Genomic DNA, 57,111 nt, shown 5'->3' with positions numbered 1-57,111 from the left:
ATGCCCAGGCAGAGGCCGAGGAGCGGGACCCTGTTCTCCCTGGCGTGCTGGACCGCGCCAAGTTTGCCCTCGATGCCTCGCACGCCGAACCCGCCGGGGATCAGCACGCCGTCCACGCCGTCCAGCTCGCGGGCGGCGCCGTCGGGCGTCTCGCAGTCGTCACTCTTCACCCAGCGGATGTTGACGCGGGCGTCGTTGGCGAAACCGCCCGCGCGCAACGCCTCGGTGACCGACAGGTAGGCGTCGGGCAGGTCGATGTACTTGCCGACGAGCGCGATCGTGACCTCCTTGGCCGGGCGGTGCACCCGGCGCAGGAGCTGCTCCCACTCCTTCCAGTCCACGTCGCGGAAGGGCAGGCCGAGACGGCGCACCACGTAGGCGTCCAGCCCCTCGGAGTGCAGCACCTTGGGGATGTCGTAGATGCTCGCCGCGTCGATGGCGGAGACGACCGCGTCCTCGTCGACGTCGCACATGAGGCTGATCTTGCGCTTGAGCGAGTTGGTGATCGGCCGGTCGGAGCGGCAGACGATCGCGTCGGGCTGGATGCCGATGCTGCGCAGCGCGGCGACCGAGTGCTGCGTGGGCTTGGTCTTCAGCTCGCCACTGGGGCCGATGTACGGCAGCAGCGAGACGTGCAGGAAGAAGACGTTGTCCCGGCCGACCTCGTGGCGGATCTGGCGGACTGCCTCCAGGAAGGGCAGCGACTCGATGTCGCCGACGGTGCCGCCGACCTCGGTGATGACCACGTCCACGTCGGGACCGGCCATGGAGCGGATCCGGTCCTTGATCTCGTTGGTGATGTGCGGGATGACCTGCACGGTGTCCCCGAGGTACTCGCCGCGGCGCTCCTTGGCGATGACGTTGGAGTAGACCTGGCCGGTGGTGACGTTCGCCGAACCGTGCAGCTCGGTGTCGAGGAAGCGCTCGTAGTGGCCGACGTCGAGGTCGGTCTCGGCGCCGTCGTCGGTGACGAAGACCTCGCCGTGCTGGAACGGGTTCATCGTTCCGGGGTCGACGTTGAGGTAGGGGTCGAGTTTCTGCATGGTGACCCGGAGGCCCCGCAGTTTAAGAAGACGCCCGAGGCTGGAGGCCGTCAGTCCCTTACCGAGACTGGAGGCGACGCCGCCGGTGACGAACAGATGCTTGGTGTGTGCGGCGCTGCGCAAGAAGTCTCCCGTGGTCGTCATAGATCAGTCGGCGCACCCTGATGGAGGCCTACATGCCCACGGGCTCTCAGGATATCAAACGGTTGCCGCGAACCGCCCGCCCGTCCCCCGCCCCGCATTTCGCCACCATACGACCAGGGAGTAACTTAGGCCGCTATGTCACTTCGTGGTGTGGTACGGCGTGCTATGGGCAGCTTGATCCACCGTGCCTGGATCGCGGTCCGCGCGGCCGGGACGGTGAGTCCGGCCAGTCCGGCGGGATACCGGTTCCGCCGCCTTGGCGAGGGCGCCTGCCTGTCGTTCCCCGTCGGAGCCGTCTTCGGCGAGGCGTGGATCGAGATCGGCGCGCACACCCTGGTCAGCGAACGGGTCTCCATCTCCGCGGGCATGGGCCCCGGGGTGGACCTGGGGCCGGACTCGATCGTGCGGATCGGCGGGAGCTGCTCGATCGGCAGGGGCAGCCACATCGTCGGACACCAGTCGATCGACATCGGCGACCACGTGTTCACCGGCCCCTACGTCTACATCACCGACCAGAACCACGTCTACGACGACCCTGAGACACCGATCGGCCGTCAGTGGCCGCGGAACAACCCCGTGGTCATCGGCTCGGGCTCCTGGCTGGGCGCCGGCTCGATCATCCTGCCGGGAACCCGGATCGGCAGGCAGTGCGTGGTCGCGGGCGGAGCCGTGGTCCGCGGGGAGTTCCCGGACCACAGCGTGATCGCCGGTGTGCCCGCCCGGGTCGTCCGCCACTACGTGGCCGGAGAGGGCTGGCTCCCGCCCCACCTCGGCACCGTCCGCGCCGACCCCGTCGAGACCGGCGCCCCCCACCCGGGGGAGGCCGGGACCGGCGGCGCCCGGACCGAACCGGCCGGATCGGTCGGCACCGCCTGAACCCGCGGGGACACGCCCCCGGAGGGAGTGTGGCGGGGTCGATCGGCGGCCGGGAGTCGATGAGCGAGCGTGGGACGTCATCCCGCCCGGCCGTTTTCAGCGGCTTGGCACCCGCACCCGGATGAGGACGCGAGCTATGCTCGAAACACCCTGATTTCGCCCCGTTGGGAGGTGACTCCGATCAGCACTTTCCTCTCCATCCTGCTGGTGGTTCTGCTGCTCTTCCTGCTCGTGGGAGCCGCGGGTATCTACCTCCTGGTCAAGGTCGGCAAGAAGGCCACCAAGAAGGCCCGCAAGGTGACCAGCCGGGTCGTCTCCCACGTGGCGGCGATGGACCCCGGCGACGCCGGTGAGACGGAGCGGATGCGCCTGGATCTACGCCGGGAGGTCTCGTTGACCAGGCAGGCGGTGGACCACGCGCTGCGCGACGGGTGGGGCCTGGGCGATCTGCCCCAGCTGGTGGCCGAGATCGGCGGGCACGCGGACCGGCTGGACACCCAGCTCGGCCTCTACGCCCAGCACAGCCGCACCTCGGCCTACGTCGACCACGCCTCCCTGAACCGCCTGCGCGAGCACCACGCCAAGCTGACCACGTCCTGTGCCCGGATCCGCGCCGACCTGCTCAACGACCAGATGTCGCACTCGGCCGTCGGCATCGACGACATCCAGAGCCGCACCGACCTGGAGATCGAGGCACGTCGCCGCGCCCCCGACCCGCTGGAGGAGATCGACGAGCTCTACAACCGCACGGCGGTCAACCGCTCGCACCGGGACGGCCACGGCTGAGACGGCCGCCGCCGCACAGCCCCGGAGTCCCTCCGCTCCCCGCGCTTTCGGCCCCTGACCCCTGGAGCGGAGGATCTCCCCTCTGGGGAGGCCGTCCGACGGCGAACGCCGCAGGCGCGACCGGCCGGACAGAACTCCTTTCGGTCGCGGCGCGACTACGGAAAGTGGCAGAATGGTCCTGTCGCCTGAGGTCCTAGAACGTCACCCGAGGGAGGGCTCCCGATGACCACGGCATTCCCCGAGTGGTTCTACCCAGGGCCCGCCGGTGGATGGACCGCCGACATGCTCGATCATCTCCCCCCTGACGCGCCTCGGCACGTCGAACTGATCGACGGGTCACTCGTCATGATGTCTCCGCAGACCGCGTTTCACATGTTCGTGCTGAGGCGTTTCGAACAGGATCTCGTCCCTCCGGATGACCTGGTCGTTGTGCGGGAGATGACGGTGACCCTCGGAGTCCGGCAACGGCCCGAGCCCGACATCATGGTGGTGACCAGGTCCGCGTTGACGGACATGAGGACGACGTCCTTCAGAGCCGAGGATGTGCGTCTCGCGGTCGAGGTGGTGTCCCCCGAATCAATGGATCGGGACCGGACCACCAAGCCGATCAAATACTCTGACGCCGGGATCAGGCATTTCTGGCGCGTTGAGTTGGACGACGAGCAGACCGTCGTCTACACCTTCGAGCTGGAGCCCTCCGTCAGGGCCTACGTTCCCACCGGGATTCACCGAGGCCGGCTGCGGACGAACATCGGCTTCGACGTCGACGTCGACCTCGATGTGAGCACTTTCATCCGCTGACGCGGTGATCGCGAGGGTCCCGTGATCACATCCGTGGTCACGGGACCGCTCACTCGCCGATCGATTCGCCGGCGGTGTCCTCACGGCTCAGGGTGCCGGCCTGGGGTGCCGGCTCAGGAGACTCCCGCCTCGCGCATGTCGCGGACCTCTCGCTTGAGCTCCTTGATCTCGTCGCGGAGCCGGGCGGCGACCTCGAACTGAAGGTCGGCGGCCGCCTGGTGCATCTGGTCGGTGAGCGACTCGACCAGGGCCTCCAGCTGGGCCCTGGGCATCTCCCCCGCGATCGTCTTGGCGTGCCGGCCCGCCTGCTTGGCCGCGAAGCCGGGCACCGGGGCCTTGCCGCGCGACTGCTGGCGTCCGCCGCCCCCGAGGAGCTGGGCGGTGTCGGCGTCCTCCCGGTTGAGCGAGTCGAGGATGTCGGCGATCTTCTTGCGGAGCGGCTGCGGGTCGATGCCGTTGGCCTCGTTGTAGGCGGCCTGCTTGGCCCGGCGCCTGCTGGTCTCCTCGATCGCCCGCTCCATGGAGGGGGTGATCCGGTCGGCGTACATGTGCACCTGACCGGAGACGTTGCGGGCCGCGCGGCCGATGGTCTGGATCAGGGAGGTCTCCGAGCGGAGGAAGCCCTCCTTGTCGGCGTCGAGGATGGCGACCAGCGACACCTCGGGCAGGTCCAGGCCCTCGCGGAGCAGGTTGATGCCGACCAGCACGTCGAACTCGCCCATCCGCAGCTCGCGGAGGAGCTCGATGCGGCGCAGCGTGTCGACCTCGCTGTGCAGGTAGCGGACCCGGATGCCGAGCTCCAGGAGGTAGTCGGTGAGATCCTCGGACATCTTCTTGGTCAGCGTGGTGACCAGCACCCGCTCGTCCTTCTCGGTCCGGGTCCTGATCTCGTGGACCAGGTCGTCGATCTGGGACTTCGTGGGCTTGACGATCACCTCGGGGTCGACCAGGCCGGTCGGCCGGATGACCTGCTCGACCACGTCGCCTCCGCTGCGGCCCAGCTCGTAGCCTCCCGGGGTGGCCGACAGGTAGACGGTCTGGCCGATCCGCTCCAGGAACTCCTCCCACTTCAGCGGGCGGTTGTCCATCGCCGAGGGCAGCCGGAAGCCGTGCTCCACCAGGGTGCGCTTACGGGAGGCGTCACCCTCGTACATCGCGCCGATCTGCGGGACCGTCTGGTGCGACTCGTCCAGGACCAGGAGAAAGTCCTCGGGGAAGTAGTCGAGGAGGGTGTTGGGCGCGCTGCCGGGGACGCGGCCGTCCATGTGACGGGAGTAGTTCTCGATGCCGGAGCAGGTGCCGATCTGGCGCATCATCTCCAGGTCGTAGGTGGTGCGCATGCGCAGCCGCTGGGCCTCAAGGAGCTTGCCCTGCCGCTCCATCCTCTCCAGGGTCTCGGCGAGCTCGGCCTCGATGCCCAGAACGGCCTTCTCCATCCGCTCGGCGCCGGCGACGTAGTGGGAGGCGGGGAAGATGTAGAGCTCGTCGTCCTCCGTGATCACCTCGCCGGTCAGCGGATGCATGGTGGAGAGCTTCTCGATCTCGTCGCCGAACATCTCGATCCGCACGGCGAGCTCCTCGTACTTCGGGATGATCTCGATCGTGTCGCCGCGCACCCGGAAGGTGCCCCGGGTGAAGGCCAGGTCGTTACGGGTGTACTGCATGTCGACCAGGCGGCGCAGCAGCCTGTCGCGCTCGAACTCCTGGCCCACCTTGAGCCGGGCCATGCGGTCGACATACTCCTGGGGGGTGCCCAGACCGTAGATGCACGACACCGAGGCCACCACGATCGTGTCGCGGCGGGTCAGCAGCGAGTTGGTCGCCGAGTGGCGCAGCCGCTCGACCTCGTCGTTGATCGAGGAGTCCTTCTCGATGTAGGTGTCGCTCTGCGGGACGTACGCCTCGGGCTGGTAGTAGTCGTAGTAGGAGACGAAGTATTCGACCGCGTTGTTGGGCAGCATCTCCCGGAGTTCGTTGGCGAACTGGGCGGCGAGCGTCTTGTTGGGCTGGATGACCAGGGTCGGCCGCTGCAGCCGCTCGATCAGCCAGGCGACCGTGGCCGTCTTGCCCGTGCCCGTGGCGCCCAGCAGGACGTTGTCCCTGTCGCCCGCCCGCACGCGCCGCTCAAGCTCGGCGATCGCGGTGGGCTGGTCGCCCGAGGGGGTCATGTCGGTGACGACCTCGAAGGGGGCCACCTTACGCTGCAAATCTGTTACCGGCCTCACCTGAACCACTGTAGGCGGCGCCACCGACATTCCTCACCCTTCAACCACGCGTCAAGCCGGTCGCAAGCCGCCTGCCCTTTACTGTCCACCGCCTGCGCACCATCACCAAGCGTGATATATCGGGCTTCCACTAGATGAATAACCTTGGAGGTGTGATGTCGCGGCCAAGAGAGGCCATACAGTCGGCGATGGCGGCCGCCCAGGCGTACGGCCAGGGGGGCGACCTGCGCCAGATCGCCGGACAGGTCGCCGGGCAGATGGCCGGACAGGCGGGCGGGCAGATGGCCGGGGAGAAGGGGTTCGCGCTCAACCCCGCGGACTTCCTTGCCGCACGCGACCAGGGCGCCTCGGCGAGCACGCTCATCGAGGCTCGCAGCGCGTCACTGAACGAGGCCGGCGAGATCGTCAACCGCAGCTTCGGCGGCGAGGGCCCGAACGGCGAGACGGTCCACGTGATCTCGCCCGTGGTGATCCCCAGAAGCGGAACCGCCCGGGTCGTCGTCCCGCTGGTCGTCCTGGCGGGGCTCGGCCTGGTCGGCCTGGTCGCCACCGGGCTGCCCGACGGCGCGCGGGTGCTGTTCGGGCCACACTACTGGGCCGTGCTGGTGCTGGCCGCGGCGTTCCTGTGGTGGCGGCGGAGCGTGGTCATGGTGCCCGAGGGCTGCAAGGCGCTGATCACCAAGTTCGGCAAGCTCGTGCAGATCGCCGAGCCCGGCCGGGTGACGCTGTTCAACCCGTGGAAGCGGGTCGGCTACATCGTCAACACCACCCGCGAGTACCCCTTCAACGCGCCCATCCGCGAGGCCCCGACCCAGCAGGGCGTCAAGGCCAGCGTGGATCTGTTCCTGCAGTTCAGGATCGAGGACCCGGCCGAGTTCATCTTCGTCCTGGGCTCGGTCGGTGGCTTCCAGGCCAAGCTGCAGAACGCCATCAGCGAGGTCACCCGCTCCCTGATCTACGCCCAGCGCGCCGAGGAGATCTACGACCTGGTCGGGGAGAGCACCCTGGGCATGCTGGACAGCCTGAACCAGCAGTTCCTGCCCGCCGTACGGCTCACCGACGTGAACATCACCCACGCCGAGCCGTCCAGCCAGGAGTACCGGATGGACCTGGCGGCCCCGGAGATGATCAGGGTGGCCAAGGAGGCGTACACCTACGGCTACGAACTCCAGTTGCGCAAGGAGCAGAACGAGGGTGACCTGATCAAGGAGCTCGCCGGACTGCAGGAGCAGCTGTCGGCCATCCAGGCCGAGATCGCGGGCTACCAGGCGCGGATGGACACCGCGCTGGAGCGCGCGTCCCACCAGGCCAAGGCGCAGGCGGGCCAGCGGCTGGTGGAGGCGGAGTCCACCGCCAAGGCCAACGCGGCGCTGCTGGAGGCGCAGGCGCTGGACATCCGCGCGCTGAGCGCCGCCGAGGCGCCGGAGATCCTGGGCTACCGGTTCCAGCAGGACCTGCTCGACCGGCTGGAGGCCGTGGCCTCCCACCTGCCCCGGGTGGTACAGATCGGCGAGACCGTCGACATCGACCTGCTCGCGCTGGCCGGGCAGCTGGTCGGCGGCCACGAGACGCAGTTGTTCTCCGAGACGGACATGGCGGCGATCAGAGGACGGATCACCGAGATCGGCCACCGGGTCCGGGACCGGGAGGCCGAGATCGCCACGCTGCTCAACCCGGTCGCCGAACCCGCCGAGACCGTGGGAGCCGCCCGGAGCGCCGTACCGCCCCCCGCGACCGTCACAGCACCCATCACCATGCCCACCGGGTCCGCTGTGCCCGCCGCGCAGGAAGACGCCTGAGATGAGCCGAGAGTTCTCCAAGATCAAGGAATCCCTGGCCTCCTGGTCGGAGATCCGCCAGCTGCTCCGCGGCGGCGAGTCCGGCCGGTTGGTCCCGGTCGTCATTCCCAAGGACCGCCGGGGCTTCGCCTGGGTGGCGCTGCTGCTGTTCGCGCTCTACCTCGCCGGTACGGCACTGCTGGGCCGCGGGGCGTTCTCCGTCCTGGCCTCGGCCGGCGCGGTGCTGTCCCTGCTCGTGGCGCTGGTGTGGCTCTGGCGCCGGGCCATCGTCGAGATCGAGGAGGGCACCACCGGCGTGCGCAGCCGGTGGGGCGCCATCGTCGGCTCCCTGCCCCCCGGCCGCCACTACCTGTGGCTGCCCTGGGACCGGGTGGACGCGGTGGTGGACACCTCCACCGAGATCCCCTACTCCGCCCCGATCTCGGCCTGCCCGACCGCGGAGAACGTGCCGCTGAAGTCGATCGAGTTCTTCCTGAAGTTCCGCATCGTCGACCCGGTGGCCTTCGTCAGGACGATCGGCGCGGGCAACTTCGACCTCGTGCTCAGCAGCGCCGTACAGGACGCCATCCGCCAGCGCAGCCGCCAGGTCAACACCGAGCGAGCCTACGACCTGCGCGGTTCCGACGTGGGTGACATGCAGGAGCTGCTGACCCGTCAGCTCGGCCGGTACGGCGTGCGCATCACCGGCGCCAACATCCCCGACGTGCAGCTGCCCGACCAGTACCAGCAGCACCTGGCCACCCGGGAGAAGGTCGCCAAGGAGCTGTCGGCCTTCGAGCGGGAGTGGGAGCTGACCCGCAAGCGGCGGATCGACACCCTGCTGATGGAGATCGAGCGCGCCAAGAAGACGAGGGACGCCCGGATCGTCGAGGTCAGGGCCGCCGCCAACACCGCGCGCAAGGACGTCGCCCGCATGCTGGAGGAGCACGAGACCGAGGCGCAGCGGGTGCGCTGGGAGATCGAGGCCAGGGGCCGGGCCGAGCTCACCTCAGCGGAGAACGAGGCCAAGGGGCTGCGCCGGCTGGCCGACTCCTACCGCGACAACCGCGCCGTACTCCAGTATGAGCTGGCGCGCCGGCGTCTGGAGGTGGGCGCCAAGCTCGCCGAGCACGCGCCCCGCCCCGTCGTCATCAGGACCGGTGGCTCCTCGGGCGAGTTCTCTGTACTGTCCACCATGCTCCTGGCCCACCTTCTGCCGCAGATCAGCGGAGGGAACGATCAGGTCAAGCCGTCCGTCGAACCCAACTGAAACCTTCTCATCGATTCTGGGAGTCCCCCAATGGTGTTCCGTAAACTGATGGCCGCCTTCGGCGCCGGTGTCGAGGTCGACACGGTCCTGCAAAACTCCAACGTCCGCCCCGGTGAGCTCCTGCGGGGGCAGGTCAACTTCCGCGGCGGCGGTTCCGACTACAAGGTCGAGGGCATCTTCATCGACTTCACCGCGGTCGTCGAGGTCGAGAGCGGTGACAGCGAGTACAAGTCGACCCACAGCTTCCTCCGCCAGCAGATCACCGGACCGTTCCACCTCGCGGCGGGCGCCCCGCAGTCGGCCCCCTTCGAGATTCCCGTGCCGTGGGAGACGCCGATCAGCGCCATCGGCGGCCACCCGCTGCGCGGCATGCAACTGGGTGTCTCCACCGAGCTCTCGCTGGCCGGCGCGCTGGACAAGGGCGACCTCGACCCGCTGTTCGTCAACCCGCTGCCCGCCCAGGACCACGTGCTCGGCGCGCTGGACCAGATGGGCTTCCGCTTCAAGAAGGCGGACCTGGAGCGGGGCACCCTGCGCGGTTCGCGGATGCCGTTCTACCAGGAGATCGAGTACTACGCCGGGCACGAGTACGCCCGGCACTTCAACGAGCTTGAACTGACCTTCATCTCCGGCCCTCAGGCGATGGACGTCATCTTGGAGGCCGACAAGCGGGGCGGCTTCCTGAGCTCCAGCCACGACACCTACAACCGGTTCACGGTCCACTACAACGACCACCCCGGCCAGGTCGAGCAGTCGCTGCGCGCCGGTCTCCACGCGATGGCCCGGCACCGCGGCTGGTTCTGACCCTTCCGGCCGCACGACCACGCCCCGGCCGCCGCCCCTTCCCGTCGGCCGGGACCGCAGGATAACGATCTCGTCACCACCGCACGCCGTACCGCCCGCGGCTACGAAGACGCCGGCGAGACGTCTGCCGCGTTGGCCCGGGACGGACGAGTGGAGGGTTGTCGTGATGCCGTCGGAGGAGTGTGTGAGCCCGCACGTGGTCGCGGCCTGCCGCGACCACGTGCGGCTGGACTGGCGGGTGCCGTACCGGACGCCCGAGCGGGTACGGTCGCTGGCGTGGACCTGTGACTGCCGGAGCCCGGTCTACGAGCTGTGCGAGGGCGGCGGGCAGGCGTTCGTCCGGCGGACCGTCCGGGTGAGGGAGAAGGCCGAGACGCACGAGACGCCCCGGTGGTCGCTCACCCAGGCCCGGGTGGTCTGGGCGGCGCTGCTGTCGGGCAGGGCCCGGTAGTGAGCGGGGGCTCCGGTCCGCTCCGGGCCGGCGGTCGCCGCCGGGGGCGGTGGCGAGGCCGGTGGGGCCGCGCCACGTGGCCGGTGACCGCGTCACGCCTGTGCGATCTCGGCGGTCTCGGCTCGCAGGTCCTCCAGGATCTCCGCCTGACCGGACAGGACCTCGGTGAGGATGTGCCGCGCCACCCTGAGCAGCTCGGCCACCGGCGAGCTGGTCAGCGAGTAACGGACCGTCGCCCCCTCCTTGCGCCCGGCGACCAGACCGGGGCGGCGTAGCACCGCCAGCTGCCGGGACAGGTGGGCCGGCTCGATCCCGACCTCGGGAAGCAGTTCCGAGACGGTGTGGTCGCGCTCGCTGAGCAGTTCCAGCACCCGGATGCGCGCGGGATGGCCAAGCGTCTTGAAGAACTCCGCCTTCAGCTGATACAGCGGCATGCTCGCCCGATTTCCTCTCTCGTCCCCGAGTCCGCCCCGCTCCTGCGTTCCGCTCCGGCCATCTCATCACACCGGGTACCGACGGCACGATCGTTGATCCACTACATACTCATAAATCCTTTTTAGTTGCCATTTTCGGCAGAGGGAAGGCGCGCTTACCGCCGGGCCACCGCGTCGCCGGACCGGCGAGGAGCACGGGGCGCGGCTCCAGTGAGCAGAGCGCGGGCGTGGGCGATCGCGGCGGGGGTATCGGGGAAGATCAGGCCGTCGCGGCGGAGGTGGTCGGCAACGCCGAGTGCGGTCAGCACGCGGTCGTGACCCGGCCGGATGCCCGACAGCAGCACGACGATGCCCCGACGCTCCAGGCGGGTGATCGCGTCGCCCAGAACCTGGGCGCCGGTGGCGTCGATGGTGGACACCCGGGACATGCGCAGGACGACGACCCGCACCTCGGCGACCTTGGCCAGCTCCAGCAGGAACCGGTGGGCGGCGGCGAAGAACATCGGCCCGTCGAAACGGTAGGCGACGATGTGCTCGGCCAGCAGTCGCTGCTCCTCCTCGTCGTGGTCGCCCGCCTCTAGCGGCACCTGTTCGACGCGGACGGTCCTGGCGACCGCGCGAAGCGCCAGCACGACGGCCAGGCCGATGCCGACGGCGACCGCGGTGACCAGGTCGAGCGCGACGGTGACGGTGAAGGTGAGCACCATGACGAGGGCGTCACCGCGGGTCGAGCGGGCGATGGCGCGCAGCGAGCCGACCTCGACCATGCGCACCGTCGTGGCCAGCAGCACTCCGGCGAGCGCGGCCAGCGGGATGCGGCCCACGAGCCCGGAGGCGGTGAAGACGATCGCGGCGAGCACGACCGCGTGAAAGAGGGCGGCCAGGCGGGAGCGGGCGCCCGAGCGGACGTTGACCGCGGTACGGGCGATCGCCGCCGTGGCGGGAACCCCGCCGAACAGCGGGGCGACCAGGTTGGCGACGCCCTGGCCGAACAGCTCCCGGTCCGGATCGTGCTTCTCACCGACGCTCATCCCGTCGGCGACCGAGGCGCAGAGCAGGCTCTCCAGCGCGGCCAGCGCCGCCACCGCGAGAGCGGAGGGCAGCAGCGCCGCCAGTGCTCCGGAGTCGAGAAAGCCCAGCGAGGGGGCGGGCAGGGTCGCGGGCAGCGCGCCGATGCGGGCCAGGCCGAGACCCGCGAACTCGGCGACCACGGTCGCCAGCACCACGCCGATCAGTGAGAAGGGCACGCCGGGGCGGCGGCGGGCTCCGGCGAGCATGAGCGCGGCCACCGCGAGCGCCATGACTGCGGGCACGGGGTCGGGGTCGGCGGCATAGCGTGCGACGGCGTCGGCGGCCATCTGCCAGACTCGCTCACCGGTGCCGGTCACCCCGAGGGCGGCGGGCAGCTGCTGCAGGGCGATCACCACCGCGATGCCCGCGGTGAAGCCCTCGATGACCGGGGTGGGCATGTACTGGGCGTAGCGGCCGACTCCGGCGAGCGCGAGCGCGATGAGCACCAGCCCGGCCAGCAACCCGACCATGAGCACCCCGTCCGCGCCGAACCGGTGCACGATCGGCAGGAGTACCACCGTCATCGCCCCGGTGGGGCCGGACACCTGGAGGTTGCTGCCGCCGAAGACGGCCGCGAGCACCCCGGCCACGATCGCGGTGGCCAGTCCGGCCTGAGCGCCGAGACCCGAGCTCACGCCGAAGGCCAGTGCCAGCGGCAGCGCCACCACGGCCACGGTCAGCCCGGCCAGCAGGTCACGCCGGGGACCGCGGCGGGCGGGCGCCCAGTCGGAACGCCGGGGAAGCAGGTCGAGAAGGCGGGCGCGCACCCGCGCACCCGAGGAGACCAGGTTCATCGCCGCGCCTCGGCGCGCAGCTCGGCCAGCAGTTCGCCCTGCCCGGCCAGCATGTCGGTCAGGATCCGCCGCGCCGCGAACAGCAGCTCGGCCACATCCGGCGTCGCCAGGGCGTAGACGACTGTGCCGCCCTCACGGGTGGCCGACACGATGCCGGCCCGGCGGAGCACCGCGAGTTGCTGGGAGAGGCTGGACGCCTCGACGTCGATCTCCCCCAGAAGGTCCCGTACCGGGAGCGGACCGCCCTGCAGCAGCTCCAGCACCCGGATACGCACCGGGTGTCCCAATGTGCGGAAGAAGTCGGCCTTGGCCTGGTAGAGAGGGACCGGCATGATCATGCCGCACTCTCGGCCGCGAGCTCGTACACGCCGCCGCTCCCCGCCACATCAGTCAAATCGCCATTGTTCCGGCAGATAATCATAAGTCACAATATGTCCAATTGCATAATTTTTCAAGTCGTAAGGACCTTAGATTAAGATGGGTCCGAAAGGTGCCGCAAGCACGGGTGAAGGGGCGGAGCAGATGGGGCGAGGCCGGGCCAAGGCGAAGCAGACGAAGGTGGCTCGCGATCTGAAGTACAGCACTCACAACCTCGATCTCGAACGGCTGCAGCGAGAGCTCGGCGGTGACTCGGCTCCGGCCGGCGAGGACGACGTGACGGCCGAGGTGTCGGCGGACACGTAGGTCCGGGGGATTCGAGGGACGCCCGGGAAGATCTTCCGAGCCGGTGTCTCATCCCGGGGTGCGGCCGGAAAGAGCGGCCACGCCCCTCAGTGAGCCGGTCGTGCTCCCTTTCCGGGCCACAGAGGTTTTCGGTCCACAGACGTAGGAGGCGGGTGTGCTCCCCTTGCCGGTAGAGGCCGGGCGGCGTCCGTGCCGCGGCCGGGTCCCCGTCAGCGCGAGGACCCCGGATCGCGGGCGGGGACGCCGCCCGGCCAGCGCCGATACATCCGCTCCAGCCAGGTGTCGTAGCGGTGGCCGGGACCGGCCCGGTAGTCGTGCTGCCGGTAGATCGCGAAAGCCTTCCGTTTGATCTCGCGTTCGGCCGGTTCCAGATTGGCGGGCAACGGCCCGATCGTGTACCCCCGGTAGGGGATCACCTCGACGCCCGGGGGCGCGGCCTCCATCGCGAACCGGGCGGCGGCCACATGGTCGGGGTGGTCCGGGCCCACCGGCGGCGGGGACGGATCGAGGACGCGCAGTACGGTGGGACGGAAGGTCCGCATCAACGCGCGCAGCATGTCCAGCACGTCGCCGTGGGACAGGCAGGCGCCCCGGTACAGGAAGGCGTGCACGCAGGTGCGGCCCGCGGGGTCGGCCCAGAGCCGGGTCAGCGCGCCACGGCCGCCGTCCGCCCGGGGGTCACCTCCGTCGGGCAGCCCGACGAAGACCAACTGGACGCGGGGCAGATCGGTCAGCGTGTCCACCTCGACCGGGAGCCGGCCCAGGGTCGTCATCCTGCGCCGCCACAGGTCACGGGCCCCGGTGACCCAGGCGTAGGCCGCCCGGATACCCCGCTGCCGGTCTCCGGCGTACCCTATCGGGGCGCGGTCGTCGCGCATCCCCGCCACCGACTCCCCTGCCGTCAGATAGACCGTGACGCTGCGCGCACCACGCGCCAGCAGCCTCAGCAGGTCGGGGCTCATGAACAGCAGGTCGTCATCGGGATGGGCGACCACCTGCAGGTAAACCCCCTGTGGCGTCCTGCCGGCGAACAGGGTCGCGGGACCGGGGATCCGGGCCACCGGTAACACCATCGGCAGTGCGATGGCGGCGATCGCCGCAATCACGCACATACTTCGCACGCCTCGCACGCCGACCCCCGTCGCCACTGCCCGTCGCCACTGATAGTTGCTTCGACAGTAGATGGCAGGATTACTCGGTTAAATGACCTATTTGGATGATCTTTAGTTATGAGGGGTCATTCAAAAGAGGGAGCCCGGTCTGCGACCGGAGCCTGGCCCCACCGTGACCTCGGGGTGACCGGCGGCCGGACGGGCCGGGCGGTCGAGGACCGGCGCGCGCTCCGGGGACGGCCCCTCGCGCCCCGCCCGGCTCAGACCGCGGCGCGGGCGGACAGCCCGGCCCAGATCTCGGCCACCCGGGCCTCCAACTCCTCCAGGGACCCCTCGTTCGGCACCACGACGTCGGCGGCCTTCAACCGCTCCTCGCGGCTCGCCTGGGCGGCGAGCCTGGCCCTGGCGTCCGGCTCGGCCATGCCCCGCAGCCGGACCAGCCGGTCGAGGCGCAACTCGTCCGCGGCGTCCACGACGATCACCACGTCGTACATGGGGGCGAGGTTGTTCTCCACCAGCAGCGGCACGTCGTAGACCACGATCGCGTCCCCGGGCGCCCGGCTCTGCAGCTCGGCGACCCGTGCCCCGACCAGCGGGTGCACGATGCCGTTGAGCGAGGCCAGCTTCTCGGAGTCGGCGAAGACGATCGAGCCGAGCCCCTCCCGGTTGAGCGACCCGTCCTCGCGCAGCACCCCGGCACCGAAGAGCGCGACGATCCGCGCCAGCCCCTCGGTACCCGGCTCGACCACCTCCCGGGCGATCCTGTCGGCGTCGATCACCACGGCGCCCCTGGCGGCCAGCCGTCGCGACACCTCGCTCTTGCCGGACCCGATCCCTCCGGTAAGCCCCACCTTCAGCATGATCCGCAGCATACGCGCTCCGGCCGGGGCCCCCGGGGGCGGCCCGGCGGCCCTACGTTTCCCTGCGCAGGTGGACCAGGGTCAGATGGTCGCTCATCCGCTCCCTGCGGGTCTCCCGATAGCCGTGACGGCGGTAGAGCCGCAGGTTGCCCTCGGACAGATGCCCGGTGGACAGGTCGAACACCAGGGCCGCGGCGGCCTCGTCGTGGAGGGCCGCCAGCAGGGCCCCGCCGATCCCCCGGCCCTGCGCGTCCGGGGCGACCACCAGGCGGCCGACCAGGCAGGCGGTGCCGGACATCCGCCCCCGGACCGCGCCGACGATGCGCCGCTCCCGGCGGGCGACGAGCACGATGCCCGTCTCCACGGCTTTGCGGACCTGCTCGGCCGACTCCACCAGCGGCGGGATGAACGGGTCTCCGTAGAGCTGGGCCTCTCCCACGTAGGCGGCCCGCTGCACGGTCAGGATCTCGCCTGCGTCGTCGGGCTCCGCCCACTCGATCACGGTCACGGCGCAACCCTAGCCGCACGGGAAAGGGCCCCGCCGGAGCGGGGCCCTTTCTTGTGATCCTCGGATTTCTTGTGATCCTCAGATCGCCGCGTTCACCGAAGGCGTCAGCTCTGACCGCCCGCGAGCTTCTCGCGCAGCGCGGCGAGAGCCTCGTCGGAGGCGAGGGCGCCGCCGGTCGGAGCGGAGGGGCCGCTGGAGGCGGAGGCAGGGGTCTCACCGGAGTAGGAGGTGGGAGCCGCCTCTCCGGCCTCGGCCTCGGCCTTGCGGGCCTCCTCGACCTGCTTCTTGTGCGCCTCGAAGCGGGTCTGAGCCTCGGCGTACTGCCGCTCCCACTCCTCGCGCTGGCGGTCGAAGCCCTCAAGCCACTCGCCGGTCTCGGAGTCGAAGCCCTCGGGGTAGATGTAGTTGCCCGAGTCGTCGTAGGTCGCCGCCATGCCGTACAGCGTGGGGTCGAACTCGACGTCGGCGCCGATCGCACCCTCGTTCGCCTGCTTGAGCGAGAGCGAGATCCGGCGACGGTCGAGGTCGATGTCGATGATCTTCACGAAGATCTCGTCGCCGACCTGGACGACCTGCTCGGGGATCTCGACGTGGCGCTCGGCCAGCTCGGAGATGTGGACCAGGCCCTCGATGCCCTCCTCGACGCGGACGAACGCACCGAACGGCACCAGCTTGGTGACGCGACCCGGGACGACCTGACCGATCTGGTGGGTGCGGGCGAACTGCTGCCAGGGGTCCTCCTGCGTCGCCTTGAGCGACAGCGAGACCCGCTCGCGCTCCATGTCGACGTCGAGAACCTCGACGGTGACCTCCTGGCCGACCTCGACGACCTCGGAGGGGTGGTCGATGTGCTTCCACGACAGCTCGGAGACGTGAACCAGACCGTCGACGCCGCCGAGGTCCACGAACGCGCCGAAGTTGACGATCGAGGAGACGACGCCCTTGCGGACCTGACCCTTCTGCAGGGTGTTGAGGAACGTCTGGCGAACCTCGGACTGGGTCTGCTCAAGCCAGGCGCGGCGGGAGAGAACCACGTTGTTGCGGTTCTTGTCCAGCTCGATGATCTTCGCTTCGAGCTCGCGGCCGACGTACGGCTGCAGGTCGCGAACACGGCGCATCTCGACCAGGGACGCGGGAAGGAAGCCGCGGAGGCCGATGTCGAGGATCAGGCCGCCCTTGACCACCTCGATGACGGTACCGGTGACGATGCCGTCCTCGTCCTTGATCTTCTCGATCGTGCCCCAGGCCCGCTCGTACTGAGCGCGCTTCTTGGACAGGATGAGACGCCCTTCCTTGTCCTCCTTCTGGAGGACCAGGGCTTCGACGTGCTCGCCAACCTCGACGACGTCCGCGGGATCGACATCGTGCTTGATCGAGAGCTCACGCGAGGGGATGACACCCTCGGTCTTGTAGCCGATGTCGAGCAAAACTTCGTCTCGATCGACCTTGACGACGGTGCCCTCGACGATGTCGCCGTCGTTGAAGTACTTGATGGTCAGGTCGATCGCTGCGAGGAACTCTTCCTCGGAGCCGATGTCGTTGACCGCTACCTGCGGGGTGCTCGAGGTGGCCTCAGTGCTGCTCGTCATGTGTGGAATTGCTCCGAACGCGGACAGATGTCGATGTGGCGAACACGCAGCAGGCCTCTTATCGTTCAGCCGAATCAATCACATCGGCTTGATCGAGCGCGAGCCCACTCCGTCCGAGACACACGCGAGCCCACAGCGCAGCGATCAGCATATGAGAACAGACGAGCCTGGTCAATCCGGCAGCACGACACGCCGGCGGTCAGACGGTGAGCAGGCACCGTCAATAGGCATTGATCCGCTGCTTCCACTCGTGCCCGATATTACCGCGAAGTCCCTTGGGAACGGAGATGCGGTCGGGATCCCCGTCGGATGTGTAGCGCCGGCCGGGGTGCTTGTTCAGCCACTCCAGCCAGTACTGGGAACACCATCTGCGGCACTCCCCTTTTTTACCGTTGCTCTGGACCCGCTGGATGGCCCGCCAGTCGAAGTCCTCGGCGAAGGGCGACGACGACGGCTGCGCACCGGCCAGGAAGACGCCCTTGAACGCGAATTTGGTCCCGTCCCACTTGCCGGACTGCACGGTGGACCTCTTGGCCGGCATCGCGCCGAACGGCAGCGCCACCGTGTCGGAGGGGCCGGTGCCGAGCTTCTTGAGCAGCCGCTCGATCCTGACGAGCTGCTCGGCGATCCTCTTCTTCGACAGTCCCGGCAGATAGGAGTGGCTCCAGGTGTGGTTGGCCACCTCGAAGCCGCGCGAGGCCAGCCACCGTACGGCGCGCGACTGGTCCCGCTCGCCACGCAGGCCGAAGGGTTGTGAGTTGACCCAGAAGGTGGCGACGGGACGGAAGCCCGGATATCTCTTCGCCACCTGGTAGATGATCCCGACCGCGGTGTCCTTGACGGGCAGGCCGTCGTCGCCCAGCGCGAAGTGGCTGGGATGCCCGTCGTCGAAGGTCAGCACCACCGGGTGCCTGCCCGCGGGGATGTGGATCCGCCCGGTGACGAACTCCTGCGCGGTGATCGGCACATAACCGTCCCTGGCCAGCCTCTCCAGCTCCTGGCGCACCTGGGAGGGGGTGCGGTCGATGGAGGCCAGTCGCTTCTTCATGATCCGGTGGTACATCAGCACCGGGACCAGCCCCGCCTCGTTGGCCCCGACCTGCCGCGCGAACTCCGGGGAGGCCACGACCGGCGGCGGCGGCTCGGCCGAGGGCAGGTCCACCGCGGGCGACGGCGGGGAGGAGGGCGGGGCGGTGCCCGTCACGGTGGGCACCGCCCTACTCGTGGGGGGCGGGGACGGCGGGGCCGCCGAAGGCGGGGCGGCCCCGCCGGGAATCACGAGTAACACCACCACCGCGGCGATCACCACCATCACGTTGGCGAGCATGACAACCGGCGTGAGTGGCGCTGAACTCCGCACAAAACTCCCGTACCCATCGAGATCTCGGCTGGCCCACCACCCTAGAACAGACTCGGGCAGGCCGGACAATCGCTCACTGGCCGGGTCAGTGACCGGCGTCCTCCCAGGTACGGCCGACGCCGACGGAGACCTCCAGCGGGACACGGAGCGAATAGGCGTCGTTCATCCGGTCGACGACCAGCTCACGCAGGGTCTCCAGCTCTCCCGGCGCCACCTCGAACACGAGCTCGTCGTGGACCTGGAGCAGCATCCGGGAACCCAGCGCCGCCTCCTTGAGGGCGCTCTGCACATTGAGCATGGCGACCTTGATGATGTCGGCCGCCGAACCCTGGATCGGCGCGTTGAGCGCCATCCGCTCGGCCATCTCACGGCGCTGCCGGTTGTCGCTGTTGAGGTCGGGCAGGTAGCGGCGGCGGCCCATGATGGTCTCGGTGTAACCGTCCTGCCTGGCCTGGGTGACGATCGCGTTGAGGAAGTCGCGGACGCCGCCGAACTCCTCGAAGTACTCCTCCTTGAGGGCTCTGGCCTCCTGCACCGGGATGCTGAGCTGCGCCGACAGCCCGAAGTCGGACAGACCGTAGGCCAGGCCGTAGTTCATCGCCTTGATCTTGGCCCGCATCTCCCCCGTGACCTGCTCGGGCTCGATGTCGAAGACCCGCGCGGCGGTGGCGTTGTGGAAGTCGTGCCCGGACTCGAAGGCCGCGATCAGCGCCGCGTCGCCGGACAGGTGCGCCATGATCCGCAGCTCGATCTGGCTGTAGTCGGCGGTGAGCAGGGTCTCGTAACCCGCGCCGACGACGAAGCCCTGCCGAATCCGGCGCCCCTCGGCGGTGCGGATCGGGATGTTCTGCAGGTTGGGCTTCTCCGAGCTGAGCCGCCCGGTGGCCGCCACGATCTGGTTGAACGTGGTGTGGATCCGCCCGTCGTCGGAGATCTCCTTGATCAGCCCCTCGACCGTGGTGCGCAACTTGGCCTGGTCGCGGTGTCTGAGCATGATGGTCGGCAGCTCGTGCTCGGTCTGGACCGCCAGCCAGGCCAGCGCGTCGGCGTCGGTGGTGTAGCCGGTCTTGGTCTTCTTGGTCTTGGGCAGGCCGAGCCTGACGAACAGGATCTCCTGGAGCTGCTTGGGCGAGCCCAGGTTGAACTGCTCGCCGACGGCCGCGTGCGCCGCCTCGACCGCCTGTTTCACCGCGGCGGCGAACTCGGCCTCCAGACCGCTGAGGTAGTCGCGGTCCGCGGCGATCCCGGCCCGCTCCAGCTCGGCCAGCACGGTGACCAGCGGCAGCTCGACCTCGCTCATCAGCCGGGTGCCGTCACGCGGCTCCAGGAACGCCTCCAGGGCGTCGGCCAGCTCGTGGACGGCCATGGCCCGCAGCCCGAGGTCGCGGGCGGTGTCGGCCTCGTGGTCGTCGAAGAGGCTGGCCTGGCCGCCGGCGTCGGCCTCGCTGCGCAGCTCACGCTGGAGGTAGGCCCGCACGAGGTCCTCCAGCGGGAAGGTACGCTGCCCCGGCATGGCCAGGTAGGCGGCCAGGGCCGTGTCGCAGCTCAGGCCGCGCAGATCCATCCCCTGCGCCCAGAGCGCCAGCATCGGCCCCTTGGCGTCGTGCACGGCCTTGGCCCTGGAGGCGTCACCCAGCCAGGCGCGCAGGGACGTCTCGTCGGCCTCGGTCAGCGTGGTGGGGTCGACGAACGCGGCGCCGCCGCCCGGCGCCGCGATCGCGATGCCGTCGATCCGGCCGGTGCCGCTGCCGTAGACGCCCCGGAAGGCCAGCCCGGCCCGGCCCGCGGGCAGCTCCCGCAGCCACGCCGACACCTGGCCGGGGCCGAGCACGGCGACCTCGACCTCGAAACCCTCCCCCGTCTCGGGCTCGGGCGAGCCGAGTGTCTTGAACAGCCGCTCGCGGATCTCACCGCGGAACTCCAGCGTGTCGAGGATCTTGTCGATCTCCTGGCGGTCGCTCTGGCCGACCGTCAGCCCGGAGATCTCCCGCTCCAGCGGGACGTCGCAGGTGAGCTGGGTGAGGCGGCGGTTGAGCAGCACCTGGTCGAGGTGGTCGCGGAGCTTGTCGCCGACCTTGCCCTTGACCTCGTCGATCCGGTTGACCAGCTCCTCCAGCGAGCCGAACTCGCGGATCCACTTGGCCGCCGTCTTCTCCCCCACGCCGGGGATGTTCCTGAGGTTGTCGCTGGAGTCGCCGCGGATGGCCGCGAAGTCGGGATACTGGACCGGGGTGAGGCCGTACTTCTCCAGCACCGCCTCGGGGGTGAACCTGGTCATGTTGCTGATCCCGACCCGGGTCATCAGCACGGTGACCCGGCCGTCGACCAGTTGCAGCGCGTCGCGGTCGCCGGTGACGATCAGCACGTCCATGTCCTGCGCGGCGGCCCGGGTGGCGAGCGTGGCGATCAGGTCGTCGGCCTCGTAGCCCGCCAGCGACAGGTGCGGGACGCGCAACGCGTCGAGCATCTCGTGGATCAGGCTCATCTGGCTGCGGAAGCTGTCGGGGCTCGCGCTGCGGTTGGCCTTGTACTCCGGGTACTCCTCGTGCCGGAACGTCGGCTCCGACCGGTCGAAGCAGACCGCCACGTGGGTGGGCCGCTCGTCACGGAGCACGTTGACCAGCATCGAGGTGAACCCGTACACCGCGTTGGTCGTCTGGCCCGTCGTGGTGGAGAAGTTCTCCTCGGGCAGGGCGTAGAACGCCCGGTACGCCAGTGAGTGTCCGTCCAGCAGCAGGAGACACGGGCGGGCGGGGGTCGCTTCGTTCTTCGGCACAGCGAAAGCCTAGTCTCCTGGTGCGACAGAAAAGCTGGTCCCGCACGACAGGAGACATCCTTTGACCATGACAGACCCCGAGGAAGTCGCCCGCCGCGCCGTGGAACAGTTCGGCGCCACCCACCGCGACACGCTGATCGAGCGGATGGGCATCGAGATCACCGAGGCCACCGCGGAACGGGTCGTCGGCCGGATGCCGGTCGAGGGGAACACCCAGCCGTACGGCCTGCTGCACGGCGGCGCCTCGTGCGTGCTGGCCGAGACCCTCGGCTCGACCGGGGCCGCCATCCACGCGGGGCCCGGAAGGAACGCCGTGGGCATCGAGATCAACGCGACCCACCACCGGTCGGCCACCTCCGGTTACGTCACCGGCGTGGCGGTCCGGGTGCACGGCGGCCGGACGATCGCCACCTACGAGATCGAGATCACCGACGAGCGGGGAAACCGGGTGTGCACCTCGCGCCTGACCTGCATGCTGCGCGACGGCTGAGCCCGCGCGTATTCGATCATATTCCGACCTCCCCTTTTTGCACTCTTGCCACATGAGTCGCTACCGTGGGTGACAGCGATGCCCGTGGGAGACCGAGTAGAAAACGCACAGGGTCGGGGAAGCTCTGTACGGCGCCAAAGGTCTCCCCCGGGCTCGCGGCCGCTCCGGCCCCGGATCCGCCCCACCGCGCGGTACGGCCCGCGCCGGCGTGGCGCGGGCCGTACCCCGGAGCGGGCCTCGGGTGGGGGCTCAGACGTCGGTGTGCGTGGGATCCAGCACCCGGCGCAGGAAGGACCTGGTCCGCTCGTGCTGCGGAGCCCCGATCACCTGGGCCGCCGGACCGTCCTCCACGATCACGCCGCCGTCCATGAAGACCACCCGGTCGGCCACGTCCCGGGCGAACGCCATCTCGTGGGTGACCACGAGCATGGTCATCCCCTCCTCGGCCAGCTTGCGCATGACCGCGAGCACGTCGCCGACCAGCTCCGGGTCCAGCGCCGAGGTGGGCTCGTCGAACAGCATCAGCGCCGGGCTCATCGCCAGCGCCCTGGCGATGGCCACCCGCTGCTGCTGGCCGCCGGAGAGCTGGCCGGGGTACTCGTCGCACTTGATGGCGACGTCGACCTTCTCCAGGTTCTCCCTGGCGACCCTCTCGGCCTCCCTCCTGCCGCGCTTCAGGACCCGCTGCTGGGCGATCATCACGTTCTGCAGCACGGTCATGTGCGGGAACAGGTTGAACTGCTGGAAGACCATGCCGACGCGGCGGCGGGCCGCGTCGATGTCCACGTCGCGGTGGGTCAGCTCCACGCCCTCCAGGATCACCTTGCCCGAGGTGGGCTGCTCCAGCAGGTTCACGCAGCGCAGCAGTGTGGACTTGCCGGAGCCCGAGGGGCCGATGACGCAGACCACCTGGCCCGGGTCGACCGCGAAGTCGATCCCCTTGAGCACCTCAAGCGGGCCGAAGCTCTTGTGCAGATCCCGGATCTCGACCGCGTGGGTCACCGGGCTCGCCGGGCTCACCATCACCGCCCCTTCCCCTGACGCTTCTCCAGCCGGTTCGCGAGGTAACCGAGCGGGATCGTGACGAGCAGATAGGTCACGCCGACGACGAGGATCGGCGTGGCGTTGGCGTACGTGGAGGCCAGGTCGTTGCCGAACTTGGTGAGCTCGACGTAGTCGCCGGTCACGCCGAGGAACAGCACCAGCGACGAGTCCTTGAGCAGGGACACGAACTGGTTGGTCGTCGGAGGGATGACGATGCGGACGGCCTGCGGGATGACGATGGTGACCATGGCCCGGGTGTGCGACATGCCCAGCGAGCGCGCCGCCTCCATCTGCCCCTTGGGGACCGCCTGCAGTCCGGCGCGGAGCGTCTCGGCCATGTAGGCCGATCCCACGATGGTCAGGCCGAGGATGCCCTGGCCGTAGGTGCCGCCCGGCACCTCGAAGCCGGGCAGGGCCAGCGGCAGGAACAGGATGAGCAGGAAGATGAGCAGCGCGGGCAGGCCCCGGAAGATCTCGATGTAGGCGATCGAGATCCACCGGTACGGCGCCACCGACGACAGCCGCATCAGGGCGAAGAGCAGGCCGAACAGGAAGGCGAACACGAAGCCGCCCACCGAGTAGATGATCGTGTTCTTCAGCGCGACCGTGAACACGTCCGGCCAGGTCTCCGCCGCGACCTCCGGCTTGGCGAAGTTCGCGGCGAGACTCCCCCACTCGATGCGCAGGAGGAGGAAGACGACGACGGCCACCAGCACGACGTACTGGAGGGTCCGGCTGATCCGCTGCTTCTGACGCGGGCTGAGCCCGGTCCCGCCGGGGGGAGCCCCGGCGGGAGCGGACGGCTCAGCCGCCGTTGACTTGTCGGTCATGGATCAGCCGAGCTCGCCGGGCTTCTTGCCGAACCACTTGACGAAGATCTGCTCGTAGGTGCCGTCGGACTTGGCCGTCGTGATCGCGTCGTTCACGGCCTTGAGCAGCACCGGGTCGGCGCCCTTCTTCAGGCCGACGCCGTACTGCTCACCGGTGTCCAGGCTGGCGAACAGCTCGAACTTGTCCGCGATCTCGGGCTTCTTGAGCCAGGTCAGCACCACGGGCAGGTCCTGGATGATCACGTCCACCTGGTTGGACTGCAGGCCGAGGAGCTCCTTGGGGGAGTCGGCGAACTCCTTGGGGTTGAGGCCGTTCTTCTTGGCGAACTCCAGGCCCGTGGTCGACGCCTGGGCACCGACCCGCAGGTTCTTGGCCTTGACCTCGTCGAGCGTCTTGACGCCGAGCCCCTTCTTCCCCAGCAGCGCCTGGGTGGCGTCGAAATAGGGCACCGAGAAGTCGATGTTCGCCTGACGCTCGGGCGTGATGGTCATGCCCGCCGCGGCCACGTCGCACTTGCCCGCGGCCATCGCCGCGCCGCTCTTGATGACGGCGAAGTCGATGTCGACGATCTCCTGCGTCAGCCCGAGCTTCTTGGCCGCCAGGTCGACGATGTCCACGTCGAAGCCGACGACCTTGTCGCCCTGCTTGAACTGGAAGGGCTCATACGGAAGGTTCGTGCAGGTGGTCAGCTTGCCCGGGTGAACCACCTTGGGGCCGCTCGCCGCCGCGGGGGCGTTCGAGGAGGCACCGCCACTCGTGCCGGCATTGGTGTCGCCGCCGTCGCCACAGGCCGACAGGCCGAGCGTGCCGGCGACGATCACCGCGCCCACCGCGAGTACCCGGCGGGAAACAGAACTCAGGCCCACAAGGCCTCCTTATGATCAATGTCGCATTCTGGGCAGACACCGCAATGCTGGCAATGCTGCCCCACCTGCATGACTATGCAGATCACCACTACGACACAATTCGGACAACAAACACTTTCGGTACCGTCGGGTCAGCACCGTGCGTCGGCGCAGATCGTGACCTCTCCCCCCATCGGACGGTCGACACCCCGGCCCCGATCGGGCCGACCCGACCCGGCATCGGCTGGAGCGAGTTCCGAAACGCGGAAATTAGTCTATATTTGCACGTCAAAGGGGGTGCTGTCGCCAACATACCCTGTCGTCGCCGTCCAGTGGGGTCCGCGATACCCACCGGAAACCCTCGCACCCGCCCGCCACCACATTCCACCGCACCCGCCCTGCCCGGCGGAACCGCCGGGAGACGGGACCGGCATTGAACTCCGTCCCCTCCTCGGTTACGTTGCCCGATGTGCGCGCCCCCCTGGTTCTGTTCACCGGCCTCCTGTTCGCCGGCACCCTGCTGAGCGGCTGCACGGGCACCGCCGCGCCGCGCGCCTCCCCCGAGGCGACGGCTCCGCCCCCGTACGTCCTGGTGTCCCGCCCCGTGCGCGACTTCGAGATCCCGCTCAGACCCGTGGCCACCTCGGTCGGCAAGCTCAGGATCACCCCGATCGGACTGCGCACCGGCATGTGCTGCGTGGTGGGCACCCACGCCGAGTGGCCCGCCGACGGCCAGTACGTCTCCGTCAGGGTCCAGATCCAGAACACCGACCGCGACCGCCAGGAGTTCGACACGGCCGGTCAGTTCCTGATCACCGCCGACGACCGGGTCCACAAGGTCAACGCCAACGCGATGAACATCAAACGCCAGGACTTCAAGATCTCCATGGGCGCGGGCAACGTGCTGGAGATGGATCTGTTCTACGACATTCCCAAGGACGCCTCGATCAAGGCGATCCGCCTCACCGGCAAGAACACCACCTCCATCGGCGGCATCGAGACCGGAGCCCTGCGGATGGACGTCCCGCTGCCGCCGACCTCCCGGTGAGCGCCGCCGCTCTCCCCGTGGAGACGACGGGAAGGGGCCGGCGGACCGGCCCCCTCCCTCACCACACTCGGCGCCCGAACCTCACCGGGCTCAGTGTTCGAGCCCCGCACCCAGGTAGGCGGCCTGGACCGCGGGATCGTTCAGCAGGTCCGCCGCCGCGGCGTTCTTGATGATCCTGCCGGTCTCCAGGACGTAGGCCCGGTTCGCGATCTGCAGCGCCTGGGAGGCGTTCTGCTCGATCAGCAGCACGGTCGTGCCGCGCCGGTTGATCTCCTGGATGATCGAGAAGATCTGCGCGACCAACATCGGTGCCAGGCCCATCGACGGCTCGTCCAGCAGCAGAACCTTGGGCCGGCTCATCAGTGCCCGCCCGATGGCGACCATCTGCTGCTCACCGCCCGACATGGTGCCGCCCATCTGCGTCCTGCGCTCGGCGAGACGCGGGAACAACCCGTACACCTCGTCGAGGTCCGCGCCCAGGTCGCCCTTGCGGGTGTACGCGCCCATGAGCAGGTTCTCGTGCACGGACATGCCGGGGAAGACGCCGCGTCCCTCGGGAGACTGGCCGATTCCGGCGATCACCCGCCGGTGGCCCGCCATCTTGCTGATGTCCCTGCCGTCGAAGGTGATCGAGCCGGACGTCAGGCCGCGCAGCCCGGAGATCGTCCGCAGCGTCGTCGTCTTGCCCGCGCCGTTGGCGCCGATCAGCGTGACGATCTCCCCCTCGTCGACCTCCAGGGAGACGCCCTTGAGCGCCTGGATCTTTCCGTAGTGGACGTTGATGTCCTTGACCTCAAGAAGCATCTGCGGGGACTCCCAAGTACGCCTCGATGACCTTCGGATTGCGCTGGACGTCGGCGGGGAGCCCCTCGGCGATCTTCTGTCCGAAGTCGACCACCGCGACCCGGTCGCTGATGCCCATGACCAGGCTCATGTCGTGCTCGATCAGCAGGACGGTACGGCCGGCGTCCCGGATCCTGCGGATCAGGCCCTGCAGCTCGACCTTCTCGTTGGGGTTCATGCCGGCGGCCGGCTCGTCGAGCAGCAGGAGCTTGGGGTTGGTCGCCAGCGCCCGGGCGATCTCCAGCCGGCGCTGGTCACCGTAGGGGAGGTTCTTGGCGGTCTCCCCGGAACGGCCGGAGATGCCGACGAAGTCCAGCAGCCGCTCGGCGAGCTCGCGGCCCTCACGCTCCTCGCGCCGGTGCAGCGGCAGGCCGAAGCCCGAGCTGAACAGTCCGGCCCTGTGGTGCGCGTCGGCGCCCACCAGCACGTTCTCCAGCGCCGACATGTTGTGGAACAGCCGGATGTTCTGGAAGGTTCTGGCGACACCGCGCTTGGTGATCTTGAAGCGCTTCATGCCGTCGATCCGGTCACCGTCGAAACGGACCTGACCGCTCGTCGGCCGGTAGACCCCGGTGATCACGTTGAACACGGTGGTCTTGCCCGCGCCGTTCGGCCCGATCAGCGCGAAGATCTCCCCTTCCCGCACGTTCAGTTCCACCTCACGCAGCGCGGTCACACCGCCGAACCGCATGAGCACCTTGTCCAGGCTGAGGAGTTCCCTGGCCTCACTCACTTCGCCACCTCCGCGGCATCGACGCTGTCCGGGCCGCCGACCTCGGCGCCCAGGCTGCCCATACCGCCGGTTCCCTCTTTCAGCTCGGCCTTACGCTGCCTGGACGGCAGCAGGCCCTCCGGCCGGAAGACCATCATGGCGACCAGCACCGCACCGAAGATCATGATGCGGTAGTCCTGGAAACCCCGGAACCGCTCCGGCAGCCAGGCCACCATGAACGCGCCCAGCATGACGCCGGGGATGTTGCCCGAGCCGCCGAGCACCACCGCCGCCAGGATCGTCGCCGACAGCATGAACGGGAAGTCCTGCGGCACGATCGAGACGGTCTTGCCCGCCCAGAACACACCGGTGGCGCCGCCGATCGACGCGCCGATCGCGAACGCGAGCAGCTTGAACTTGTAGGTCGGGACACCCATCACCTCGGCGGCGTCCTCGTCCTCCCGGATCGCCGCCCAGGCGCGGCCCACCCGGCTCCGGTTCCATCGGACGGACAGGATGATCACTACCGCGCAGAGCAGCACGAGCAGGTAGTAGTAGGGCTTGGAGGCGAGCAGGCCGTACTTGAAGATCTCCTCACCGAAGAGATACACGCCCTCGATGCTCGGCGGGTGCGGGATGCCGGCGATGCCGTTGGTGCCGCCGATCGCCTCGGTGTTTATCGCCGTGATACGGACGATCTCGCCGAATCCCAGCGTCACGATCGCCAGGTAGTCGCCGCGCAGGCGCAGCGTCGGGGCGCCCAGGATGATCCCCGACACCGCGGCCATCAGCACCGCGATCGGCAGGATCACCCAGAAGTTCCACGAGGACTGGGTGCCCAGGTAGGCCAGGAAGTAGGCGCCGATCGCGTAGAACGCGACGAAACCCAGGTCGAGCAGGCCCGCCTGACCGACCACGATGTTGAGGCCGAGCGCCAGCAGGACGTAGACGCCGATCGGGAAGAACAGCAGGCTCTGCCACTCGACGTACGGGGACATGAAGCTCGCGACCGGCAGTGAGGGCAGCGAGAGGGCGAAGAGGAGCAGCAGCACGTAGACGATCGCGCGCTGCCATCCCCGAGCCCCGTGCCACCAGTCGCGCGCTCCCTCGAAAGGGCTGGAAACGGTCTGTCGGAACTTGTTCATGCGCGTGCCACCTGAAGGGATTCACCGAGGATGCCGGTCGGGCGGAACAGGAGCACCAGGACCAGGATGACGAAGGCCACCACGTCGAGCCAGGCCGTCCCGAAGAAGGCGGCGCCGTAGTTCTCGACCAGGCCCAGCACGAATCCGCCGAGCAGCGCGCCGCGGATGTTTCCGATGCCGCCGAGCACGGCCGCCGTGAACGCCTTGATGCCGAGCAGGAAGCCCACGTTGAACTTGGTGACCTCGTACTCCAGCAGGTAGAGCATGCCGGCGACGCCGGCCATCGCCCCGCCCACCAGGAAGGTCAGGCGGACGATCCGGTCGATGTTCACACCCATCAGCACCGCGGTCTGCGGGTCCTGGGCGGTCGCGCGGATACCGCGCCCCATCTTCGTCCTGTTCACCAGCAGGTCCAGCAGGACCATCATTATCACGGCCGCCAGGAAGACCAGCAGCTGGTCGTTGCGGATCACGACGTCACCGATCGAGATCGCCTCGTCGCGCGCCAGGAAACGCTTGACCCCGATGATGTTCTTGCCCTGCCCCGGCCGGTCGAACAGCCAGGGGATGACCACCAGCGCGAAGAACTCGCTGAGGAAGAGCGAGGCGCCGATCGCGGAGATCAGCGCGGCGAGCCGGGAGGAGCCTCGTTTGCGGAGCGGCCGGTAGGCGATCTGCTCCAGGAGCACGGCGGCGCCGCCGGAGGCGGCCATGGAGACGACCGCCATCAGGATGAGCAGCCCGACGAGGCCGAGGCCGGTAGCCGGGGCGACGACGCCGAGGCCCGTCAGCACGGCGAGCGAGGCCATCGTGCCGATCATGAAGATCTCGGAGTGTGCGAAGTTGATCAGCCGCAGGACGCCGTAGACCATGGTGTAGCCGAGGGCGACCAGGCCATAGATCGAGCCCTTTATGAGGCCGTCGATCGTCTGGGGCCAGAACTGGGTAACCAGGTTATGGAAGTTTTCGAACACGTTCGTCGCTTTCAGGAGGGAGGAGCGGCCCCTGCTCGCGCGAGAAGCGGAAACGCCGTGGCGCTCCCGCTCCTCGCGCTACACGATGACCGTCAGATCCAGGACGGACTAGTTGAGGGTCGCGTCCTTGGCGTCACCGACGGAAACGATCTTGCCGTCCTTCACCTGATAGATGTAGACGCTGGCGTCGGCGATCTCACCCTTCTCGGTGAACTTGATGTGCTTGCCGAGGCCGTCGAAGTCGGCCGTGGTGAGGTAGGTGTTGATGTCCTCGGGCGTGACCTTGCCCGCGCCGATGGCCTTCAGGAACGCGGTGGCCGCGTCGTAGCCCTCGGTGGCGTAGATCTCGGGAAGCTGACCGGAGAACTTCGTCTTGAAGGTCTCGCTGAACTTCTTGGAGTTGGCGTCGGCGTCCGCCCAGGCGTAGGCGATCTTGCAGGGGCAGGAGAGCAGCGTGCCCTCGGCCTGCGCGGTGCCGGCCCCCTCGATCAGCTTGCTGTGCAGCGAGCCGTCGGCGGACATGACCCGGGCCTTGACGCCCTTGTCCCGGAGCTGCTTGATCAGCGGACCGCCCTGGGCGTAGTAGCCGCCGAAGAAGATGAAGTCCGGATTGAACGCGGCGACCTTGTTGACCGTGGAGGAGAAGTCGGTCGCGCTGGACTCGAAGGAGTCGGACTGAACCTCGCTCTTGCCCTTCAGCGCCGCCGTCACGGCCTGGGCGAGACCTTGGCCGTACGCCGACTTGTCGTCGATGACGAACGCCTTCTTCGGGGCGATGACCCGCGCCACGAAACCGGCGGCGGCCGGCCCCTGGACGTCGTCGTTGGCGACGACCCGGTGCCAGTACTTCATCCCCGCGTCGGCCAGCGCGGTCCGGGTGGCGGAGGCCGAGATGCTCGGGATCTTCGCCTCCTCCAGGATCGGTTGCACCTGCTGCGACTCACCGGAGAACGCCGGCCCGATAATGCCCACCATCTTGTCCTGGATAGCGGTCTTCGCAAGGTTCGACGCGGCGCTTGGATCGGCCTTCGAGTCGAGCGGAACCAGCTCCACCTTCACCTTGGGGTTGGTGGCGTTGTACTCGTCGATCGCGAGCTGCGCGCCGTTCCTCGGAGGGATGACGATCGCCGCGTTCTCACCGCTGAGGTCGCCGATAAAACCGATCTTCAGGGTGGACGGGGCAGCGGCCCCGTCGCCGCCCTCCGCCTTGGTCCCGGTGTCGCCCCCGCCACACGCGGCGAGAGCAAGGGAGAGCGCCACGCCGGCAGCAAGCGCTCCGCCGAGGCGAGCAGTCTTAGGCCGCAAGGTTGCCTTCCTTTCACCCGGCTCCTCATAGGGGCCGAGTTCACAGATGCCCTCCCTGGCGGAGTGGCCAGGGGGTTGTGTCGGTTAGTACAACCAGCGCATGTCACGGGTCGATACAGGACAGGCCACCGTTACTGCTTCGTTATTACACCGATTCTTTTCAGCTATAAGATATAAAAGTCATGGTCACCGGCAGTGCCGCAACCCTCACATGGATCATGCCGACCGCCTGGAAACCCCACGCGGCAGCCCTGGAGGAGACGCCGCGCGGGTCAAACGCGCAGGAAAGTTTCCTGTCGCGGGGCGGAGCGAGCCCCGGCGGCCGCCCCCGGTCAGCCCTCCCCGGCCCCGGCCGTGCCGGACACTCCGTCCACCACGATCTGGGCCACCTGACGCATGCTCAGCCTGCGGTCCATCGACGCCTTCTGGATCCACCGGAACGCCTGTGGCTCGCTCCACCCGTGCTCCGCCATCAGCAGTCCCTTGGCCCGCTCCACCAGCTTGCGCGTCTCCAGCCGCTCGGAGAGCGTCCCGACCTCCCGCTCCAGCGCCGCGATCTCCTCGTGCCTGCTCACCGCCATCTCGATGGCGGGCACCAGATCCGACTTGGTGAAAGGCTTCACCAGATACGCCATCGCCCCGGCGTCCCGCGCCCGCTCCACCAGATCACGCTGCGAGAACGCGGTGAGGATCAGGCACGGCGCGATCCGCCGTGACACGATCTGCTCGGCGGCCGAGATCCCGTCCAGGACGGGCATCTTCACGTCCAGGATGACCAGATCCGGCCGGTGCTCCGAGGCCAGCCCGACCGCGGTCTCCCCGTCGCCGGCCTCCCCGACGACGGCGTATCCCTCCTCTTCCAGCATCTCCTTGAGGTCAAGACGGATCAGCGCCTCGTCTTCCGCGATCACCACTCGCCGCTGCGTACTCACGAGCAAGAGAGTACAGATGTCCGCTAGATTAGGACCACGTCGGTGGTTCACCGCGAGGCCGCACGCCGCGGTCGCCCCGTTTGGGCGGTCACCCCGTTCGAATGGAAAACGCCTCGGTACTCCAACGGCAGAGAGGGCGCTCTCAAACAGCGCACAGTGTGGGTTCGAATCCCACCCGGGGCACAGGGAAACCGCCCGGTCCACCTGGACCGGGCGGTTCTGCGTTATCCCCTTGAGGCTCTCCGTGTCGACGGCGTCACCGTTCGTCGAAGAACATGCCACCCCCGCCCGACGCGAAAGATCCGGGTCGCCGGACGACCGAGCCCGCCGGGCCGAAATACTGAGGGGTGCGGGCGACACGCCCGCGGGGCGGGGACCGGGCGGTCGCGAGGCCGGGCCCCTTCCGGATCCTTCGAACGAGAGGCAACCATGACTTCTGACGTCGTCGCCGGTGAGCTCCGGCTGGACGGGCACGGCCTGGTGTTACGGGAGTGGGACGACGGCGACCTGACCGCGATGGTGGGCCTGTTCGACGACCCGGAGGTGGCCTACTGGACGCCCCTGATCTCCCCGTTCGACCTGGAGGCCGCGCGGGTCTACCTCAAGAGGGCCCGCGAGCGGCGGGCGGCCGGGGAGCGCGTCCAGTTGGCGATCACCGTGGACGGCCTGGAGCCGATGGGCGAGGTGCTGCTGATGCGGAGCGGGACCGGCCTGGAGGTGGCGGAGATCGGGTACAGCGTGGGGGTCGCGTACCGGGGCCGGGGACTGGCCTCGCGGGCGGTGCGGGTGATGACCGACTTCGCGCTCGGCACGGTGGGGATCGGGCGGCTGCTGCTGGAGATCGAGGCGGGCAACGCGGCGAGTGCGGCGGTGGCGCGAGCCGCGGGATACCACCTGACGGACGCCCCGCCGATCCCGGCGGAGGAGAAGGGCCGCACGCTGTCCCTGCAGACCTGGGAGTACGCGCCGTAGAGCGCGGAAGGCCCCCGGGGACAGGTACGGCCGGCAGCAGGGCGCCGGCCGTACGCCGAGGGAGCGGGTCAGGCGGGGTGGGCGACGGCCGCGCCGATGGTGTGGACCCGCAGGGCGTTGGTGGAACCGGCGGTGCCGGGAGGGGACCCGGCGACGATGACCACCTTGTCGCCCTTCTCCAGGCGGGCGTGGGCCAGCAGCGAGGCCTCCACCTGGCGGACCATGTCGTCGGTGTGGTGCACGAACGGCACCTCGAAGGTCTCCACCCCCCAGGTGAGCGCGAGCTGGTTGCGGACGTGGGGTGAGGAGGTGAAGGCCAGCAGCGGGATCGGCGAGCGGTAGCGGGCCAGGCGGCGGGCGGTCTCGCCGGACATGGTGAAGGCGACGAGCGCCTTGGCCCCGACGATGGCGCCGACCTCGGCGGCGGCTCGGGCGATGGCGCCGCCGGTGGTCTCCGGCAGCCGGTCGAGGCTGTGGGTGGCCTGGAGCGAGGTCTTCTCGGCCGTGCAGGCGATGCGGCTCATGGTCTGGACGGCGTCGACGGGGTAGCTGCCGACCGAGGTCTCACCGGAGAGCATGACGGCGTCGGCGCCGTCCATGACGGCGTAGGCGACGTCGGAGGCCTCCGCCCGGGTGGGGCGGGGCGCGGAGATCATCGAGTCGAGCATCTGGGTGGCGACGATGACCGGGCGGGCCTTCTCCCGGCAGAGCTCGATGGCCCGCCTCTGCACGATCGGCACCTCTTCGAGGGGGAGTTCGACACCGAGGTCGCCTCGGGCGACCATGATGCCGTCGAAGGCCTCGATGATCTCGGGGAGGCGCTCGACGGCCTGCGGCTTCTCGATCTTGGCGAGCAGCGGGAGACGGACGGCCTCCTGCTCCATGATGTTGCGCACCACGTCGGCGTCGGACGGGCGGCGGACGAAGGAGAGCGCGATGAGGTCGAACCCGGTGCGCAGGGCCCAGCGGAGGTCGGTCTCGTCCTTGTCGGTGAGGGCGGGGGCGCTGACGTTGACGCCGGGCAGGTTGAGGCCCTTGTTGTCGGAGATCATGCCGCCGATGATCACGCGGGTGACGACCCGGGGGCCGTCGACGCGGGTGACCTCCAGGTGGACGCGGCCGTCGTCGACGAGGATGCTGTCGCCGGGGCGGACGTCCTTGTGCAGGCCGAGGTAGGTGGTGGAGACCTGCTCGCGGTCTCCGGGGACGTCCTCGGTGGTGACGGTGAAGACGTCGCCGAAGCCGAGGCGGACGGGCCCCTCCTCGAACGTGCCGACCCGGATCTTGGGACCCTGGAGGTCCGCGAGCACGCCCACGCCGCGGCCGAGCTCGGCGGCGACCTCCCTCACCCTGTCGTAGACCTCTCTGTGCAGCTCCAGGCTGCCGTGGCTGAGGTTGAAACGAGCCACGTCCATGCCCGCGGCGATGAGCTCGCGGAGTCGTTCCGGGGATGAGGTGGCGGGTCCGAGGGTGCAGACGATTTTAGCGCGACGAGTCACGGGTCCCACCCTAATTGGTACAGACCACTCGCTCGTTACGTTGACCGTAGCGGAGAGGAAAAACTCGGCGACATCACGCCGTCGGGCCGGGGCGCGAACAGGTGCTTCTCCCCGCTCCGGCGCGCGGCGCGGCCGGAGGGTCACCGGGTGACGGTGGCGGCCTTGGCGGCGTTGACGACGCCCCGGCCGTAGAAGCCGTTACGGGCCTTGGACCCCTCGCAGGTGTGGACGACCTCCCGCCGCGACTGACGGTAGACGTGCTTGCGCGGGGTGGGGCAGGCCCTGGGGGTCGCGGTGGCGTAGAGCAGGCGCTCGACGTCGGCGGGGGGCATGGTCAGGCCGCCCCTGCCCGGCCTGCCGAAACGGCTGACGAGGATGGCGGCGACGCCGGTGACGTGCGGGGCCGCCATGGAGGTGCCGGCCAGATACTGGTAGTACGCGCAGGTGCCGTCGCGGCAGTCGCGGACCACCGAGTCGCTCCTGGGGGCGCCGTCGGCGCCGATCAGGCCCCTGGCGCGGAGCACGTGCTCGGGGGCCGCGGCCAGGATGGTCCTGGCGATGTCGGGGTCGCCGGCACCGCCGTACTCGTCGCCGCCGGGGGCCGACAGATCGGTCTGCTCGACACCGTAGTCGGAGTAGTAGGCCTTGCGCTTGCCGGGGCCGAGGGCGGAGACCGAGATGACGCCTTTGGACTCGGCCGGGACGTTGAGACAGGAGTTGTCGATCCTGCGGGGGCGCTCGGCGTCGACGGGGTAGTCGGGGCTCTTGAGGTCGGTCTTCGGCCTGCCGAGGTCGGTGGAGCCGTTGCCGATGGCGCTGACGAGGGTGACGCCGTGCTCGCGGGCGTAGTCCAGGGCGCGCTGCATGCCGGTGATGACGCCGCGCTGTTCGAGCTGGTCGGCCTTGGAGTCGCGCGGGTTGGCCGTGCAGTTGAACAGCCACGGGTCGATGTAGTAGCTCATGTTGACCACGTCGACCCCGATGTCGGCGGCGTAGGTGAGCGCGTCGAGGCTGGGTTTGAGGAAGAACAGGCCGGAGTCCTGGCCGGCGCGCAGGTTCACCAGGGACACCCCGGGGGCGACGCCCGCGACGCCCAGGCCGTTGACGGGCGAGGCGATGGTGCCGGCCACGTGGGTGCCGTGGCCGTCGTCGTCCCAGTCGGCGGGGTCCTTGCAGCCCTTGAACTCACAGGGGCCGTCGAGTTCCCTGCCGTTGGGGTCCTTGGGGCGGTCGGTCACGAAGTTGCGGCTGAGCGATCGGTTGAAGTTCGGCGCGATGTCGGGGTGTCTCCCGTCGACGCCGGTGTCGATGACCCCCACCAGCACCTGCCCGCTGCCCGGGGCGGTGGCGTGGGAGCCGCCGGAGGTGGCGCCGATCATCTTCATGTCCCACTGCCGCCCGGCCAGCGGCTCGTCACCGGCCAGGGTGACCGTACGGATGTCCGAGGCGTTCACCCGGGTGGCCGCGTGCACGCCGGTGGCGGGCGTCGTGGGGACCGCGGTGGCGGAGCCGATCCTGCGGTCGGAGGAGACGCCGGCGACGGCGTCGCTGTCCGCCAGGGTCTCGGTGAAACGGGTGCCGGGGCCGCTGGCGACGATGTAGCCGAGCTTGGCCTCGGTGGACAGCGCCGTGCCGCCGCCCGCCTCGATGGCGGCGATGGCCCGGGTCCGGGCGCCGTCGGCGTAGAAGACCAGATAATCGCGGAACGCGCCGCCTCCGGCCGCCGCCCCCGCGGGGGTGAGCCCCCCGATCAGGACGGCCACCGCCGCCGCCCCCGCCAGGCGTCCGCGCCAGCGACTCATCAACCCTCCATGCTGTCCCGCCCAAAAACCTCATCTTTCAGCCATGTAACCGTTAAAGCAACCTGATCATTGTTTAAACCGATTTATCCGGTACAGCGGGCAGGGGCCGTACCGGATGAATCGGCCGGACATCAGGCCGGGGAGACCCGCCGGAGAACGGCCGGCGTCTCCGGCGCGTCTCCAGCGGATGACCGGCGGTCTCGGGCGCGCCGGGCGGCGGACGGTGCCGGGCGGTGTCCCGGCGACGTCAGGAGGCGTCGGGCGGTGTCAGACGAGGGGGCGGGCGGTCGGCGGGATCGCCACCGGCAGGGCCGTCCGGCCGGTGAGGTAGCGGTCGACGGCCGACGCCGCCGAGCGGCCCTCGGCGATCGCCCAGACGATCAACGACTGACCGCGCCCCATGTCACCGGCGACGAAGACACCGTCCACCGAGGACAGGTAGTTCCCGTCCCGGGCGACGTTGCCCCGCGCGTCGAAGAACTCCCCCTCGGCGACCGAGGCCAGCTCCTCCAGCAGCCCGCCCCGCTCCGGGCCGACGAAGCCCATCGACAGGGTGACCAACTCGGCGGGGATCTCCCGCTCGGTGCCGGGAATCGGGCGGAATCCGGCCGCCGGCCCCTCGACCTCGACCAGGCGCAGGGCCCGGACGTTGCCCTCGGCGTCCCCGACGAACTCGACGGTGGAGACCGCGTAGACGCGGCCGCCCCCGGCGTCGTCCAGCTCCTCGTGGGCGCTCTCCGTCTTGAACAGCATGGGGAACGTGGGCCAGGGCTGCCCCTCCGGCCGCTCGGCCGGGGGCCGGGGCATGATCTCCAGCTGGGTGACCGAGGCGGCCCCCTGGCGGATCGCGGTGCCGACGCAGTCGGCACCGGTGTCGCCGCCGCCGATCACCACGACGTGCCTGCCCTCGGCGTTGATCGGCGAGACGGGGTGGTCGCCCTCCTGGACCCGGTTGGACGGCGGGAGATACTCCATCGCCTGGTGGACGCCCCTCAGGTCGCGCCCGGCGACGGGCAGGTCCCGCCACCGGGTCGCGCCGCCCGCCAGGACGACCGCGTCGAACTCCTCGCGGAGCCTGGTCGCGGTGACGTCGACGCCGACGTCGACCCCGGTGCGGAACTCGGTGCCCTCGGCCCGCATCTGCGCGAGCCTGCGGTCGACGTGCCGCTTCTCCATCTTGAACTCGGGGATGCCGTAGCGGAGCAGGCCGCCGACGCGGTCGGCGCGTTCGAAGACCACCACGTCGTGCCCGGCCCTGGTGAGCTGCTGGGCGGCGGCCAGACCCGCCGGACCCGAACCGACGACCGCGACCCGCCTGCCGGTCCTCTCCGCCGGGGGCCGGGGGACGACCCAGCCCTCGGCGAAGGCGCGGTCGATGATCTCGACCTCGACCCGCTTGATCGCCACCGGGTCGGAGTTGATGCCGAGCACGCACGCCGCCTCGCAGGGCGCGGGGCAGAGACGGCCGGTGAACTCCGGGAAGTTGTTGGTGGCGTGCAGGCGTTCGGCGGCCTCCCGCCAGTCGTCGCGGTAAACCAGGTCGTTCCACTCGGGGATGAGGTTGCCCAGCGGGCAGCCGTTGTGGCAGAACGGGATGCCGCAGTCCATGCAGCGCGCGGCCTGCCGGGTGAGCGCGGGGGCCGGAAAGTCCTCGTAGACCTCCCGCCAGTCGCGGATGCGCACGTCCACCGGGCGGCGGGCCGGCAGCTCGCGCCCGTGAGTGATGAAGCCCTTCGGGTCAGCCATCGGTGTCCCCCCTTATCCCTGGAGCGTCTGGTGAGGGCGGCCGGTCGTGACCGCCGCGATCTGTGCCGACATCGGCGTCACCCCTGAATCGCGGCGGCCATGACCGCCTCGTCGACGTCGCGGCCCTCAAGCCGTGCGGTCTCGGCGGCGTGGAGCACCCGCCGGTAGTCGGTCGGCATGATCTTGCGGAAGCGCGCCGGGTCCCAGTCGGTAAGGAGCGCCTTGGCGACCGTGGAGCCGGTCTCCGTCAGGTGCGCCTCGACGATCTCCCTGAGCGCGTCGGAGTCGGGCTCGTCGAGCTCCTCGATCTCCACCATCTCCCGGTTGACCCGCGCGACGTCGAGGTCGAGCAGGTAGGCGACGCCACCGGACATGCCGGCGGCGAAGTTGCGGCCGGTCGGGCCGAGGACGACGGCCTTCCCACCGGTCATGTACTCGCAGCCGTGGTCTCCGACGCCCTCGACCACGGCGGTGGCGCCGGAGTTGCGGACGCAGAACCGCTCGCCCACGGCGCCGCGGATGAACGCCTCACCGGAGGTCGCGCCGTACAGGCCGACGTTGCCGGCGATGATCTGGCCCTCCAGCGGGGCCTCGTCGTGCGGCTGGACCGTGATCCGTCCGCCGGACAGCCCCTTGCCGAGGTAGTCGTTGGCGTCGCCCGTCAGGCGCAGAGTGACGCCCCCGGGCAGGAAGGCGCCGAAGGAGTTGCCCGCCGAGCCGGTGAACCGGACGTCGATGGTGTCGTCGGGCAGGCCGGCCCCGCCGTACCGCCTGGTCACCTCGTAGCCGAGCATGGTGCCGACCGTACGGTTGACGTTGCGGACGGGCAGTTCGAGGGTGACCCGCTCGGCGTGGTCGAGGGCGCCCTCGGCGAGCTGGATCAGGGTGTGGTCCAGCGCCCCGGCCAGCCCGTGGTCCTGCTCCCTGATCCGGTGCAGCGGGGTGCCCTCGGGCAGCTCCGGCCGGTGCAGGATGGGGGCCAGGTCCAGCCCCGCGGCCTTCCAGTGCCGCTCGGCCGGGGTGGTGTCCAGCATCTCCGCGTGGCCGACGGCCTCCTGGAGACTGCGGAAGCCCAGCGCGGCGAGATACTCGCGGATCTCCTCCGCGATGAACTCGAAGAAGTTCACCACGAACTCCGGCCTGCCGGTGAAGCGCCTGCGCAGTTCGGGGTTCTGGGTGGCGACGCCGACCGGGCAGGTGTCCAGGTGGCAGACGCGCATCATCACGCAGCCGGAGACCACCAGCGGGGCGGTGGCGAAGCCGTACTCCTCGGCGCCGAGCAGCGCGGCGACGACCACGTCCCTGCCGGTCTTGAGCTGGCCGTCGACCTGCACGACGATCCGGTCGCGCAGGCCGTTGAGCAGCAGCGTCTGCTGAGTCTCGGCCAGACCGAGCTCCCAGGGGGCGCCGGCGTGCTTGAGCGAGGTCAGCGGGGAGGCGCCGGTGCCGCCGTCGTGGCCGGAGATGAGCACGACGTCGGCGTGGGCCTTGGACACGCCGGCGGCGACCGTGCCGACGCCGACCTCGGCCACGAGCTTGACGTGCACCCGGGCGGCCGGGTTGGAGTTCTTCAGGTCGTGGATGAGCTGGGCGAGGTCCTCGATGGAGTAGATGTCGTGGTGCGGCGGCGGCGAGATGAGGCCGACCCCCGGCGTGGAGTGCCTCGTCCTGGCGATCCACGGGTAGACCTTGTGGCCGGGGAGCTGACCGCCCTCACCGGGCTTGGCGCCCTGGGCCATCTTGATCTGCAGGTCGTCGGCGTTGACGAGATACTCCGACGTCACACCGAAGCGGCCGGAGGCCACCTGCTTGATGGCCGAGCGGCGGGCGGGGTCGTGGAGCCGTTCGGGGTCCTCGCCGCCCTCGCCGGTGTTGGACTTGCCGCCGAGCCGGTTCATCGCGACGGCGAGCGTCTCGTGCGCCTCCATGGAGATGGAGCCGTAGGACATGGCTCCGGTGGAGAACCGCCTGACGATCTCGGTGACCGGCTCGACCTCGTCGATCGGGACCGGCGCGCGGACACCCTCCCGGAAGGCGAACAGGCCGCGCAGCGTCATCAGCCTGGCGGCCTGGGAGTCCACCAGGGCGGTGTACTCCTTGAAGATCTCGTAGCGGCGCGAGCGGGTGGCGTGCTGGAGCTTGAAGACGGTCTCGGGGTTGAACAGGTGCGGCTCGCCCTCGCGGCGCCACTGGTACTCGCCGCCGACCTCCAGGCGCCGGTGGGCGTTCTCGGCTCGCGGGTAGGCGCGCCCGTGCCGGAGCGCGACCTCCCTGGCGAGGACGTCGAAGCCGACACCGCCCAGCCGGGAGGTCGTCCCGGCGAAGCAGGTCTGGACGACGACGTCGTCCAGACCGAGCGCCTCGAAGATCTGCGCACCGGTGTAGGAGGCGACGGTGGAGACCCCCATCTTGGACATGACCTTCAGCACGCCCTTGCCGTACGCCTTGACGAGGTTGCGCACCGCCCTGTGCCGGTCGACGCCCAGCACGCCGGAGCCGGCCAGGTCCTCGGCGGTCTCGATGGCGAGGTAGGGGTTGATCGCGCCCGCGCCGTAGCCGACGAGCAGTGCCATGTGGTGGGTCTCGCGGGCCTCGCCGGTCTCGATGACCAGCCCGACCCGGGTGCGGGTCTTCTCCGCGATGAGGTGGTGGTGGACCGCGCCGGTGAGCATCAGCGACGGGATCGGCGCCAGGACGTCCGAGGAGCCGCGGTCGGAGAGCACGATGATCCGCGCCCCGCCCTCGATCGCCTCGGACACCTCGGCCCGGATCTCCTCAAGCCGGTGCAGCAGCGCCTCGCCGCCGCCCCGGACCCGGTACAGGCCGGAGACGACGTGCGGGTGGAAGCCCGGCAGCGCGCCCTCGTCGTTGATGTGGATGATCTTGGCGAGTTCCTCGTTGTCGATCACCGGGTAGGGCAGCACCAGCTGGCGGCAGGAGGCCGGACCGGGGTCGAGCAGGTTGCCCTCGGGGCCGAGCGTGCTGGCCAGTGAGGTGACGAGCTCCTCGCGGATGGCGTCCAGCGGCGGGTTGGTGACCTGGGCGAACAGCTGGCTGAAGTAGTCGAACAGCAGCCGGGGCCGGTCGCTGAGCACCGCGACCGGGGTGTCGGTGCCCATGGAGCCGATCGGCTCGGCACCGGCCCTGGCCATCGGCGACAGGATGATCCGCAGCTCCTCCTCGGTGTAGCCGAAGGTCTGCTGCCGCCTGATCAGCGCCTCGCGGGTCGGTCCCTCGACGTCGTGCGCCCCCGGCACGACCGCGCGTGAGCGGGCGGGGAGCTCCTCGAAGCGGACCAGCCCGGCGTGCAGCCAGTCGGCGTAGGGCAGCTCGGCGGCGAGCTCGGCCTTGATCTCGTCATCCTCGATGATCTTGCCGCGCCCGGTGTCGATCAGGAACATCCTGCCGGGCTGCAGGCGGCCCTTGCGGACCACGTCTCCCGGGGCGATGTCGAGGACACCGGCCTCGGAGGCCAGGACGACGAGGCCGTCGGCGGTGACCCAGAACCGGCCGGGGCGCAGGCCGTTGCGGTCGAGGACCGCGCCGACCAGCGTGCCGTCGGAGAAGGTGATCGAGGCGGGGCCGTCCCACGCCTCCATGAGCGTGGAGTGGAACTCGTAGAACGCCCGCCGCGCGGGGTCCATCTCGGTGTTGTTCTCCCACGCCTCGGGGATCATCATCAGCACCGCGTGGGGCAGCCCGCGACCGGCGAGGTGGAGCAGTTCCAGCGCCTCGTCGAAGGAGGCGGTGTCGGAGCCGTCCGGGTCGCAGATCGGGAAGAGACGCGACAGGTCGCCCGGGAGGGCCGCGGTCCTCAGCATGGCCTCGCGGGCCCGCATCCAGTTGCGGTTGCCCCTGACCGTGTTGATCTCGCCGTTGTGGGCGACGTAACGGTAGGGGTGCGCCAGCGGCCACGAGGGAAAGGTGTTGGTGGAGAAACGCGAGTGGACCAGTGAGATCGCGGTCTCGTAGCGCTCGTCGGCCAGGTCGGGGAAGAACGGCTCGACCTGCGAGGGGGTGAGCATGCCCTTGTAGACGATGGTCCGGGCGCTCAGCGAGGGGAAGTAGACGTCCGCCTCGTGCTCGGCCCGCTTGCGCAGGCAGAAGGCCAGCCGGTCCAGCTCCAGGCCGCGCTCGCCGTTCGGGGAGGCCACGAAGAGCTGCCGGAAGAACGGCATCACCGCGCGGGCGCTCGGCCCGGGGAGCGTCGGGTCGGTCGGGACGTCCCGCCAGCCGAGGACCGTCAGGCCCTCCTCCGCCGCGATCTCCTCGATCATCCGGACCGCGGTCCGGCGTCCGCCGGGGGCGTCGGGCAGGAAGGCGGTCCCGACCGCGTAGCGACCCGCCTCGGGGAGCGGGAAGCCGGCCTCCGCGCGGAGAAGCGCGTCGGGGATCTGGGTGAGGATGCCGGCACCGTCCCCGGTGTCCGGCTCGCTCCCCTGGGCTCCCCGGTGATCGAGATTGCGCAGTGCCGTCAGCGCCTTGACGACGATGTCGTGACTACGGCGTCCGGCGACATCGGCGACCATGGCGACGCCGCAGGCGTCGTGCTCGTGCGAGGGGTGGTAGAGGCCCTGGGGCTCGGGAAAGCCGGAGTGGGCAGCAGGCATTGAATCCCTCCCGTCGTCTTGCTTTTTTGGATCAAGCAAAGGGACGACGTTGGCCCTGCTGCGTGGTGGATAGACATTACCGTACCCTGTCGGAAACCTACCCACCCCGTCCGCATAGTGACCATTTACTCCATATATGCCCCCTTTGACCAACATCCCAGCGAGGCACGACATTCCAGGTGAGGGCTCTAGGGTGGCCCCATGGAAGCGATCGCGGAACTCCTCGCACGGGCGGGCGTGGACGGCAGACGGCCGAGGGCGGTGCTGGCGGCGCTGGGGGACGGCCGCTGGTGGACACTGGCCGATCTGGTCCGGGAGACCGCGACGTCACGGCGGACCGTCGAGACCCTGCTGCGCGAGATGGACCTGGAGCGCGCCGGCGACCGGTTCCGGCTCCGCGGGCCGCTGCCCGGCCTCGCGGTGCGCGACGCCGCGCCGGCCGACCCGGTGGCGCATCTGCTGCCCGGACACGCCGACCTGGTCGCCCGGATGGACGAGCTGATCGCCGGAGCGCCCCGCGGCCGCCACACGCTGGACCACGTGGCCGCGACCGGCGACACCGTGGTCCGGCGGGCGCTGCTGCTCGACGCCCGGTTCTGGCTGGACGGGGCCCGGCTGCTCTGCGTCGGCGACCACGACCTCACCTCGCTGGCGGTCACCATGCTCCACCCGGGCCTGGAGGTGACCGTGATCGACATCGACGAGCGCATCCTCGGCTACATCGCCGGGCAGGCCGAACGGCTCGGCCTGCCCGTGCGGACCCGCTGGGCCGACCTGCGCCTGGGTCTGCCGCCGTCCGCGCGGTCATGGGCCGACCTGGCGATCACCGACCCGCCCTACACCCCCGAGGGGGTCGGGCTGTTCGTCGCCCGCGCCGCGGAGGGCCTGCGCGACCGCGAGCAGGGCCGGATCCTGCTGGCCTACGGCGCGAGCGAGCGCACCCCGGCCCTGGCGTGGAAGGTGCAGCACGCCCTGTCCCAGCTCAACCTCGTCAACGAGGCCATCTACCCCGACTTCAACCGCTACCTCGGCGCCGAGGCCATCGGCTCGGCCGCCGACCTCTACGTCCTGCGCCCCACCACCAAGACCTGGCCGGCCGTGGCCGCCCGGATCGACGGCCTCAGTGCGGCCATCTACACCCAGGGCCCCCAGGCGGTGGAGTCCGGCGGCTCACCCACCCCCGTCTCCGCCCCCGACGGGACGCCGGAGACCCTGGTGGGCGACTGGCCGAAGGAGCTCCTCCCCCGGGTGCAGAGGACCCGCCTGTCGACCTGGCTGGCCAAGCCCCACGCCGGCGACCCGGCGCGGGTGGCGATGGCCGTACCGGCCGGGCTGGAGGCAGCGCTCCCCCGGCTGCTGCTGGCCACCCGCGCCCGGCACGTCCAGATCACCCTGGCCGCCCCGCCCAGGGAGCTCCCCCGCGAACCGCTCTCCGCCGTCTACGAGCTGACCTCCGACGGCGCGACGGTGCACGCCGTACGGCTCCCGCCCCCCGCGACCGACGAGGGCCGGATCCTGCGCCGCATCCTGGACAACGCCCACGGCAAGCTCGCCAACACCTGGCGTGAGGCGCTCATCGACGTCCGGGGGGATCTCACCAAGAAGCAGGCCAGGGCGGTCGTCGCCGCCGTCGCCCCCTGGGCCGGCGACGTCACCGTCCTCGAACTGCCCGCCCACCGCCTCGGCGAGCTCCCGGCCGCGGTGGCGGCCTCCCTCACCGCACCAGGCGCCGCTGGATCGCCAGGCTGAGACCGTCCACCGCGAGCTGCGGATAGGTCAGGTCCACCCGGTCGCCCGTCCCCACCGGGCCGACCCAGCTCACCGTGACGTAGTGGCCCAGGGCGCGGGCCTGCGCCCAACTGCGCGAGGCGTCGAAGGCGGCGGGGGCGCCGGGGACCTGCCGTACGAACCCGCCGGCCCCGAGCGCCGCCACCAGCCTGTCGGAGGCGGCGGCGTCGGCCAGGTTGAAGATGACGAACTGCCCGAAGACCCGGCCGTCCCGGGTCGTGTAACGGGCCCGCAGCGCCTGGGTGCATCCGGCGACCGCCGCCTCGGCGCTCCCCCACACCTCCGCGGCGCAGTCGGTGAGCGCCTCGGCGCCCTGACCGGTGAGCGTGGTCCCGCCCGCGGTCACCGCCCCCGCGGGAAAGATCTCGGCGACGGTCAGCGGATCGGGGTCGGCGGCGCGGGTGGCGATCGGCGCGTAGTGAGCGGTGCTGTTCTCGCTCCGGAGGGTCGCCGGTCGCGGGGTGTCCGCGCCGCCCCGCGCCCACAGGAAGGCCGCGACCCCCGCGACGGAGAGGAGCACGACGGCGACGGCGATCCACTTGCGCATGACCGATGAGCCTACTGGGATCCGGTGACGTACGCGCGGGGTCAGCGGGCCGGGGCGGCGCTGGGGGCGGCCGCGACGACCCGGCGGAACACGGCCTTCTCGGCGCCGCGGACCGCCAGCGACAGGGAGACGAAGTCGTCCTTGGCACCGGGGTCGGCGCCGTCGGCGCGGCCGATCCAGACCAGGCCCGCGTAGTGGCCCATGGCGTGGCCGCTGCCCTCGGTGTGACCGCCGACGGGGAAGACCACCCTGCCCGGCTCAGGAGCCCGGACCCAGCCTCCCCGGTGCCCGCTGGTCAGCGACTCGACCAGCGCGGCGGCGGAGGCGGTGTCGCGCAGGTTGAGCAGGGTGTACTGGGCGATGTAGCGGCCGTCGGCGCTGCGGTAGGCGCCCCGGGCGACCTGGGTGCAGCCGGCCTGAACGAGCCGGTCCACCAGCTCCCGGCCCCAGACCGCCGCCGAGCAGTCGGCGTCCAGCCGGGTGTCGGCCAGCCTCAGCGTGATCCTGCCCTCCTTGAGGGTCTTGTCGGCGAAGACGTCCTTGAGCGTCAGCGGGGCGGGATCGGCGTCGCTCCGCGCGATCGGCGCGAACAGCTTCGGCGAGCCCCAGCCCCTGTAGAGGTCGGGCCTGGGCTGGGTGGAGACGGCCGCGGCGGTGGCCCGCTCGGGCACGAAGTCGTTGCCGAGCGTGGTGATGGCGAAGGTGAGGGCGACCGCGGCGGCCAGCACGCCCACCACGGACGCGACGGCCACCAGCAGCCGCTGCTGAAGCCGGCTGAGACCCCGCTCCTCCAGCCCGGGGATGCTCCAGTTCTGTGTCCTGGCCGAGGTGCGGCGGCGCTTGCGCGGAGGGGTGGTCGTCACAGCCCGGCGCCTCCCAGCAGATACCCCAGACCGAAGGTCAGCCCCGCCGCGCCCACGCCCACGGTGAGCTGGCGCAGCCCGCTGTACCACCAGCCGCGCGCGGTGATCCGGGAGACCAGCGCGCCGGCCCCGAACAGCGCCAGGCAGGAGAGCACCGCCGAGCTCACCAGGCTGGTGACCCCCAGGAGATACGGCAGGAGCGGCAGGAACGCGCCCACGCTGAAGGACAGGAACGAGGAGACCGCGGCGGTTCTGGGCGAGGGAAGGTCGTCCGGGCCGACCCCGAGCTCGGCTCGGGCGTGCACCTCCAGCGCCTTCTCCGGGTTCAGGGAGATCTGCCTGGCGACCTCGGCCGCCACGGCGGGGTCGACGCCACGCGCCACGTACAGCTGGGCCAGCTCCGCCTGCTCCGCCTCGGGGTGGCGTTCGAGCTCGCGCCGCTCGACGTCGATCTCGGCGATGGCGAGCTCCCGCTGACTGGCCACCGAGACGTACTCGCCTCCGGCCATGGAGAACGCGCCCGCGGCGAGCCCCGCCACCCCGGCCAGCACGATGACCCCGGTGCCGGCCGAACCTCCCGCGACACCGGCGATCAGGGCGAAGTTGGAGACGAGCCCGTCCATCGCGCCGAACACCGAGGGCCGCAGCCATCCGCCGTTGACGTCACGGTGGGCGTGGTGCACCTCGGCGCGCGCCGCGCTCTCGCCGCCGCTCAACGTTTCTCTTTCTCCCTGCCGGAAACGTCGGGCGGCGCGTCCCCCGCCCGGGGGTCGTCGTTCCCGTCCCGCTCCGTTCCCGTCTCGGCCTCGTCGGCCAGGTCCGCGGAGTGCGCGGGGTCGGCCCGCCCGGTGTCGGCCAGGCCGCGCGCGGAGGCGGCCGGTACCGTCTCGTCTTCCGGGGCGGCCTCGTTCTCGGCCTCTCCGAGGTCTCCGGCGTCTCCGAGGGCTCCGGTCTCCTCCGGCCGACCGGCCTCGCCCGTCCGCTCCACCGGATCGGCCGCGGCCGCGTCTCCGCCGTCGAGGACGGCCTCGGGCGTCGTGCCGACCGACTCCTCGGTGGTCTTGTTCCTGGCGTACCAGAAGTAGGCGAGCGCGGCGAGGAACAGGATGATCGAGGTCCACTGGTTGAGCCGGAGGCCGAGGATGTGGTGGGCGCTGTCCACCCGCAGTCCCTCGATCCAGAACCGGCCCACGGTGTAACCCGCGACGTAGAGCGCGAACACCCGGCCGTGCCGGAGCGCGAACCTGCGGCCCGCCCAGATCAGGAAGAAGGCCAGGCCCAGGTCCCAGATCGACTCGTACAGGAACGTCGGGTGGTAGGTGGCCTCGCCCGGCACCGTCCCCGGGCGGTCGGGGTCGATCTCCAGGCCCCACGGCAGGCTGGTGGGACTGCCGAACAACTCCTGGTTGAAGTAGTTGCCCCAGCGGCCGATGGCCTGGGCCGCCGCGATTCCGGGGGCCACGGTGTCGGCCACCGCGGACAGGGAGATCCCCCGGCCCCGGCAGCCGAACCACACTCCCAGGGCGCCGAGCGCGACGGCCCCCCAGATGCCCAGGCCCCCGTTCCAGATGTACAGCGCCTCGATCGGCCGGTGAGGCGCCTCCGGCCCGAAGTAGAGCTGCCAGTCGGTGAGGACGTGATAGAGACGCCCGCCGACCAGCCCGAACGGCACGGCCCAGACGGCGAGGTCCACGATCGTGCCCGGCGCGCCGCCACGGGCGCGCCAGCGACGCTCACCGATGACGACGGCGACGACGACACCGAGCACGATGCACAGTGCGTAGGCCCGGATGGGCACCACATCGAAGAGATACCAGACCCCTTGGGAGGGGCTGGGAATCGAGGCGAGGGGCATGTCAGGTGACGTTACCGTGTCACGGCCTACTTGGCGGCATCAAGAATCGCCTTGCGGAGGTCGGCCGGCTTGAACGCCACGTCGTTGCCCATCTCGGTGCCGTTGAGTTTCAGCGTCGGAGTGCCGCCGAGCTTGGCCTCCTGCAGGATCTTGGCGCTGAAGGCGATGTGATCGGGCGCCTTCAGCTGGCCGGTCACGCACGTGGCGAAGCCGGGGTCGGTCACCCCCGCCTCCTTGCCCCAGGCGACCATGTCCGCCGGCTTGAAACCCTCGGCGGTCTCCGAGGGCTGCTCCTTGAACAGCCGGTCGTGGAACTTGCTCCACGGCGCGCCCCCGGGCACGCAGCGGGCCGCGGCCCCGGCACGGACGGAGTTGCCCCGGGTGACGCCACCGCTGATCTCCTGGGCGAAGATCGTGATCGGGTGGTAGACCACCTTGACCTTGCCCTCGGCCGCCAGGTTCTTGATCGTGGCTCCGCTGGTCTCCTCCAGCGCCTTGCAGGCCGGGCACTGGAAGTCCTCGTAGACGTCCAGCACCGGTTTCTCGACCCCCGCCACGGACATCACCACCGAGCCGTCGGCGGCCACCGTGATCGGCGCGAGCGCCTGGGTGGTCTCCTCCGGCTTGCTGCCGTTGGCGGCGTACCACCAGCCGGCCCCGACCGCACCGAGCGCGAGGACCGCCACGGTCGTGATCGTCGCGACGCGCTTGAGCCGCTCCTTTCTCCGCTGCTCCTCGCGCTGTGCCTTGATCCGATCACGCGCCGACTGATCCCGCGCGGCCTTGCCCATCAGTGCTTCTCCTTTTCCTGAAGTTCTTCCCGGAGTTCCCTGTCCTCGCCCTCGATGTCGTCGTACGGTTCCCGCTCCGGGGCCAGCCCGAGTGCGGAGTCCAGCGCGAGCCTTCCCGGCGCGAACCAGGCGATGACCACGCCGAGCGTGAAGAGACCGAAGTCCCGCAGGATGTCGACGAGATAGTCGGGCTCCACCCCGGGCTTGAGCTGGCCGCCGCCGCCGAAGCAGCCGCAGTCGATCCGCAGTCCGCGCGCCCACACCGAGGCGATGCCGATGACGAACGCCAGCATGAGCAGCGCGGAGATGATGCCCGCGACCCGGGTCAGCAGCCCGACAACCAGCAACACCCCTATGACGATCTCCAGGATGGGCAGGCCGTAGCCGACCACCGTGGCGAGCGAGTCTGGAAGTAACTTGTATGCCTTGACCGACTGAACGGACAGCACCGGGGTGCCGATCTTGCCCCAACCTGCGACAATCAGCACGCCCGCCAGCACCAGCCGCGAGACGGTCGTCACCCAGGGTAGCGCCGAACTCGGCATGCGTGACCGCTGGGGGGCCTGCTTGTCAGAAGTCACGAGCATCATCGTCTCCCATTCCGGGCCTCCGTCATGGCCGGCCTCAACGGATACACGCGTTCCCTGGGGGAACCTCATCACGTGCTGGATAAGCATCGAATAAGTCAATCGGCGGGATAAAAACCCCGGGGCCGGCGATCTCGGAAGCCGCTCGGGAAGCGGGCTGGTCCGGTAGGTAAATATTTATGCAAAAAACCTTGAATTAGGGCATTCCGCCCGTCCGAGGGGTCCCGGTGGGACCGCCACCGCGCCGCCCCCGCCGTCGTCGGCGTGCGCCCTCCACGTCCAGCCACTGGCCCGTCTCTGTCCATGGCCTCCTACCTGCGGGATCGGCAGCCTGAGCCGGTGTGAAGTGGAAATCGTAACCGAAGCACGGCCCGTGCGGCGTTTTCAGATGGACGGGGGGCTTCGGGGTGGACGAGATGGAGTCTCACATGTGGTCGAAAAGCGATAACCCTACTCCAGAGTACGCCTGAGGCGGCGACGGCACCGGTTGCCACCGCCGCGCGTCACGGCTCCGCGCGGAACGGGGGCTCTTGAGGCGTGCCACTGCCCGGAGAGCGCCCGCGCGGGGCGCGAGGAGACGGGTGGACACGGAGGGGAGATGGGGAGACGAGGGGAGACGCGGGGAGCCGGAGAGACACCGGGCGGCGCCGGGCGGAAACGCGGAGTGCGGCCGTCCGGTGGGACGGCCGCACTCCGGACGGCGACTCCAGGCCGCGACTCCGGACGGCGGGCGCGCCGGAGGGCGCGGGCACGCCGGATGGGTCAGCCTCGGACGCCCGCCGCCAGCTCGGCGCCCAGCTCGCGGACCGAGGCCAGCCCTGAGGCCTCGTCGGGGGCGTCCAGGAGACGGCGGATGAACGCCGACCCCACGATGACACCGTCGGCGTAGCGCGCCACCTCGGCCGCCTGCCTGCCGGTGCCGACGCCCAGCCCGACGCAGACGGGCAGCCCGGTGTGCGGACGGGTCCGCTCGACCAGGCCCTGTGCGGCCTCACCGACCGAATCGCGGGCGCCGGTGACGCCCATCAGCGAGGCGGCGTAGACGAATCCGGTGCAGCAGGCGGCGACGGCCTTGATGCGCGTCTCCGGCGAGCTCGGCGCGACCAGGAAGACGGTGTCGATGCCGGCCTCCGCGCTGGCCGCGCGCCAGGGACCGGACTCCTCCGGGGTCAGGTCGGGGGTGATGGTGCCCACCCCGCCCGCGTTCGCCAGGTCACGGGCGAACCGGTCGGTGCCGTAGCGGTCGATCGGGTTCCAGTAGGTCATGACCAGCGTGGCGGCTCCCGTCCTGGCCACCCCCTCGACCGTGCGCAGCACGTCGGCGATGCGGGTGCCGTTGGTCAGCGACCGGTGCACGGCGTCCTGGATCGTCGGGCCGTCCATGAGCGGATCGGAGTACGGCAGGCCGATCTCGATCACGTCGCAGCCCGCCTCCACCATGGCGGTGGCGGCCGCGACGGCGCCGTCCTTGGTGGGAAAGCCTGCGGGGAGGTATCCGATGAGGGCGGCGCGATCATCCGCCTTCGCCTTGGCGAACACCGTCTGAAGAGTCGTCATCGTTTGGTCCCGTTGCGGTTCGTGGCCTCCGTCCCCTCCGGGGGCCGGAGGGGAAGCAAGTCGGTCGTCAGAGGTTGAAGTACTTCATGGCGGTGCCCATGTCCTTGTCGCCCCGGCCCGAGAGGTTGACCAGGATGGTCGCCTCGGGGCCCAGCTCCCGGCCCAGCTTGAGGGCTCCGGCGAGCGCGTGCGAGGACTCGATCGCCGGGATGATGCCCTCGGTGCGGGCGAGCAGCGCGAAGGCGTCCATCGCCTCGGCGTCGGTGATGCCGTGGTAGGACGCGCGGCCGATGTCCTTGAGCCAGGCGTGCTCGGGGCCGACGCCGGGGTAGTCGAGGCCGGCGGAGATCGAGTGGGAGTCGATCGTCTGCCCTTCGGCGTCCTGCAGGACGTAGGTGCGCGAGCCGTGCAGGACACCGATGGAGCCCTGGGTCAGGGTGAGGGCGTGCTCGCCGGCCTCCGGGCCCCGGCCTCCGGCCTCGTAGCCGTGGAGCTGGACGCCCTCGTCGCCGATGAAGGCGTGGAAGATGCCGATCGCGTTGGACCCTCCGCCGACCGCGGCGGCGATCGCGTCGGGCAGGGCGCCGGTGAGCTCCAGCATCTGGCGGCGGGCCTCGACGCCGATGATGCGGGCGAAGTCGCGGACGATCTCCGGGAACGGGTGCGGGCCGGCGATGGTGCCGAACAGGTAGTGGGTGTGGTCGACGTTGGCGACCCAGTCGCGGAACGCCTCGTTGATGGCGTCCTTGAGGGTCCGGCTGCCGTTGGTGACCGGGACGACGGTGGCGCCGAGCAGCTTCATTCGGGCGACGTTGAGCGCCTGGCGCTCGCAGTCGACGGCCCCCATGTAGATCACGCACTCCAGGCCCATCAGGGCCGCCGCGGTCGCGGTGGCGACGCCGTGCTGACCCGCGCCGGTCTCGGCGATCACCCGTGTCTTGCCCAGCCGCCTGGTCAGCAGCGCCTGGCCGAGCACATTGTTGATCTTGTGTGCGCCGGTGTGGGTCAGGTCCTCGCGCTTCAGCACGAGCCGGGCGCCACCCGCGTGCCCGGCGAAGCGCGGCACCTCGGTGAGCGTGGTCGGCCGCCCGGCGTAGGTGCGCAGCAGGTGGTCGAACTCGCTCAGGAACGCGGGATCGTTCCTGGCCTTTTCGTACTCGGCCGCCACCTCGTCCAGCGCCGGGATGAGCGCCTCGGGAACGTAACGGCCGCCGAAGACACCGAACTTGCCGTGGATGTCCGGGTCGTCGCCGTGGACACCGTTCCCCGCGAGGTCCGCGGAGGTGAGGATGCCGTCTGTCGCTGTCACTGCTTACTGCCCCTCGGGTCGGGATGCGGGGTGGGCCCCGGCGGTGACCAGATCGACCACGGCGGCCCTCGGGTCCTTGCCGGTGACCAGGCTCTCGCCGACCAGGACGGCGTCGGCGCCGGCCCTGGCGTAGGCGAGCAGGTCGTGGGGGCCGCGCACACCCGATTCGGCGATCTTGATGATGCCGTCGGGGATCTTCGGGGCGAGCTTGGCGAACACGTCGCGATCCACCTCAAGGGTCTTGAGGTTCCGCGCGTTGATGCCGACGATCTTCGCTCCGGCGGCCAGCGCCCGGTCGAGCTCCTCCGCGGTGTGCACCTCGACCAGCGGGGTGAGCCCGATCGACTCGGCCCGCTCGATGAGCGAGACCAGCGCGTTCTGGTCCAGCGCGGCCACGATCAGCAGCACGAGGTCGGCGCCGTAGGCGCGGGCCTCCCAGAGCTGGTAGGAGGTGACGACGAAGTCCTTGCGCAGCACCGGGATGTCGACGACGGCGCGTACGGCGGCCAGGTCGTCAAGGCTGCCGCCGAAGCGGCGCCGCTCGGTGAGCACGCTGATGACGTGGGCGCCGCCCGCCTCGTAGTCGCCGGCGAGCGCGGCGGGGTCGGCGATCGCGGCCAGCGCGCCCTTCGAGGGGCTGGAACGCTTCACCTCGGCGATGACCGCGACCTGGTCGCCGCCGAGCGCGGCGTAGGCGTCACGGGGCGTGGGCGCCCGGCCCGCGCGCTCCTTCAGCTCGGCCAGCGACACGGCCTGCTGCCGGTCGGCCAGGTCGGCGCGGACCCCTTCGAGGATCTCCTCCAGCACGCTCACTTGCCCTCCTCGCGAAACTCGGAGGTCACGTTCGCGAACACCGCCGTGCACATGGTCCGCTCGCTCCACTCGCTCACGAGTAAGGCCCCTCCCGATCGATTGCCCTTGTCTCGCCGATGCTATCGGCCTTGCCGAGCTTGCCCCGCCACCGGGTGACGGCTATAGGTGACTATGGGGCCAAGAATTTCCCAAAAGGAACATTTCGCACTATCCAAAAAACGATCATTAAGCCAAGAAGTGTCCATATATAGGCTGGATGTATGCTTTTTCCGGCGGGTGGCCGGCCCCGCCAGGAACTCAGCGCCCAGCGCCCCCACAGAAACACCGCCACCAAACCCATGACCACGACGAGCGGGTTGAACCCGAGCGCCGCGCCGAGGTCGCCGTGGGCGAGCGCGTGCACCGCCCGCAGGCCACCGCACCCCGGGCAGTACAGGCCGGTGAGCGCGAGAAACGGGCAGGTGGGGTAGTGCCCCGGCTCGTTGGGGTCCACCACGGCCACGAAGACGACCGCGGCACCGGCGGCCAGCGCCGCGGCGAGCGGCGCCGCCATGGCCCGCAGCCGCCGGGTCCGCTCCGGCCTCGTGGCCCGTTCGATCACCATCGGCCCGTCCGCCCCCCTTCACCAGCGACGACCGTCACCGGCCACGATACTCAAGAAGGGGCCGGATGCCCGTTACCCGCTCAGTGACGAGGACGAACCCGCGAAAATGCCGACCGCGACCAGCCAGAACACCAGCACGACCAGCCAGCACAGGACGCCGAAGTAGGACAGCACCAGGCCGGCGATGGCCATGCCCCGCCCCTCCTCGCCGGTGCGCTTGATCTGACCCAGCGAGACGTGGCCGAGCACGATGCCCACAATCGAGGTGATGCCGCACACGAAGAGCCCGGCGATACCCATGATCAGCGCGGCGATGGCCATGCCGTTGTTGCCGCGGGGTGGCTGCGCACCGTAGCCATAGGGGTCGTAACCGCCACCGGGCGGCGGCCCGTATCCGCCCGGAGGTCCGTAGCCGCCACCGGGCGGCGGCCCGTAACCACCGGACTGATTCCCATAGCTCATGGATAACTCTCCTTTGTACAAAGTCGCGGGCGGAATCCTAGCGAAACCGGATCCACCGCGAGAGACCGTGCCCGGTCCGTGGGCAAGTTGTGACCGGCGCGGGGACTCCCGGCCTCGGGGAACCGTGCCCGGTCCACGGGCACCGTGAGTCGCGGGACCGCGGCCCCCCGGGGTCCGGCGATCGGCGCCGGTCGCCGCGCCGCCCACGCCCGGGGGGCCGGGCTCAGCGCGACCCGCTCACGCGCTGCGGTGCCCGTCGCCCCGGTCGTTCCCGGGGGCCGGGCTCTCCTCATCCGGCCCGGCCGTCGGGTCGGCGCCGAGGTCGATCGCGTCCCACAGCTCCCGGTCGGTCGGGGCGGCCCGGCCGCCGGCGCGGTCCGTGCCGGCGGACCCGGCCCCCGGGCGGTCGTACCGGTCGGACATGCCCGGCCAGCGACCGCCCGCGACGGCGGCCACCACTCCCCCGGCGAGCAGGAGCAGTCCTCCGGCTCCGGCGATCATCGGCCAGGTCAGGGCGGTGGCGACCCGCACGGCGTCGGTGGCCTTGGCGGTCATCGGCGCGTGCTCGGCCGCGGCGGCAGCGGCGGCGCCGGGGCGCCCGCCGGTCCACGCCCCCACGATCACCCCGGCCCCGCAGAACGCCAGCACGGCGCCGACGACCCTGCGCCACACGCCCCCGGTCGCGAGCACGGCGACCACCGCGGCGAGGCAGGCCCAGGCCGCGGGGGCCAGCACGGGGGCCAGCTCCGCGGCGGAGACGGGTACGGCGCGCGTGCCGTACGTCACGGTGACCCAGTCGCGCCCGGCGGCCAGCAGCACGAGCGCGGCACCCGCCGCGCATCCGGCCACCCAGATCCACAGCGCCCGTCCGGCCGTCACTCCGTGGTCACCGCCAGCTCGCCGGCGTCGAAGCAGGTCCGGTCGCCTGTGTGGCAGGCCGCGCCCACCTGGTCGACCTTGAGCAGGATCGTGTCGCCGTCGCAGTCGAGGGCTGCGGACTTGACGTGCTGGACGTTGCCCGAGGTGTCGCCCTTCACCCAGTAGGCTCCGCGGCTGCGTGACCAGTAGGTGGCGCGGCCGGTGGTGAGCGTACGGCGCAGCGCCTCGTCGTCCATCCAGGCGAGCATCAGCACCTCACCGGTGTCGTACTGCTGGACTACGGCGGGCACCAGCCCGTCGCCGGTGCGCTTCAACCGTGCCGCGACGGTGGGGTCAAGGGACATGCGGTAATTGTGCCGCAACCGGGCGGAGGGACGACGTCCGGCCCGGCGGGCGGGCGGGACGAACCGGCCGAACCGGCGGGCGGGACCGACGGGCGGGGGGCCGAGGCGAGGGCGGGAGACGGGACGGGGCCGGCGGCCGGGGTGGAAGGCGCGCGGGGGCGGGCGCGGGAAGGCGCGGGGGCGAGCCGGGTCAGCGGGTGCGGTCGTCGTCGAGCAGGTCGGCCGCCTGCACGACGATCCTGGGGTCGGGCTCGCCGACGGTCTCGCGGTCCTTGTTGTCGTAGTCGAACAGGCTGAGGAGATGGCGCATGGCCTCGACCCTGGCCCTCTTCTTGTCATTGCTCCTGATCACCGTCCACGGCGCCTCCTCGGTGTCGGTGTGCAGGAACATGTCCTCCTTGGCCTGGGTGTAGTCGTCCCACTTGTCCAGCGACTCCAGGTCCATGGACGACAGCTTCCACTGCCGCACCGGATCGACCTGGCGGATGATGAAGCGGGTGCGCTGTTCGGAGCGCGACACCGAGAACCAGAACTTGACCAGGTGGACGCCGTCGCGGACCAGCATGCGCTCGAAGGCGGGGGCCTGCTCCATGAACTCCATGTACTCCTCGGGGGTCGCGAAGCCCATCACGCGCTCCACCCCGGCGCGGTTGTACCAGGAGCGGTCGAAGAAGACCATCTCCCCCGCGGCCGGCAGGTGCGAGATGTAACGCTGGAAGTACCACTGGGTGCTCTCGCGCTCGCTCGGCTTCTCCAGCGCGACCACTCCGGCGCCGCGCGGGTTGAGATGCTCCATGAAGCGCTTGATCGTGCCCCCCTTGCCCGCCGCGTCACGCCCCTCGAACAGGACCACCAGCCGGCCGCCGGTTTCCTTGATCCAGTACTGGAGCTTGAGCAGCTCGATCTGGAGCAGCCGCTTGCTCCGGTCGTACTCGGCCCGGTCCATGCGCTCGCCGTAGGGGTACCTCTCCCGCCAGGTGTCCACCGGGGTGCCGTCCAGGCGCACCAGGACGGGGTCGTCGTCGTCATCGTCCAGGACCCGCAGGTTCGGCAGTTCGTCGAGCAGATCGCTGTGGGCCGCGGCGGAGCACACGTCGAGCACGGGATACGGCTGCCCGTGCGGGGGTTCCTCACCCAGTAGACCGGTCATGAATCCCGCACCCCCGAGGACAGAGACTTCTCGCTCACTGCCGCCCTCTACCTCCGTGCGAGCGCGCTAATCGTCACGGGCCCGGCCGGCAGGGCTCTCTTCCATACAATCACGACAAAAATCCACTAATCATCATTAATCGGTAGGTTTCAGTCGAGTTTCCAGGAGCCCGTCCGGCGCCGGGGAGCCCGTTCAGGAACGGGCGGCCGAGACCCAGGAGGCGTGCAGGTCCGCGTAGACGCCGGGCTCGGCGACGAGCCGGGCGTGCGGGCCGCGTTGCACGATCCGGCCCCGGTCGAAGACCAGCACCTCCTCGGCGGCCTCGGCGGTGGAGAGCCGGTGGGCGATGGAGATGGCGGTCCGGCCCCGCGTGACGCCCTCCAGCGCGCGGGCCAGCCGTACCTCCGTGGCCGGGTCCACCGCGGAGGTGGCCTCGTCGAGCAGGAGCAGGTCGGGGTCGGCGAGGTAAGCTCGGACCAGGGCGACGAGCTGACGCTCCCCCGCCGACAGCGACTCCCCGCGCTGGCCGACCCGGGTGGCGAGCCCCGCGGGCAGGCCCTCCAGCCAGTCGGCGAGCCCCAGCTCGGTCAGGGCCAGCCTGATCTCCTCCCCGGTCGCCGCCGGGCGGCCGAAGCGGATGTTGTCCTCCAGGGTGCCGTCGAACAGGAAGCCGTCCTGGGGCACCATGACGATCCGCTCGCGCAGCGAGGAGAAGCGGACCTCGCGCAGGTCCGCACCGTCCACGGTGACCCGCCCGGTGACCGGGTCCATCAGCCGGGTGAGCAGCTTGGCGAAGGTGGTCTTGCCTGAGCCGGTCTCCCCCACCACCGCGATCCGCGAGCGCGGCGGGATGTCCACCGAGATCCCGGTCAGCACCGGAACACCGCCGGGGTAGGAGAAGCCGACATCCTCGAAGGAGACGGAGATGGGGCCGCGCGGCAGCTCCACCCCGGCCGCGCCGGGGTCGGCGACGTCGGGCGGGGTGTCGAGCACGCCGAGGATGCGCCGCCAGCCGGCGATGGCGTTCTGCGCCTCGTTGAGCACCTCGGTGGCGGTCTGCATGGGCGAGACGAACAGCGTGATCAGGAACAGGAAGGCGATCAGGCGCCCGGCGGTGATCTCACCGGCGATCCCCAGCCGCACGCCGACGAGCACCACCCCGGCGAGCGCCACCGCCGCGACGATCTCGGTCAGCGGGAACACCGTGGCGACGATCCGCTGCGTACGGGCCTGCGCGGCCTTGTTGGCGTCGATGGCCACGTCCAGCCGCTCGGCGGTCCTGGCCTCCGAGCCGTGCGCCCGGATCACCGCGGCCCCCACGACCGACTCGCTGACGGCCGCGAGCATGTCGCCGGCGCGTTCGCGCACCAGCGTGTAGGCGCCCGACAGCCACCGCTG

General features: G+C 70.2%; 51 protein-coding genes and 1 tRNA gene (2 of these 52 running past the window's edge). 13 read left to right on the top strand and 39 right to left on the bottom strand.

Annotated elements, in window-relative coordinates:
• On the bottom strand, nt 1-1,166 hold the 5' portion of the coding sequence (locus ACWEF2_RS09925; RefSeq protein WP_453813659.1) for a CTP synthase. It extends 505 nt beyond the left edge of the window; only the first 1,166 of its 1,671 coding nucleotides appear in the window; the start codon lies at nt 1,164-1,166; the stop codon falls past the left edge of the window.
• Nucleotides 1,167-1,352: 186 nt separating this feature from the next.
• On the opposite strand from ACWEF2_RS09925, the gene ACWEF2_RS09920 reads away from it, so the two are divergent.
• The 3 genes from ACWEF2_RS09920 to ACWEF2_RS09910 all read left to right on the top strand — a co-directional run bounded on the left by ACWEF2_RS09920 (nt 1,353) and on the right by ACWEF2_RS09910 (nt 3,650).
• Nucleotides 1,353-2,063: an acyltransferase gene (locus ACWEF2_RS09920; protein WP_453813657.1), complete on the top strand. Its 711-nt coding sequence runs from the start codon at nt 1,353-1,355 to the stop codon at nt 2,061-2,063.
• Between the two features lie 171 nt (nt 2,064-2,234).
• Complete coding sequence (locus tag ACWEF2_RS09915) at nt 2,235-2,849, top strand: hypothetical protein (RefSeq protein WP_453813655.1); 615 nt, start codon at nt 2,235-2,237, stop codon at nt 2,847-2,849.
• Between the two features lie 222 nt (nt 2,850-3,071).
• Entirely contained in the window at nt 3,072-3,650 is a 579-nt protein-coding gene (locus ACWEF2_RS09910) for a Uma2 family endonuclease (RefSeq protein ID WP_453813654.1), read from the top strand.
• Nucleotides 3,651-3,763: 113 nt separating this feature from the next.
• Here the strand turns inward: ACWEF2_RS09910 and uvrB are convergent, their stop codons facing one another.
• The gene (uvrB, locus tag ACWEF2_RS09905) at nt 3,764-5,875 is read right to left on the bottom strand and encodes an excinuclease ABC subunit UvrB (protein WP_453813652.1); all 2,112 of its coding nucleotides are present in this window, start codon (nt 5,873-5,875) and stop codon (nt 3,764-3,766) included.
• A gap of 155 nt (nt 5,876-6,030) precedes the next feature.
• On the opposite strand from uvrB, the gene ACWEF2_RS09900 reads away from it, so the two are divergent.
• The 4 genes from ACWEF2_RS09900 (at nt 6,031) to ACWEF2_RS09885 (ending at nt 10,178) form a co-directional block, all read left to right on the top strand.
• Complete coding sequence (locus tag ACWEF2_RS09900) at nt 6,031-7,674, top strand: SPFH domain-containing protein (RefSeq protein ID WP_453813650.1); 1,644 nt, start codon at nt 6,031-6,033, stop codon at nt 7,672-7,674.
• Nucleotide 7,675: 1 nt separating this feature from the next.
• On the top strand, nt 7,676-8,923 hold the full coding sequence (locus tag ACWEF2_RS09895; protein ID WP_453813648.1) for an SPFH domain-containing protein: 1,248 nt from the start codon (nt 7,676-7,678) through the stop codon (nt 8,921-8,923).
• Nucleotides 8,924-8,953: 30 nt separating this feature from the next.
• Entirely contained in the window at nt 8,954-9,727 is a 774-nt protein-coding gene (locus tag ACWEF2_RS09890; RefSeq protein ID WP_453813646.1) for a sporulation protein, read from the top strand.
• A 184-nt stretch (nt 9,728-9,911) separates the two neighbouring features.
• Nucleotides 9,912-10,178, top strand: a complete 267-nt coding sequence (locus ACWEF2_RS09885; protein WP_453813644.1) for a hypothetical protein — start codon at nt 9,912-9,914, stop codon at nt 10,176-10,178.
• A gap of 92 nt (nt 10,179-10,270) precedes the next feature.
• Here the strand turns inward: ACWEF2_RS09885 and ACWEF2_RS09880 are convergent, their stop codons facing one another.
• The 3 genes from ACWEF2_RS09880 to ACWEF2_RS09870 form a co-directional block, all read right to left on the bottom strand.
• A complete protein-coding gene (locus tag ACWEF2_RS09880; protein ID WP_453813642.1) occupies nt 10,271-10,612 on the bottom strand; it encodes an ArsR/SmtB family transcription factor in 342 nt (113 codons plus the stop codon).
• Nucleotides 10,613-10,767: 155 nt separating this feature from the next.
• A complete protein-coding gene (locus ACWEF2_RS09875; protein WP_453813640.1) occupies nt 10,768-12,477 on the bottom strand; it encodes a SulP family inorganic anion transporter in 1,710 nt (569 codons plus the stop codon).
• The gene (locus tag ACWEF2_RS09870; protein ID WP_453813812.1) at nt 12,474-12,809 is read right to left on the bottom strand and encodes an ArsR/SmtB family transcription factor; all 336 of its coding nucleotides are present in this window, start codon (nt 12,807-12,809) and stop codon (nt 12,474-12,476) included. Before ACWEF2_RS09870 ends, ACWEF2_RS09875 begins: the two co-directional genes overlap by 4 nt.
• Before the next feature lie 145 nt (nt 12,810-12,954).
• Between ACWEF2_RS09870 and ACWEF2_RS09865 the strand changes: the two genes are divergently transcribed.
• Nucleotides 12,955-13,161, top strand: a complete 207-nt coding sequence (locus ACWEF2_RS09865) for a DUF3073 domain-containing protein (RefSeq protein ID WP_453813638.1) — start codon at nt 12,955-12,957, stop codon at nt 13,159-13,161.
• Nucleotides 13,162-13,370: 209 nt separating this feature from the next.
• Here the strand turns inward: ACWEF2_RS09865 and ACWEF2_RS09860 are convergent, their stop codons facing one another.
• From ACWEF2_RS09860 to polA, 6 genes are all read right to left on the bottom strand, one after another.
• Nucleotides 13,371-14,273, bottom strand: coding sequence for a PIG-L family deacetylase (locus ACWEF2_RS09860; protein WP_453813636.1), 903 nt, complete (start codon nt 14,271-14,273; stop codon nt 13,371-13,373).
• Nucleotides 14,274-14,533: 260 nt separating this feature from the next.
• Nucleotides 14,534-15,133, bottom strand: a complete 600-nt coding sequence (gene coaE / locus ACWEF2_RS09855) for a dephospho-CoA kinase (RefSeq protein WP_453813810.1) — start codon at nt 15,131-15,133, stop codon at nt 14,534-14,536.
• A 52-nt stretch (nt 15,134-15,185) separates the two neighbouring features.
• On the bottom strand, nt 15,186-15,641 hold the full coding sequence (locus ACWEF2_RS09850) for a GNAT family N-acetyltransferase (protein ID WP_453813635.1): 456 nt from the start codon (nt 15,639-15,641) through the stop codon (nt 15,186-15,188).
• A 104-nt stretch (nt 15,642-15,745) separates the two neighbouring features.
• On the bottom strand, nt 15,746-17,230 hold the full coding sequence (gene rpsA / locus ACWEF2_RS09845; RefSeq protein WP_355590349.1) for a 30S ribosomal protein S1: 1,485 nt from the start codon (nt 17,228-17,230) through the stop codon (nt 15,746-15,748).
• Between the two features lie 220 nt (nt 17,231-17,450).
• Nucleotides 17,451-18,557, bottom strand: coding sequence for a polysaccharide deacetylase family protein (locus ACWEF2_RS09840; protein ID WP_453813633.1), 1,107 nt, complete (start codon nt 18,555-18,557; stop codon nt 17,451-17,453).
• Between the two features lie 118 nt (nt 18,558-18,675).
• Entirely contained in the window at nt 18,676-21,366 is a 2,691-nt protein-coding gene (gene polA, locus ACWEF2_RS09835; protein ID WP_453813632.1) for a DNA polymerase I, read from the bottom strand.
• 67 nt (nt 21,367-21,433) lie between these two features.
• Here polA and ACWEF2_RS09830 point away from each other — a divergent pair, with 67 nt between their 5' ends.
• Nucleotides 21,434-21,856 carry a PaaI family thioesterase gene (locus ACWEF2_RS09830; protein ID WP_453813808.1) on the top strand — a complete coding sequence of 141 codons (423 nt, stop codon included), beginning with the start codon at nt 21,434-21,436 and terminating at the stop codon, nt 21,854-21,856.
• Nucleotides 21,857-22,105: 249 nt separating this feature from the next.
• On the opposite strand, the gene ACWEF2_RS09825 is transcribed toward ACWEF2_RS09830, so the two are convergent.
• The 3 genes from ACWEF2_RS09825 to ACWEF2_RS09815 are packed head-to-tail and all read right to left on the bottom strand — an operon-like array spanning nt 22,106 to nt 24,597.
• Nucleotides 22,106-22,879: an amino acid ABC transporter ATP-binding protein gene (locus tag ACWEF2_RS09825; RefSeq protein ID WP_453813630.1), complete on the bottom strand. Its 774-nt coding sequence runs from the start codon at nt 22,877-22,879 to the stop codon at nt 22,106-22,108.
• Nucleotides 22,879-23,730 carry an amino acid ABC transporter permease gene (locus tag ACWEF2_RS09820; protein WP_453813629.1) on the bottom strand — a complete coding sequence of 284 codons (852 nt, stop codon included), beginning with the start codon at nt 23,728-23,730 and terminating at the stop codon, nt 22,879-22,881. The genes ACWEF2_RS09825 and ACWEF2_RS09820 overlap by 1 nt, the downstream gene beginning before the upstream one ends.
• Before the next feature lie 3 nt (nt 23,731-23,733).
• Nucleotides 23,734-24,597 (bottom strand): ABC transporter substrate-binding protein, encoded by an 864-nt coding sequence (locus tag ACWEF2_RS09815; protein ID WP_453813627.1) that lies wholly within the window; start codon nt 24,595-24,597, stop codon nt 23,734-23,736.
• A 448-nt stretch (nt 24,598-25,045) separates the two neighbouring features.
• Here ACWEF2_RS09815 and ACWEF2_RS09810 point away from each other — a divergent pair, with 448 nt between their 5' ends.
• The gene (locus tag ACWEF2_RS09810) at nt 25,046-25,624 is read left to right on the top strand and encodes a DUF4352 domain-containing protein (RefSeq protein ID WP_453813625.1); all 579 of its coding nucleotides are present in this window, start codon (nt 25,046-25,048) and stop codon (nt 25,622-25,624) included.
• A 90-nt stretch (nt 25,625-25,714) separates the two neighbouring features.
• On the opposite strand, the gene ACWEF2_RS09805 is transcribed toward ACWEF2_RS09810, so the two are convergent.
• The 6 genes from ACWEF2_RS09805 to ACWEF2_RS09780 all read right to left on the bottom strand — a co-directional run bounded on the left by ACWEF2_RS09805 (nt 25,715) and on the right by ACWEF2_RS09780 (nt 31,517).
• Nucleotides 25,715-26,428, bottom strand: coding sequence for an ABC transporter ATP-binding protein (locus ACWEF2_RS09805; protein WP_453813623.1), 714 nt, complete (start codon nt 26,426-26,428; stop codon nt 25,715-25,717).
• On the bottom strand, nt 26,418-27,158 hold the full coding sequence (locus ACWEF2_RS09800) for an ABC transporter ATP-binding protein (RefSeq protein ID WP_355590571.1): 741 nt from the start codon (nt 27,156-27,158) through the stop codon (nt 26,418-26,420). Before ACWEF2_RS09800 ends, ACWEF2_RS09805 begins: the two co-directional genes overlap by 11 nt.
• A 38-nt stretch (nt 27,159-27,196) precedes the next feature.
• A complete protein-coding gene (locus ACWEF2_RS09795; protein WP_453813621.1) occupies nt 27,197-28,324 on the bottom strand; it encodes a branched-chain amino acid ABC transporter permease in 1,128 nt (375 codons plus the stop codon).
• Nucleotides 28,321-29,298 (bottom strand): branched-chain amino acid ABC transporter permease, encoded by a 978-nt coding sequence (locus ACWEF2_RS09790; RefSeq protein WP_355590321.1) that lies wholly within the window; start codon nt 29,296-29,298, stop codon nt 28,321-28,323. The genes ACWEF2_RS09795 and ACWEF2_RS09790 overlap by 4 nt, the downstream gene beginning before the upstream one ends.
• Before the next feature lie 108 nt (nt 29,299-29,406).
• Entirely contained in the window at nt 29,407-30,603 is a 1,197-nt protein-coding gene (locus ACWEF2_RS09785; RefSeq protein ID WP_355590318.1) for a branched-chain amino acid ABC transporter substrate-binding protein, read from the bottom strand.
• A gap of 332 nt (nt 30,604-30,935) precedes the next feature.
• Entirely contained in the window at nt 30,936-31,517 is a 582-nt protein-coding gene (locus ACWEF2_RS09780; RefSeq protein ID WP_453813618.1) for an ANTAR domain-containing response regulator, read from the bottom strand.
• Nucleotides 31,518-31,645: 128 nt separating this feature from the next.
• On the opposite strand from ACWEF2_RS09780, the gene ACWEF2_RS09775 reads away from it, so the two are divergent.
• Nucleotides 31,646-31,718: transfer RNA gene (locus tag ACWEF2_RS09775), tRNA-Leu, on the top strand.
• A 246-nt stretch (nt 31,719-31,964) separates the two neighbouring features.
• Nucleotides 31,965-32,507 (top strand): GNAT family N-acetyltransferase, encoded by a 543-nt coding sequence (locus ACWEF2_RS09770; RefSeq protein ID WP_453813616.1) that lies wholly within the window; start codon nt 31,965-31,967, stop codon nt 32,505-32,507.
• Between the two features lie 68 nt (nt 32,508-32,575).
• Here ACWEF2_RS09770 and pyk read toward each other — a convergent pair whose 3' ends face one another.
• From pyk to gltB, 4 genes are all read right to left on the bottom strand, one after another.
• The gene (pyk, locus tag ACWEF2_RS09765) at nt 32,576-34,006 is read right to left on the bottom strand and encodes a pyruvate kinase (RefSeq protein ID WP_453813614.1); all 1,431 of its coding nucleotides are present in this window, start codon (nt 34,004-34,006) and stop codon (nt 32,576-32,578) included.
• 140 nt (nt 34,007-34,146) lie between these two features.
• A complete protein-coding gene (locus ACWEF2_RS09760; RefSeq protein WP_453813613.1) occupies nt 34,147-35,808 on the bottom strand; it encodes a S8 family peptidase in 1,662 nt (553 codons plus the stop codon).
• 267 nt (nt 35,809-36,075) lie between these two features.
• Entirely contained in the window at nt 36,076-37,554 is a 1,479-nt protein-coding gene (locus ACWEF2_RS09755; RefSeq protein WP_453813611.1) for a glutamate synthase subunit beta, read from the bottom strand.
• 77 nt (nt 37,555-37,631) lie between these two features.
• Nucleotides 37,632-42,164, bottom strand: a complete 4,533-nt coding sequence (gene gltB / locus ACWEF2_RS09750) for a glutamate synthase large subunit (RefSeq protein ID WP_453813609.1) — start codon at nt 42,162-42,164, stop codon at nt 37,632-37,634.
• Nucleotides 42,165-42,365: 201 nt separating this feature from the next.
• Between gltB and ACWEF2_RS09745 the strand changes: the two genes are divergently transcribed.
• Complete coding sequence (locus ACWEF2_RS09745; RefSeq protein ID WP_453813607.1) at nt 42,366-43,913, top strand: bis-aminopropyl spermidine synthase family protein; 1,548 nt, start codon at nt 42,366-42,368, stop codon at nt 43,911-43,913.
• Here the strand turns inward: ACWEF2_RS09745 and ACWEF2_RS09740 are convergent.
• The 15 genes from ACWEF2_RS09740 to ACWEF2_RS09670 all read right to left on the bottom strand — a co-directional run.
• The gene (locus ACWEF2_RS09740; protein ID WP_453813605.1) at nt 43,879-44,499 is read right to left on the bottom strand and encodes a hypothetical protein; all 621 of its coding nucleotides are present in this window, start codon (nt 44,497-44,499) and stop codon (nt 43,879-43,881) included. The two genes, ACWEF2_RS09745 and ACWEF2_RS09740, sit on opposite strands and share 35 nt — an antisense overlap.
• 41 nt (nt 44,500-44,540) lie before the next feature.
• Nucleotides 44,541-45,362 (bottom strand): hypothetical protein, encoded by an 822-nt coding sequence (locus ACWEF2_RS09735; protein WP_453813603.1) that lies wholly within the window; start codon nt 45,360-45,362, stop codon nt 44,541-44,543.
• A complete protein-coding gene (locus ACWEF2_RS09730) occupies nt 45,359-46,078 on the bottom strand; it encodes a VIT1/CCC1 transporter family protein (RefSeq protein ID WP_453813601.1) in 720 nt (239 codons plus the stop codon). The genes ACWEF2_RS09735 and ACWEF2_RS09730 overlap by 4 nt, the downstream gene beginning before the upstream one ends.
• Nucleotides 46,075-47,217 (bottom strand): prolipoprotein diacylglyceryl transferase, encoded by a 1,143-nt coding sequence (gene lgt / locus ACWEF2_RS09725; protein ID WP_453813599.1) that lies wholly within the window; start codon nt 47,215-47,217, stop codon nt 46,075-46,077. Before lgt ends, ACWEF2_RS09730 begins: the two co-directional genes overlap by 4 nt.
• Nucleotides 47,218-47,243: 26 nt before the next feature.
• A complete protein-coding gene (locus ACWEF2_RS09720) occupies nt 47,244-48,008 on the bottom strand; it encodes a thioredoxin domain-containing protein (RefSeq protein WP_453813597.1) in 765 nt (254 codons plus the stop codon).
• Nucleotides 48,008-48,595 (bottom strand): DoxX family protein, encoded by a 588-nt coding sequence (locus ACWEF2_RS09715; RefSeq protein WP_453813595.1) that lies wholly within the window; start codon nt 48,593-48,595, stop codon nt 48,008-48,010. Before ACWEF2_RS09715 ends, ACWEF2_RS09720 begins: the two co-directional genes overlap by 1 nt.
• 762 nt (nt 48,596-49,357) lie before the next feature.
• On the bottom strand, nt 49,358-50,152 hold the full coding sequence (gene trpA / locus ACWEF2_RS09710) for a tryptophan synthase subunit alpha (RefSeq protein WP_355590276.1): 795 nt from the start codon (nt 50,150-50,152) through the stop codon (nt 49,358-49,360).
• Between the two features lie 67 nt (nt 50,153-50,219).
• Nucleotides 50,220-51,443: a tryptophan synthase subunit beta gene (trpB, locus tag ACWEF2_RS09705; protein ID WP_453813806.1), complete on the bottom strand. Its 1,224-nt coding sequence runs from the start codon at nt 51,441-51,443 to the stop codon at nt 50,220-50,222.
• A gap of 21 nt (nt 51,444-51,464) precedes the next feature.
• Entirely contained in the window at nt 51,465-52,274 is an 810-nt protein-coding gene (gene trpC, locus ACWEF2_RS09700) for an indole-3-glycerol phosphate synthase TrpC (protein ID WP_453813593.1), read from the bottom strand.
• 169 nt (nt 52,275-52,443) lie between these two features.
• Complete coding sequence (locus ACWEF2_RS09695; RefSeq protein ID WP_453813592.1) at nt 52,444-52,878, bottom strand: DUF2752 domain-containing protein; 435 nt, start codon at nt 52,876-52,878, stop codon at nt 52,444-52,446.
• Nucleotides 52,879-52,950: 72 nt separating this feature from the next.
• Nucleotides 52,951-53,340, bottom strand: a complete 390-nt coding sequence (locus ACWEF2_RS09690; protein WP_355590266.1) for a DUF4190 domain-containing protein — start codon at nt 53,338-53,340, stop codon at nt 52,951-52,953.
• 237 nt (nt 53,341-53,577) lie between these two features.
• Nucleotides 53,578-54,219, bottom strand: a complete 642-nt coding sequence (locus ACWEF2_RS09685) for a Trp biosynthesis-associated membrane protein (RefSeq protein WP_453813589.1) — start codon at nt 54,217-54,219, stop codon at nt 53,578-53,580.
• Nucleotides 54,216-54,563 (bottom strand): phosphoribosyl-AMP cyclohydrolase, encoded by a 348-nt coding sequence (gene hisI / locus ACWEF2_RS09680; protein WP_453813587.1) that lies wholly within the window; start codon nt 54,561-54,563, stop codon nt 54,216-54,218. Before hisI ends, ACWEF2_RS09685 begins: the two co-directional genes overlap by 4 nt.
• A gap of 190 nt (nt 54,564-54,753) precedes the next feature.
• Nucleotides 54,754-55,713, bottom strand: coding sequence for a polyphosphate kinase 2 (ppk2, locus tag ACWEF2_RS09675; RefSeq protein ID WP_453813585.1), 960 nt, complete (start codon nt 55,711-55,713; stop codon nt 54,754-54,756).
• A 192-nt stretch (nt 55,714-55,905) separates the two neighbouring features.
• Nucleotides 55,906-57,111 carry the 3' portion of an ABC transporter ATP-binding protein gene (locus ACWEF2_RS09670; protein WP_453813583.1) on the bottom strand. 567 nt of this gene lie beyond the right edge of the window, so only the last 1,206 of its 1,773 coding nucleotides appear in the window; the start codon falls outside the window, past its right edge — the gene reads right to left on this strand; its stop codon occupies nt 55,906-55,908.

It is taken from the genome of Streptosporangium sp. NPDC004631 (assembly GCF_053601935.1).
Note: the sequence above shows the minus strand (reverse complement) of the source record. Positions and strands in the feature narration are given on the sequence as shown.

Excerpts from the sequence above, each read along its gene's own strand:
- ACWEF2_RS09920 (WP_453813657.1), top strand. The coding sequence starts at position 1,353 with ATGGGCAGCTTGATCCACCGTGCCTGGATCGCGGTCCGCGCGGCCGGG.
- ACWEF2_RS09910 (WP_453813654.1), top strand. The coding sequence starts at position 3,072 with ATGACCACGGCATTCCCCGAGTGGTTCTACCCAGGGCCCGCCGGTGGA.
- ACWEF2_RS09900 (WP_453813650.1), top strand. The coding sequence starts at position 6,031 with ATGTCGCGGCCAAGAGAGGCCATACAGTCGGCGATGGCGGCCGCCCAG.
- ACWEF2_RS09895 (WP_453813648.1), top strand. The coding sequence starts at position 7,676 with ATGAGCCGAGAGTTCTCCAAGATCAAGGAATCCCTGGCCTCCTGGTCG.
- ACWEF2_RS09890 (WP_453813646.1), top strand. The coding sequence starts at position 8,954 with ATGGTGTTCCGTAAACTGATGGCCGCCTTCGGCGCCGGTGTCGAGGTC.
- ACWEF2_RS09880 (WP_453813642.1), bottom strand. The coding sequence starts at position 10,612 with ATGCCGCTGTATCAGCTGAAGGCGGAGTTCTTCAAGACGCTTGGCCAT.
- ACWEF2_RS09875 (WP_453813640.1), bottom strand. The coding sequence starts at position 12,477 with ATGAACCTGGTCTCCTCGGGTGCGCGGGTGCGCGCCCGCCTTCTCGAC.
- ACWEF2_RS09870 (WP_453813812.1), bottom strand. The coding sequence starts at position 12,809 with ATGCCGGTCCCTCTCTACCAGGCCAAGGCCGACTTCTTCCGCACATTG.
- ACWEF2_RS09865 (WP_453813638.1), top strand. The coding sequence starts at position 12,955 with ATGGGTCCGAAAGGTGCCGCAAGCACGGGTGAAGGGGCGGAGCAGATG.
- ACWEF2_RS09860 (WP_453813636.1), bottom strand. The coding sequence starts at position 14,273 with ATGTGCGTGATTGCGGCGATCGCCGCCATCGCACTGCCGATGGTGTTA.
- coaE (WP_453813810.1), bottom strand. The coding sequence starts at position 15,133 with ATGCTGAAGGTGGGGCTTACCGGAGGGATCGGGTCCGGCAAGAGCGAG.
- rpsA (WP_355590349.1), bottom strand. The coding sequence starts at position 17,230 with ATGACGAGCAGCACTGAGGCCACCTCGAGCACCCCGCAGGTAGCGGTC.
- ACWEF2_RS09840 (WP_453813633.1), bottom strand. The coding sequence starts at position 18,557 with ATGCTCGCCAACGTGATGGTGGTGATCGCCGCGGTGGTGGTGTTACTC.
- ACWEF2_RS09830 (WP_453813808.1), top strand. The coding sequence starts at position 21,434 with ATGACAGACCCCGAGGAAGTCGCCCGCCGCGCCGTGGAACAGTTCGGC.
- ACWEF2_RS09825 (WP_453813630.1), bottom strand. The coding sequence starts at position 22,879 with ATGGTGAGCCCGGCGAGCCCGGTGACCCACGCGGTCGAGATCCGGGAT.
- ACWEF2_RS09820 (WP_453813629.1), bottom strand. The coding sequence starts at position 23,730 with ATGACCGACAAGTCAACGGCGGCTGAGCCGTCCGCTCCCGCCGGGGCT.
- ACWEF2_RS09805 (WP_453813623.1), bottom strand. The coding sequence starts at position 26,428 with ATGCTTCTTGAGGTCAAGGACATCAACGTCCACTACGGAAAGATCCAG.
- ACWEF2_RS09800 (WP_355590571.1), bottom strand. The coding sequence starts at position 27,158 with ATGCGGTTCGGCGGTGTGACCGCGCTGCGTGAGGTGGAACTGAACGTG.
- ACWEF2_RS09795 (WP_453813621.1), bottom strand. The coding sequence starts at position 28,324 with ATGAACAAGTTCCGACAGACCGTTTCCAGCCCTTTCGAGGGAGCGCGC.
- ACWEF2_RS09770 (WP_453813616.1), top strand. The coding sequence starts at position 31,965 with ATGACTTCTGACGTCGTCGCCGGTGAGCTCCGGCTGGACGGGCACGGC.
- ACWEF2_RS09760 (WP_453813613.1), bottom strand. The coding sequence starts at position 35,808 with ATGAGTCGCTGGCGCGGACGCCTGGCGGGGGCGGCGGCGGTGGCCGTC.
- ACWEF2_RS09755 (WP_453813611.1), bottom strand. The coding sequence starts at position 37,554 with ATGGCTGACCCGAAGGGCTTCATCACTCACGGGCGCGAGCTGCCGGCC.
- gltB (WP_453813609.1), bottom strand. The coding sequence starts at position 42,164 with ATGCCTGCTGCCCACTCCGGCTTTCCCGAGCCCCAGGGCCTCTACCAC.
- ACWEF2_RS09745 (WP_453813607.1), top strand. The coding sequence starts at position 42,366 with ATGGAAGCGATCGCGGAACTCCTCGCACGGGCGGGCGTGGACGGCAGA.
- ACWEF2_RS09740 (WP_453813605.1), bottom strand. The coding sequence starts at position 44,499 with ATGCGCAAGTGGATCGCCGTCGCCGTCGTGCTCCTCTCCGTCGCGGGG.
- lgt (WP_453813599.1), bottom strand. The coding sequence starts at position 47,217 with ATGCCCCTCGCCTCGATTCCCAGCCCCTCCCAAGGGGTCTGGTATCTC.
- ACWEF2_RS09720 (WP_453813597.1), bottom strand. The coding sequence starts at position 48,008 with ATGGGCAAGGCCGCGCGGGATCAGTCGGCGCGTGATCGGATCAAGGCA.
- ACWEF2_RS09715 (WP_453813595.1), bottom strand. The coding sequence starts at position 48,595 with ATGCTCGTGACTTCTGACAAGCAGGCCCCCCAGCGGTCACGCATGCCG.
- trpA (WP_355590276.1), bottom strand. The coding sequence starts at position 50,152 with ATGACGACTCTTCAGACGGTGTTCGCCAAGGCGAAGGCGGATGATCGC.
- ACWEF2_RS09695 (WP_453813592.1), bottom strand. The coding sequence starts at position 52,878 with ATGGTGATCGAACGGGCCACGAGGCCGGAGCGGACCCGGCGGCTGCGG.
- ACWEF2_RS09690 (WP_355590266.1), bottom strand. The coding sequence starts at position 53,340 with ATGAGCTATGGGAATCAGTCCGGTGGTTACGGGCCGCCGCCCGGTGGC.
- hisI (WP_453813587.1), bottom strand. The coding sequence starts at position 54,563 with ATGTCCCTTGACCCCACCGTCGCGGCACGGTTGAAGCGCACCGGCGAC.
- ppk2 (WP_453813585.1), bottom strand. The coding sequence starts at position 55,713 with ATGACCGGTCTACTGGGTGAGGAACCCCCGCACGGGCAGCCGTATCCC.